The organism is Lacticaseibacillus suibinensis, assembly GCF_003946175.1.
Taxonomy (GTDB): domain Bacteria; phylum Bacillota; class Bacilli; order Lactobacillales; family Lactobacillaceae; genus Lacticaseibacillus; species Lacticaseibacillus suibinensis.
The window spans coordinates 1-47,133 of sequence record NZ_RHOK01000020.1; the positions used below are offsets into that span (position 1 = coordinate 1).

General features: G+C 54.1%; 47 protein-coding genes. 25 read left to right on the top strand and 22 right to left on the bottom strand.

Annotated features, from left to right (window positions below):
• Positions 1 to 144: 144 nt before the first annotated feature.
• The gene (locus EKM90_RS09940) at positions 145 to 615 is read right to left on the bottom strand and encodes a hypothetical protein (RefSeq protein WP_125582188.1); all 471 of its coding nucleotides are present in this window, start codon (positions 613 to 615) and stop codon (positions 145 to 147) included.
• Positions 612 to 1,775 (bottom strand): AI-2E family transporter, encoded by a 1,164-nt coding sequence (locus EKM90_RS09945; RefSeq protein WP_125582190.1) that lies wholly within the window; start codon positions 1,773 to 1,775, stop codon positions 612 to 614. Before EKM90_RS09945 ends, EKM90_RS09940 begins: the two co-directional genes overlap by 4 nt.
• Before the next feature lie 252 nt (positions 1,776 to 2,027).
• Here EKM90_RS09945 and EKM90_RS09950 point away from each other — a divergent pair, with 252 nt between their 5' ends.
• Both EKM90_RS09950 and lexA read left to right on the top strand, forming a co-directional pair.
• Positions 2,028 to 2,222: a hypothetical protein gene (locus EKM90_RS09950; RefSeq protein WP_125582192.1), complete on the top strand. Its 195-nt coding sequence runs from the start codon at positions 2,028 to 2,030 to the stop codon at positions 2,220 to 2,222.
• Between the two features lie 135 nt (positions 2,223 to 2,357).
• Complete coding sequence (gene lexA, locus EKM90_RS09955; protein ID WP_125582194.1) at positions 2,358 to 2,984, top strand: transcriptional repressor LexA; 627 nt, start codon at positions 2,358 to 2,360, stop codon at positions 2,982 to 2,984.
• A 42-nt stretch (positions 2,985 to 3,026) separates the two neighbouring features.
• On the opposite strand, the gene EKM90_RS09960 is transcribed toward lexA, so the two are convergent.
• The 6 genes from EKM90_RS09960 to EKM90_RS09985 all read right to left on the bottom strand — a co-directional run bounded on the left by EKM90_RS09960 (position 3,027) and on the right by EKM90_RS09985 (position 7,836).
• On the bottom strand, positions 3,027 to 3,971 hold the full coding sequence (locus EKM90_RS09960; RefSeq protein ID WP_125582196.1) for an AEC family transporter: 945 nt from the start codon (positions 3,969 to 3,971) through the stop codon (positions 3,027 to 3,029).
• Between the two features lie 51 nt (positions 3,972 to 4,022).
• Positions 4,023 to 4,565 (bottom strand): 5-formyltetrahydrofolate cyclo-ligase, encoded by a 543-nt coding sequence (locus EKM90_RS09965; protein ID WP_125582198.1) that lies wholly within the window; start codon positions 4,563 to 4,565, stop codon positions 4,023 to 4,025.
• On the bottom strand, positions 4,558 to 4,923 hold the full coding sequence (locus tag EKM90_RS09970; RefSeq protein ID WP_125582200.1) for a DUF488 domain-containing protein: 366 nt from the start codon (positions 4,921 to 4,923) through the stop codon (positions 4,558 to 4,560). The genes EKM90_RS09965 and EKM90_RS09970 overlap by 8 nt, the downstream gene beginning before the upstream one ends.
• A gap of 324 nt (positions 4,924 to 5,247) precedes the next feature.
• On the bottom strand, positions 5,248 to 5,508 hold the full coding sequence (locus EKM90_RS09975) for a helix-turn-helix domain-containing protein (RefSeq protein WP_125582202.1): 261 nt from the start codon (positions 5,506 to 5,508) through the stop codon (positions 5,248 to 5,250).
• A gap of 92 nt (positions 5,509 to 5,600) precedes the next feature.
• Positions 5,601 to 6,968: a class II fumarate hydratase gene (locus EKM90_RS09980; RefSeq protein WP_125582203.1), complete on the bottom strand. Its 1,368-nt coding sequence runs from the start codon at positions 6,966 to 6,968 to the stop codon at positions 5,601 to 5,603.
• Positions 6,952 to 7,836, bottom strand: coding sequence for a LysR family transcriptional regulator (locus EKM90_RS09985; RefSeq protein ID WP_225422823.1), 885 nt, complete (start codon positions 7,834 to 7,836; stop codon positions 6,952 to 6,954). The genes EKM90_RS09980 and EKM90_RS09985 overlap by 17 nt, the downstream gene beginning before the upstream one ends.
• Positions 7,837 to 7,949: 113 nt before the next feature.
• Between EKM90_RS09985 and EKM90_RS09990 the strand changes: the two genes are divergently transcribed.
• The 5 genes from EKM90_RS09990 to EKM90_RS10010 all read left to right on the top strand — a co-directional run bounded on the left by EKM90_RS09990 (position 7,950) and on the right by EKM90_RS10010 (position 15,127).
• On the top strand, positions 7,950 to 9,626 hold the full coding sequence (locus EKM90_RS09990; protein WP_263852873.1) for a malolactic enzyme: 1,677 nt from the start codon (positions 7,950 to 7,952) through the stop codon (positions 9,624 to 9,626).
• A gap of 3 nt (positions 9,627 to 9,629) precedes the next feature.
• Positions 9,630 to 10,607 carry an AEC family transporter gene (locus EKM90_RS09995; RefSeq protein ID WP_125582207.1) on the top strand — a complete coding sequence of 326 codons (978 nt, stop codon included), beginning with the start codon at positions 9,630 to 9,632 and terminating at the stop codon, positions 10,605 to 10,607.
• 265 nt (positions 10,608 to 10,872) lie between these two features.
• Entirely contained in the window at positions 10,873 to 11,469 is a 597-nt protein-coding gene (locus tag EKM90_RS10000; protein ID WP_125582209.1) for a YitT family protein, read from the top strand.
• Positions 11,469 to 12,971, top strand: a complete 1,503-nt coding sequence (locus tag EKM90_RS10005) for a metallophosphoesterase family protein (RefSeq protein WP_125582211.1) — start codon at positions 11,469 to 11,471, stop codon at positions 12,969 to 12,971. The genes EKM90_RS10000 and EKM90_RS10005 overlap by 1 nt, the downstream gene beginning before the upstream one ends.
• A gap of 629 nt (positions 12,972 to 13,600) precedes the next feature.
• Positions 13,601 to 15,127: a KxYKxGKxW signal peptide domain-containing protein gene (locus EKM90_RS10010; RefSeq protein ID WP_125582213.1), complete on the top strand. Its 1,527-nt coding sequence runs from the start codon at positions 13,601 to 13,603 to the stop codon at positions 15,125 to 15,127.
• A gap of 91 nt (positions 15,128 to 15,218) precedes the next feature.
• On the opposite strand, the gene tpx is transcribed toward EKM90_RS10010, so the two are convergent.
• Positions 15,219 to 15,716 (bottom strand): thiol peroxidase, encoded by a 498-nt coding sequence (gene tpx / locus EKM90_RS10015; protein WP_125582215.1) that lies wholly within the window; start codon positions 15,714 to 15,716, stop codon positions 15,219 to 15,221.
• A 145-nt stretch (positions 15,717 to 15,861) separates the two neighbouring features.
• Here tpx and EKM90_RS10020 point away from each other — a divergent pair, with 145 nt between their 5' ends.
• Positions 15,862 to 16,353: a flavodoxin domain-containing protein gene (locus EKM90_RS10020; protein WP_125582217.1), complete on the top strand. Its 492-nt coding sequence runs from the start codon at positions 15,862 to 15,864 to the stop codon at positions 16,351 to 16,353.
• Here the strand turns inward: EKM90_RS10020 and EKM90_RS10025 are convergent, their stop codons facing one another.
• Positions 16,354 to 18,162, bottom strand: a complete 1,809-nt coding sequence (locus EKM90_RS10025; RefSeq protein ID WP_125582219.1) for a M3 family oligoendopeptidase — start codon at positions 18,160 to 18,162, stop codon at positions 16,354 to 16,356.
• Positions 18,163 to 18,286: 124 nt separating this feature from the next.
• On the opposite strand from EKM90_RS10025, the gene EKM90_RS10030 reads away from it, so the two are divergent.
• On the top strand, positions 18,287 to 18,631 hold the full coding sequence (locus tag EKM90_RS10030) for a hypothetical protein (RefSeq protein ID WP_125582221.1): 345 nt from the start codon (positions 18,287 to 18,289) through the stop codon (positions 18,629 to 18,631).
• 406 nt (positions 18,632 to 19,037) lie between these two features.
• Here the strand turns inward: EKM90_RS10030 and EKM90_RS10035 are convergent, their stop codons facing one another.
• On the bottom strand, positions 19,038 to 19,934 hold the full coding sequence (locus tag EKM90_RS10035; RefSeq protein ID WP_125582223.1) for a proline iminopeptidase-family hydrolase: 897 nt from the start codon (positions 19,932 to 19,934) through the stop codon (positions 19,038 to 19,040).
• A 126-nt stretch (positions 19,935 to 20,060) separates the two neighbouring features.
• Here EKM90_RS10035 and EKM90_RS10040 point away from each other — a divergent pair, with 126 nt between their 5' ends.
• Positions 20,061 to 22,406, top strand: a complete 2,346-nt coding sequence (locus tag EKM90_RS10040) for a cation-translocating P-type ATPase (protein ID WP_125582225.1) — start codon at positions 20,061 to 20,063, stop codon at positions 22,404 to 22,406.
• Here the strand turns inward: EKM90_RS10040 and EKM90_RS10045 are convergent.
• Positions 22,380 to 22,841, bottom strand: coding sequence for a universal stress protein (locus EKM90_RS10045; protein WP_125582227.1), 462 nt, complete (start codon positions 22,839 to 22,841; stop codon positions 22,380 to 22,382). The genes EKM90_RS10040 and EKM90_RS10045 overlap by 27 nt on opposite strands.
• A 142-nt stretch (positions 22,842 to 22,983) precedes the next feature.
• On the opposite strand from EKM90_RS10045, the gene EKM90_RS10050 reads away from it, so the two are divergent.
• The 4 genes from EKM90_RS10050 to EKM90_RS10065 all read left to right on the top strand — a co-directional run bounded on the left by EKM90_RS10050 (position 22,984) and on the right by EKM90_RS10065 (position 26,242).
• On the top strand, positions 22,984 to 23,286 hold the full coding sequence (locus EKM90_RS10050) for a hypothetical protein (protein WP_125582229.1): 303 nt from the start codon (positions 22,984 to 22,986) through the stop codon (positions 23,284 to 23,286).
• Between the two features lie 599 nt (positions 23,287 to 23,885).
• Positions 23,886 to 24,404 carry a GNAT family N-acetyltransferase gene (locus EKM90_RS10055; protein WP_125582231.1) on the top strand — a complete coding sequence of 173 codons (519 nt, stop codon included), beginning with the start codon at positions 23,886 to 23,888 and terminating at the stop codon, positions 24,402 to 24,404.
• A gap of 24 nt (positions 24,405 to 24,428) precedes the next feature.
• Entirely contained in the window at positions 24,429 to 25,589 is a 1,161-nt protein-coding gene (locus EKM90_RS10060; protein ID WP_125582233.1) for a cation:proton antiporter, read from the top strand.
• Positions 25,586 to 26,242 (top strand): HAD hydrolase-like protein, encoded by a 657-nt coding sequence (locus EKM90_RS10065; protein ID WP_125582234.1) that lies wholly within the window; start codon positions 25,586 to 25,588, stop codon positions 26,240 to 26,242. Before EKM90_RS10060 ends, EKM90_RS10065 begins: the two co-directional genes overlap by 4 nt.
• A gap of 47 nt (positions 26,243 to 26,289) precedes the next feature.
• On the opposite strand, the gene EKM90_RS10070 is transcribed toward EKM90_RS10065, so the two are convergent.
• On the bottom strand, positions 26,290 to 26,742 hold the full coding sequence (locus tag EKM90_RS10070) for a MarR family winged helix-turn-helix transcriptional regulator (protein WP_164507944.1): 453 nt from the start codon (positions 26,740 to 26,742) through the stop codon (positions 26,290 to 26,292).
• 139 nt (positions 26,743 to 26,881) lie between these two features.
• Here EKM90_RS10070 and EKM90_RS10075 point away from each other — a divergent pair, with 139 nt between their 5' ends.
• Entirely contained in the window at positions 26,882 to 27,763 is an 882-nt protein-coding gene (locus EKM90_RS10075) for an alpha/beta hydrolase (protein ID WP_125582275.1), read from the top strand.
• Here the strand turns inward: EKM90_RS10075 and nrdI are convergent.
• Positions 27,751 to 28,215 carry a class Ib ribonucleoside-diphosphate reductase assembly flavoprotein NrdI gene (gene nrdI, locus EKM90_RS10080; protein WP_125582238.1) on the bottom strand — a complete coding sequence of 155 codons (465 nt, stop codon included), beginning with the start codon at positions 28,213 to 28,215 and terminating at the stop codon, positions 27,751 to 27,753. The two genes, EKM90_RS10075 and nrdI, sit on opposite strands and share 13 nt — an antisense overlap.
• Before the next feature lie 179 nt (positions 28,216 to 28,394).
• On the opposite strand from nrdI, the gene EKM90_RS10085 reads away from it, so the two are divergent.
• The 3 genes from EKM90_RS10085 (at position 28,395) to EKM90_RS10095 (ending at position 31,285) form a co-directional block, all read left to right on the top strand.
• Positions 28,395 to 29,303: a hypothetical protein gene (locus EKM90_RS10085; RefSeq protein ID WP_125582240.1), complete on the top strand. Its 909-nt coding sequence runs from the start codon at positions 28,395 to 28,397 to the stop codon at positions 29,301 to 29,303.
• A gap of 338 nt (positions 29,304 to 29,641) precedes the next feature.
• Positions 29,642 to 30,769, top strand: coding sequence for a vitamin B12 independent methionine synthase (locus EKM90_RS10090; protein ID WP_125582242.1), 1,128 nt, complete (start codon positions 29,642 to 29,644; stop codon positions 30,767 to 30,769).
• Positions 30,770 to 30,811: 42 nt separating this feature from the next.
• Positions 30,812 to 31,285, top strand: coding sequence for an S-ribosylhomocysteine lyase (locus EKM90_RS10095; RefSeq protein WP_125582244.1), 474 nt, complete (start codon positions 30,812 to 30,814; stop codon positions 31,283 to 31,285).
• 70 nt (positions 31,286 to 31,355) lie between these two features.
• On the opposite strand, the gene EKM90_RS10100 is transcribed toward EKM90_RS10095, so the two are convergent.
• Together EKM90_RS10100 and EKM90_RS10105 are read right to left on the bottom strand one after the other, a co-directional pair.
• Positions 31,356 to 32,171: an HAD family hydrolase gene (locus EKM90_RS10100; RefSeq protein WP_125582246.1), complete on the bottom strand. Its 816-nt coding sequence runs from the start codon at positions 32,169 to 32,171 to the stop codon at positions 31,356 to 31,358.
• Between the two features lie 105 nt (positions 32,172 to 32,276).
• Positions 32,277 to 33,698, bottom strand: a complete 1,422-nt coding sequence (locus EKM90_RS10105) for a DHA2 family efflux MFS transporter permease subunit (RefSeq protein WP_125582248.1) — start codon at positions 33,696 to 33,698, stop codon at positions 32,277 to 32,279.
• Positions 33,699 to 33,939: 241 nt separating this feature from the next.
• Here EKM90_RS10105 and EKM90_RS10110 point away from each other — a divergent pair, with 241 nt between their 5' ends.
• The 4 genes from EKM90_RS10110 to EKM90_RS10125 all read left to right on the top strand — a co-directional run bounded on the left by EKM90_RS10110 (position 33,940) and on the right by EKM90_RS10125 (position 37,977).
• Positions 33,940 to 34,356, top strand: coding sequence for a MarR family winged helix-turn-helix transcriptional regulator (locus tag EKM90_RS10110; protein ID WP_125582250.1), 417 nt, complete (start codon positions 33,940 to 33,942; stop codon positions 34,354 to 34,356).
• A 1-nt stretch (position 34,357) separates the two neighbouring features.
• On the top strand, positions 34,358 to 35,719 hold the full coding sequence (locus EKM90_RS10115) for a DHA2 family efflux MFS transporter permease subunit (RefSeq protein ID WP_125582252.1): 1,362 nt from the start codon (positions 34,358 to 34,360) through the stop codon (positions 35,717 to 35,719).
• Between the two features lie 112 nt (positions 35,720 to 35,831).
• Positions 35,832 to 37,271: an ABC transporter permease gene (locus EKM90_RS10120; protein WP_125582254.1), complete on the top strand. Its 1,440-nt coding sequence runs from the start codon at positions 35,832 to 35,834 to the stop codon at positions 37,269 to 37,271.
• A gap of 19 nt (positions 37,272 to 37,290) precedes the next feature.
• The gene (locus EKM90_RS10125) at positions 37,291 to 37,977 is read left to right on the top strand and encodes an ABC transporter ATP-binding protein (RefSeq protein WP_125582256.1); all 687 of its coding nucleotides are present in this window, start codon (positions 37,291 to 37,293) and stop codon (positions 37,975 to 37,977) included.
• Between the two features lie 49 nt (positions 37,978 to 38,026).
• On the opposite strand, the gene EKM90_RS10130 is transcribed toward EKM90_RS10125, so the two are convergent.
• The 3 genes from EKM90_RS10130 to EKM90_RS10140 all read right to left on the bottom strand — a co-directional run bounded on the left by EKM90_RS10130 (position 38,027) and on the right by EKM90_RS10140 (position 41,603).
• The gene (locus tag EKM90_RS10130; RefSeq protein ID WP_125582258.1) at positions 38,027 to 38,521 is read right to left on the bottom strand and encodes a DUF4811 domain-containing protein; all 495 of its coding nucleotides are present in this window, start codon (positions 38,519 to 38,521) and stop codon (positions 38,027 to 38,029) included.
• Positions 38,518 to 39,918: an MDR family MFS transporter gene (locus EKM90_RS10135; RefSeq protein ID WP_373301051.1), complete on the bottom strand. Its 1,401-nt coding sequence runs from the start codon at positions 39,916 to 39,918 to the stop codon at positions 38,518 to 38,520. The genes EKM90_RS10130 and EKM90_RS10135 overlap by 4 nt, the downstream gene beginning before the upstream one ends.
• Positions 39,919 to 40,214: 296 nt before the next feature.
• Entirely contained in the window at positions 40,215 to 41,603 is a 1,389-nt protein-coding gene (locus EKM90_RS10140) for a hemolysin family protein (RefSeq protein WP_125582262.1), read from the bottom strand.
• 119 nt (positions 41,604 to 41,722) lie between these two features.
• Between EKM90_RS10140 and EKM90_RS10145 the strand changes: the two genes are divergently transcribed.
• Positions 41,723 to 42,460, top strand: coding sequence for a TIGR02452 family protein (locus EKM90_RS10145; protein WP_125582264.1), 738 nt, complete (start codon positions 41,723 to 41,725; stop codon positions 42,458 to 42,460).
• 52 nt (positions 42,461 to 42,512) lie between these two features.
• Here EKM90_RS10145 and EKM90_RS10150 read toward each other — a convergent pair whose 3' ends face one another.
• Both EKM90_RS10150 and lysA read right to left on the bottom strand, forming a co-directional pair.
• On the bottom strand, positions 42,513 to 43,076 hold the full coding sequence (locus EKM90_RS10150) for a class I SAM-dependent methyltransferase (RefSeq protein ID WP_125582266.1): 564 nt from the start codon (positions 43,074 to 43,076) through the stop codon (positions 42,513 to 42,515).
• 65 nt (positions 43,077 to 43,141) lie between these two features.
• Positions 43,142 to 44,431 carry a diaminopimelate decarboxylase gene (lysA, locus tag EKM90_RS10155; protein ID WP_125582267.1) on the bottom strand — a complete coding sequence of 430 codons (1,290 nt, stop codon included), beginning with the start codon at positions 44,429 to 44,431 and terminating at the stop codon, positions 43,142 to 43,144.
• 145 nt (positions 44,432 to 44,576) lie between these two features.
• Here lysA and dapF point away from each other — a divergent pair, with 145 nt between their 5' ends.
• Both dapF and EKM90_RS10165 read left to right on the top strand, forming a co-directional pair.
• Positions 44,577 to 45,566, top strand: coding sequence for a diaminopimelate epimerase (dapF, locus tag EKM90_RS10160; protein WP_125582269.1), 990 nt, complete (start codon positions 44,577 to 44,579; stop codon positions 45,564 to 45,566).
• 218 nt (positions 45,567 to 45,784) lie between these two features.
• The gene (locus EKM90_RS10165; protein ID WP_125582271.1) at positions 45,785 to 46,444 is read left to right on the top strand and encodes a hypothetical protein; all 660 of its coding nucleotides are present in this window, start codon (positions 45,785 to 45,787) and stop codon (positions 46,442 to 46,444) included.
• A 153-nt stretch (positions 46,445 to 46,597) separates the two neighbouring features.
• Here EKM90_RS10165 and EKM90_RS10170 read toward each other — a convergent pair whose 3' ends face one another.
• Positions 46,598 to 46,963 carry a hypothetical protein gene (locus EKM90_RS10170; protein WP_125582273.1) on the bottom strand — a complete coding sequence of 122 codons (366 nt, stop codon included), beginning with the start codon at positions 46,961 to 46,963 and terminating at the stop codon, positions 46,598 to 46,600.
• Between the last annotated feature and the right edge of the window lie 170 nt (positions 46,964 to 47,133).

The following is a 47,133-nucleotide window of genomic DNA, read 5'->3' on the forward strand; positions in this document are numbered from 1 at the left end:
TTGGGACACGAGCCTCTTCCAGAGGCAGTTAAAGTGGCAATCGCAGTAGGCCTTGAACGCAGTGAATGAGGCCAGCGCCTTGAGACGCAGCCAGTAGCGGGGGCTTATAGCCCCAGTGAAAACCACCCGTTTTACGGGTGGTTTTTATTGGACTTGTTGAATTTTGATTTCGATGGCTTCAGGCACCCGTGGCCGCAGCACGTTGAACAAGGTCTGCAAGTCAGAGCGGAAGGTCAAGCGGATGTAGCGCCGTGGTGAGATACCGAAAACGCCGACCACCAGGCTTTGGCCATTGGGCAAGGTGAGGGGCGTCAAGGTGACGCCGACGAGCTTGGTGTAGGGCACGACGCGGGCAAAAATCCCGACATTAATCAGGCGGGTAGGCGTGAGGCCGGTACTGCCGGACATCACGGTGAGCGTGATGAACGCGGCGATGAAGACAATGTACCAGATATTCGCGATGCCAGTGGTTAAAAACCAAAAGCCCAGCACCACTGCCATGAACAGCTGAAAGGTGCTGTACGAAGCCCGAAAGTCGATGCGACTTTGCCAAAACAGATAGTAGCCGCTTAAGGCGAGCAGGGCGACGTCAAGTAAAATTAGGAATCCATTCATTTTTCAGGGCCAACTTTCTGTGTGATGGTTTGCGGTGACTCTTTCGGGTACAGGCCAGAGACTTGCTGATACCAGCGGAACAACCGGGTCACAATGATTTTAAGCACTGCAAAGCCGGGGATGCCGAGAATCACGCCGAGCAAACCGAACATGTTACCAGCAGTGAGCAGCACCACGACAATGGTAATCGGGTGCATCTCTAGTTTACTCCCCATGACAAATGGTGAGATTAATTGCGTTTCCAGTAGCCATTCGACGAAGAACACGATGATGACCGCGATGAACATCTTAGGGCCTTGAATGGCACCCATCACCAGCGCTGGGATCATCGCCACCGCTGAACCAAAGTACGGAATGAGATTGAGGGGGCCGGCCAGCAGTCCGAAAATCAACCCGTAGCGCAGCCCAATCACGGTGTAACCCAGCATGAAAATCATCGCGACGGCCATGGCGACCGTTAACTGACCCTGCACATAAGAGCCGACTTTGAGGTTCATTTCATGGAGCATATCGCCAATACCGCGGCGCTGGCGGGTCGGGACGAGCTGGAGAATCATCGGGGTAAACTTGTTGCCTTCTTTGAGCATGAAGAACAAGACGATTGGGGCCGTGGCAATGGTGACGACGACATTGCCCACCGCGCCGACAATGCTGCTCAATGAATTCAAGGTGCCAGACAGAATGGTCGAGCCGCGGTTGGACAGCCAAGTCTTGATTTCATTGGCGAATTCGTTGATGTCGGATTGCGAGAAGATGTTTTGCTTATCATTGAGATCGGTCAGCATCTTGAGCCCGCTTTCCCAATAACTCGGCCAGGCGGCCACGAAGCTACGCACCTGGGCCTCGATTGGCGGTACGACCCGCACAATGGCCAAGACAATCAGGCCAATCACCACGACGAAAACCAGCAGAATGGCGAGCAGCCGTTTTAGGCCGCGCTTTTCCAGCCAATTCACGACGGGATTGAGCATGTAGAACAAGATCCCAGCCAAAATGAACGGCGGCGCGATGATGCCAAGAAAGTTCACGGCTGGTTGCAGTAGCCAGGCGACTTTAGTGAAGATCCACACCGCTAGTAGCGTGAGCACCAAGTCGAAAATCACGACAGCGAATTTACTATCTAAGAACCGGTGATAGAACCAAGAATTTTTCTTTTCCATTCCGGCTTCCTCCCTCTTGCTTATCAGTTTTATCATACCTAAAAAGCGGCGTGAAAGCGAATAGGACGCGGGACCGATTTTACCCACAGTGACGCCCGACGAATCTTTACATTACTGCTGTTGTTTGTATCGAAAAAATGCTAAATCCCCGCTCGCCGGCTTTAAGTGTAAATTGTTAGATACAATAACTTTACAAAAGCCGGCGTTTCTGTATAATAAGGAGTATCAAATCTCGCGGGGGAGGGAAACACAATGTCACTGAAAATGTTGAAGTGGAGTTTACGGGCGCTGATCGTGCTGACCGTCATCTTGCTATTCACCAATGCTGCTGCCATCGGCATCGGGCTGATGGCAGTCGATATGATTGTCGGCGGTCTGTATCTCATGCATAAGTCGGCGTGCGACCGCCGCCAAATGCACCATTTAAGCTTAATGCACCGGCTGTAAAGGTCGGCAGTCGTTGCCAAAATTGGCAGCGGCTTTTTTGTTGCCAGAGAATGCCGATATGACGCGATTTTTCACTTGCAAACACGCGTTCGCACTGTTATGATGAAAGAAACTAATGAGCGGAGGCGGACGGCGATGCCATCCCAAGCAAGTCAGAAACGTTGGAAACAGATCCTGCAAACCATTTACGAATCAATCGATGGCCGCGGTTATCCGCCGACGGTGCGCGAAATTGGCAAGGCCGTGGGCTTGAGTTCGTCAAGCACCGTGGCGGCTTATTTGGAAAAGCTGCTAGCGGAAGGCTACATCGCAAAAGACCCGGCTAAGCCGCGGACCTTGGAAATCACCAAGGCTGGCCGAGAATACATTGGCGTGGGCGAAAGCGGCATCCCGATTGTCGGTACCGTCGCCGCTGGGGTGCCGATTACCGCGATTCAAAACGTGGATGACTATTTCCCGGTGCCGGATGACATCCCGTATCCCGCAGATGAACTCTTCATGTTGCGGGTGCAGGGGAATTCGATGATCAAGATTGGTATTTTGAATGGCGATCAGATCATCGTCAAAAAACAGGAAACCGCCGAAAATGGCCAAATCGTGGTGGCGATGACGGCGGAGGATGAAGCCACCGTTAAGCGGTTCTATAAGGAACCAGGCCGTGTGCGGCTGCATCCTGAAAACGACATGATGACAGACATGTTCTTCGATGATGTCACGATTTTAGGCGTGGTGGTCAGCTTGTACCGCCCGGCGCTCATTTAAAGTCAAATTAAAAAGGCCGCGTTTGCGGCCTTTTTGCGTGGACTAAAGGTGTTGGACCAGCGTCATCAGAATCGGAATCACCACAATCGCAAACAGTGTGGTGGCAGACACCGTGATGGCAGCAGTGCTACTGTCTGCGCCGTACAATTTGGCGACGACCGGGGCATTGGTCATGACCGGCATCGCGGATTGAAGAATGAAGACTTGCTTCATCAGCAGCGGCACCGGCGCAAACACCACTAACGCATACATAATCAGAGGCGCAAAGAGAAAACGGCCACTGAAGACGCCCAGCAATTCCTTGTTGATGCGAATGTTTTTGAGCCCCGCTTGGTGCATAGCAATACCGATGAAAAACATGGAGCCGGGAATCGTCAAGTCACCGACGTAAGTGAGGGTGGCGGTGAGAAAACTTGGCAGCTGCACGCCGAGCAGCACCAGCACCACCCCAACCATAAAGCCCAGCAGCGGCGGGGAGAAAACTTTGCCTAAGGTCTGGCGCCAATCGAAGTGGGCGGCTTGCTGGCCATCTTTTTGAATCAAGTACACGCCTATCGTCCAAAAAATGGTGGTGTTGGCCATATAGTAAACCAGCACATAAGGCAGGCTTTTCGGCCCGAACAAGGCCATGTTGACCGGCAAGCCGATGAACACTGTGTTGGAATTGAAAAACATCGACTTGAACAACCCACGGCGTGCGCGCGGCACGGCCAAGGCCTTAACCACGCCAAACGATAAGCCAAACAAAATGGCCATCGACAGCACCGGAAAGCGCAGATCAGGCAGCAGGCGGGCTAGTTCGTGCGCGGTGAAGCGACCACAAATGGTTTCGACCATATAAGCCGGCAGTGCCACTTGGGTCACGACTTTCGCAATGATGCGACTGGAGCGGTCATCGAACCAGCCGCGGGCCGTGAGCATGTAGCCGAGCGCCACCAGAATCAGAATTTCACTCACGCCACCTAAACTTGATAAAAATGCAGTCAACCAGAAGACTCCTTTTATGTAAAACCGGCCCTGTGGTAGCGGCCGGCGGGTTTAAAGCTGAATTAAGGTCTGAATCGGAATATCAAATGACTCGACCGGCCACTGCGGCGTTTCGAAGGCCATCACACTTGGCACTAAGGCAACGGTAGGGCCGGCGTACTGGGCCAAAAACCGATCGTAGTAGCCGCCGCCAAAGCCAATGCGGTAATGATCCTTCAGGCTAAACCCAATCCCGGGCACAATCATTAAGTCTGGGTTTTGATTGACTAAAGTCGCATCATAAGGCGGCTCCGCCAGCCCGAATTTACTCGTGATTCGGCCGGCCGGGCCAGGGTCCGGTAAAAAGGCCATTTGCCGTTTGGGCAGCACCCGCGCCAGCAGAATTTGCTTGCCGGCCTGTTGCGCGGCGGCCATCAGCGGTGCCGTGGCCACTTCCAGCGGGGAGCTGACGGTGGTGGCAATCGTCCGGGCTTGTTGCCACAGGGCGGTGGCCATGAGCTTGTTCAGCAAAGCCGCACTTTCGGCTTGCGTTTGCGCGGCGGCCGCTTTGAGCCGGGCGATTTGGCCAGGGCGGAAGTCATTTTTGTCAGGCATGGGCGAGCTTCTCCTTGAGGTAGGCGGTGAGCACCACCGCATTGTTGTGCGCTTCATCTTTCGCGCCGAACAGCAGGAGCACCGGCTGCTTGGCCGTCTGCGCCTTGACTAAATCTAGCAACGCCGGCGTATCAGGGTTGGCGTCGAGCTCAGCGGTGTAGCGTTGCTGGAATTCAGGAAACTTTTCGGGATCATGCCCAAACCATTTGCGTAATTCAGTGGAGGGGGCAATGGTCTTGGCCCAGTCATCGAGGCGGGCATTCACCTTGCTGATGCCACGGGGCCAGACCCGATCCACCAATAAGCGAAACCCTTCAGGCTGTTCGTGACTGTAAATCCGGACTGGAGTAAACGTCATGTTTTCCCTTCTTTCTGAAAATACCTTACCCCTTGATTAAAGGCGCTTCAGGCATGAACGTCAAGTCAGGGCGATGAAAATTGACATGCGGGGATGGTGCAATAATGGCTCGGCGTTCGCTTACAGTGTTTGCGATTGCCGATTTAGCTTGAGCAGCATCAGTAAAATATAGTTTCCAGTCCGCCTGCGCATTTTATGCTGGCGTCATGATTGACATAAAAATCCCATTTCTCCAGGGTACGGATACCCTGAACAAATGGGATTAAGTGTTGGCTGCTCTTACCGTTTTATTCCTGTCGACGATCTTGTAAATCTAATCTGTTTTTAGGCGGTGATTAACAGCTTTAATTTTAGGCCCAGGCCTGCTGCATAGCGATTAAGCGTGCTCAGAGAGGGAACAGAGTCTAACCGCTCAATTTTGGCCAGTTGCGGCTGCTTCATGCCTATCCGTTCCGCAAGATCATGCTGAGACAGGCCCTGACGAATTCGCTCTGCGTAGAGTGATGCCATTGCATCAACCACATCAAGCTCGGCCGCCGGTATGACTGCATCCATTTTCTTTTCAAAGTTCTTCCACGTTGCCATTCTTTTCCCCTTCTGTCATGTGAATAAAAGTTGTTCGGGTGTCTCAATAGGCTATTCGCATAGTGCAGAGATTATTTCCGATGATACCAGCATCACGTTTCCGGTTTCGCCATTTTCAGCGGATCTACCCACTGTTCATATTCTGCCGCTGTGACCTGACCAGAAGCCAGCGCTGCGGCTTTGAGGGTGGTGCCTTCTTTTTGAGCGGTTTTGGCAATTTTGGCGGCCGCCGCATAGCCGATGTGCGGCGACAATGCGGTGACCAGCATCAAGGAAGCATCTACCAGCTCTGTCATTCGCGTTGCGTTGACCGTTAAGCCTTGCAGCAGGTGGGTATCGAATTGGGTCATCCCACCAGCCAGCAAGGTGCAGCTTTCCAAAAAGCTACTAATGATGACGGGCTTATACACGTTCAACTCAAAATTGCCTTGACTGGCGGCGATGCTGATGGTGACATCATTGCCCATTACCCGGGTGGCCATCATGGTCAGCGCCTCGGCCTGAGTCGGATTGACTTTGCCTGGCATAATTGAGCTTCCTGGTTCGTTGGCTGGAATATGCAGCTCACCGTAACCGCCCCGGGGGCCGCTGGCGAGAAAGCGAATGTCATTGGCGATTTTCAGCAGATCAGCAGCCAAAGTCTTGAGCGCCCCATGCACCGCGGTGAGCTCGCTATGGGCACTCAGACCGTGAAACTTGTTGGCCATGCTGACAAAAGGCAAACCAGTCAGTTCAGCAATGGCCTTGATCATCGCCTGCGTCGCACTTGGCGTCGTATTCAGCCCGGTGCCGACTGCAGTGCCGCCGAGGGTGAGCGGCAGTAAGTGGGCTTGCGTGGTTTGGAGCAACACCACATCGGTTTCCAAAGTCGCGCGCCAGCCGCTGACTTCCTGGCCAAAGGTGAGCGGCGTGGCATCTTGGAGGTGCGTCCGCCCGAGTTTCACCACATTCACATAAGTGGCCTCGTGCTGGCGGCAGGTGGTCATCATTTGCTGCGCGGCGGTGATGACATGCTGCACCGCGGGATAGGCGGCCATGTGCATGGCCGTGGGGAAGGTGTCATTGGAGCTTTGGCCGCAGTTGACATGGTCGTTGGGCAGCACGGTTTCGCCGAGCTGCTGCGTGGCCAAATGGGCAATCACTTCATTAACGTTCATGTTGGTTTGAGTGCCGCTGCCGGTTTGATACACATGCAGGGGGAAATCAGCCATCAGCGCCTGGTCGTCCAGTGCGAGTAACTGCTGGCACACTTGAATAATGGCCGTTGCAATCGGCTGCGGCAAGGCGTGGCCACCGTTCACCTTGGCGGCGGCTTGCTTAATGGTAATCAGCGCCCGAATGACGGCGCTGGGCATCAGCGGTCCAGTGGCAAAGTTATGCCGGGAACGCTCGGTTTGCGGGCCCCAGGCTGCATGGTCAGGAATTTCAACCGGGCCAATCGAATCATTTTCTATGCGCATGGGTTTCTCCTTTCGCGGCTGCCAGCAGAATCTGCGTCAGCTGCGTTAATTCCGGCGTCGGGGCGGCGTTTTTGCCGGCGACCAGCGCGATATCAAAAGCGGGTTGATTGGCGGCGATGATGGGAATGGCCACCAGATTATCGCTGGGCAGCACTGCCATTTGGGCGAGCAGCGCAATGCCGACGTGGGTTTGAATCATCCGCTTGAGCAATGTGACATCAGCAGTGCGATAAACAATGCTCGGCTGCACGCCGCTGGCATGGGTGAACCAAGCGAAGGCCTTCGTGTGGACGAAACCTTCCGTCAACGTGACAAAGGGTTCATCGGCTACTTCCGCAAAGGTCACCGCCGCTTTGTGCGCCAGGGGATGGTCCGGGGGCACGACTATCGTGAAGGGACTGGCGGTGAGCGGCTGCACCTCAAGCGCCGGGGCATCCAGCGGACCGCTGGAGCCGAGTAGCCCTATATCCAGGCTGCCGGCGCGCAGGGCCTCGAGCAAGTTCGCCGAGCCTTTTTCCAGCGGCTGAATGTGCTGCATTAGGTCGGCGGCGACGAGCTGCGGCGCGAGCTTGGGAAAATAGAAGTTCCCAATGATTGGCGGCAGCCCCAAGCGGATTTTAGACGAGCGGGCCCGGGCCAACTCGGCTTCGGCTGCGGTCAGCTCGGCAATGATGACCTGCACATGCCCAGCCAGCTGCTCCCCAGCTGGGGTGATTTTGATCACACCATGGCTTTGGTCCCGGTCAATCAGTTGAATCCCGAAATGACTTTCCAGCCGCTTCACCGCCATGCTGATGGTGGCTGAGTGACGTGAAAATTCGCGGCTACTTGCGAAAAACTTTTTATTTTTGTCAGGGCCTGAAAATATTGCAAGTCTCTGGTGTTCATTAGCGCCCGTCCTTTCGTCTCATATCAATAAATTTTATCACAAACGGGCGGTTTGACTATATTTTTTTCCGCCGCGTATGCTAAGTCTTGTCAATGAGGAAAGGACCGATAAAAATGAAATACACACCACAACAATTGCTCCATGATCCATTTTTAAATAAAGGGACTGCGTTTAGCCAAGCTGAACGCGATCAATACGGGCTCAACGGCTTGCTGCCAAGCGCCATCCAAAGTCTGAGCCAGCAAGTGAAGCAGGCCTATGCCCAATACGAAACCAAGCCCACTGCGCTGCTCAAGCGGCAGTTTTTGATGCAGCTGTTCAACACCAACCACGTTTTGTTCTATCAACTGTTCTCAAAGCACATCGCTGAATTCATGCCGATCGTGTATGATCCAACGATTGCTGATACGATCGAAAATTACAGTGCGTTGTTCGTTGAACCGCAAAACGCGACTTATTTGAACATCAATGCTCAAGATCAGATCGAATCGGCCTTGAAGCACAGTGCCAATGGCCGCGATATTCGTTTGATTGTGGTCACCGATGCGGAAGGAATTTTAGGGATTGGCGACTGGGGCACCCAAGGCGTCGATATCGCCGTGGGTAAGCTGATGGTTTATACCGCCGCCGCCGGGATCGACCCGAGCCAAGTTTTGCCTGTCGTTTTGGATGCCGGCACCAACAACCAGGCGCTGCTCGATGACGACCTGTACCTGGGCCTGCGGCAAAAGCGCGTTTATGGTGAAGCCTACCATGCCTTCGTTGACCGCTTCGTGGCCGCGGCAGAAAGCATGTTCCCAAATCTGTACCTGCACTTTGAAGACTTCGGCCGCGCCAACGCTGCTGACATTTTGGATCAGTACCAGGATCAATACACTGTCTTCAATGATGATATTCAAGGCACTGGCATCATCGTGCTGGCTGGTTTGCTGGGCGCGATGAACATCTCCAAGCAAAAGCTGACCGATCAAGTTTACATGAGTTTTGGCGCTGGGACGGCCGGCGCCGGCATCGTGGCCCGCGTGTATGATGAATTCATCCAGCAAGGCCTCAGCGCAGACGAAGCCCGCAAGCATTTCTACTTGGTGGACAAGCAAGGCTTGCTCTTTGATGATGATCCAACGCTGACGCCGGCGCAGAAGCGCTTTGCCCGCAGTCGCAGTGAATTTGCTCATCCAGAGACGTTGACCAGTTTGGCCGCCGCAGTGGCTGCGGTGCACCCAACCGTGTTGGTCGGTACCTCGACCCAACCAGGCACTTTCACCCAAAGCATTGTGGAAGACATGGCGGCGCACACCGAACGCCCCATCATCTTCCCGCTGTCCAATCCAACCAAGCTGGCGGAAGCGACCGCTGAAGACTTGATTAAATGGACGGATGGCCGCGCTTTAGTGGCCACCGGGATTCCGGCCGCTGACGTGACCTATGATGGCGTGACCTACGCGATTGGCCAAGCCAACAACGCACTGGTTTATCCTGGCCTGGGCCTAGGCACGATTGCTGCCACCAGTAAGCGGCTAACCGATGGCATGATTTCGGCCGCTGCTCACAGCTTGGGCGGCTTGGTCGACGTTGACCAGCCTGGCGCTGCTGTACTGCCCCCAGTCACGAAGCTGGATCAGTTCAGTAAAACGGTGGCCAATGCCGTGGCTGCTCAGGCAGTGGCAGAAAAGCTGAATCAAAGCCCGATTGCGGATGTCAAAGCCGCTGTCGCAGCGATGCAGTGGCAGCCCGTCTATCACGACCTTGATATCGAACCGGAGGTGTAAACGGTGACCGCATTATATACTTCAATTGAAAGCATTTTGACCATTGTGCTGATGATTGCCCTTGGCTATCTCTTGCAGCACAACGGCTGGTTCGATGACAATTTCGGCGGCACCATTTCCAAACTGCTGATGAAAGTGGCCTTGCCAGCTTCCATCTTTATCTCGGTGCTGCAGCGCCTCACGCTGAAAAAGCTAGTGAGCTTAAGCTCTGGGCTAGTGTACGGTTTCGGTGCGGTCATTCTGGGCTACCTGATTGCCTTCTTGCTGGTTAAACTGCTGAAGGTCAAGCCCGGCCGGCGCGGGACGTTCATTAACATGTTCGTCAACGCCAACACGATTTTCATCGGCTTGCCGCTGAATTTGGCCTTGTTCGGCGACCAAGCCACGCCGTACTTCCTGATGTACTACGTGGTCAACACGGTTTCCACTTGGACGCTGGGCGCGTTCTTGATGAGCTGGGATGACCCGACCAAGGATGGCAGTACCAGTTCTTCCTTTAACTGGAAAAAGCTGTTGCCAGCCCCGCTCGTTGGCTTCCTAGTGGCCTTGGTGTTCTTGCTGCTGAATATTCCATTCGTGAATGTCGGCTGGTTAGGCTTTGCCGTCAACACCTTGACGTATGTGGGTAACTTGGTCACGCCACTATCCTTGATCTACATCGGGATCATTTTGGCCAAAGCGGGCTTCAGTACCATTTGCTTTGACCGTGACTCCGTGGTGGCCCTGCTTGGCCGCTTCGTGTTAGCGCCGGCTTTGATCTTCACCTTAATTATGCTGGGTGCGCATGCCGGCTTTGGCATGCCAAGTCTGGAAGCCAAGACTTTGATTATTCAAGCCTCGGCGCCTGGCCTAGCAGTACTGCCAATTCTGGCCACCGAAGGGCACGGGGATGTCGAATATGCGACGAACGTGGTCACCTTGTCGACTGTGTTGTTCGCGGTGGTAGTGCCGATCATCATGTTGCTGATTCAAGGCATCTAAAACTCAAGTTAAGTCGATCGCAGCTGCGGTCGGCTTTTTGCGTGCAGTGAAGTGTGCTGGCCTTCGCAGCCTAGTTGCGCTCAGGCCAGCAACGCCTGAGTGAATAGCTACGCCTCGGCCCTCGCCGCGGGCCGCAGCAATGACCAAGGCTAGGCTAATCATCAGGCTAAGTGCGCTGGCCTTCGCAGCCTAACCGTGAAAAGGCTTTATCTTGGTTCCCGCCTGGTGTAACCTGTATGCATTAAAGCAAAAAGGACGGTTTAAGATGAAGAGGCAACGCAACGCGCTTTTGCTGATCGTCGCCGGTGATGCGGTGATGGCCTTCGCGTATGCCAAATGGCTGGTTCCCAATCAAATTATTAATGGTGGGGTCACCAGTTTGGCCCAGATTATGCATCAGTTAGTGCCGGCCGTCAGTATTCCGGTGGCCAACAATCTGTGGCTGGCGGGTTTACTGATTTTGGCCCTGGCTTTCTTGGGCCGCGAGGTATTTTTGAAGTCGCTGTTTTCGAGCATCGTCTACTCACTGTGTTTCACACTGTTTTACGATTGGTCGGTGCAAGTCACGATTCAGCCGCTGGTTGATTTGCTGCTGGCGTCGGGGTTGATTGCCTTTGGCTATTTTGCCTGTTTGACAGCGAACGCTTCGACCGTGGGGGTGGATGTGTTGGCCCTGATCATGCAGCGCTTTCGGCCGCAGACCAATCTCAGTCATGCCATTAGGGGCTTCAACATTGTCGTGCTTGCCGCCGGGCTGCTGGTCTTTGGCTGGCAAGCGGTAGCCTTGGGCATTGTGTTTGCCGTGATCTATACCGCAGAATTGAATTGGATGTTGCAACATTGGGGAAAGGAGGCCGCGTGATGGCCTTGAAGCAGGGATTAAATCTGTTTTTACTGGCGGACTTGCACCTTGGCAGCGAGCGGCATACGACTGCCGCCTTCCACCATGCGCTGGTGAATATGCGGCATCTGGATCCCGAGGCTGCCGTGGTGATTGCCGGTGATATCACCGATACCGGCGAAAAAGATCAGTTTCAGGATTGCTGGAAGAGCCTTGACCGCGTGCCGGCGGAGCAACTGATTGTTGGGTTAGGCAACCACGATGTCCGCGGGCCTGACCCGCTGACTTGGAACAACGATCAAGCGGCCGATCCCGCGTATTTTCGCCAAAACGTGTTGCCTGAGTACAGTCGCCACTATTTACGGCGGCTCAAACCCGACCAACCCTGGCAACCTTATTTCAGCCAGCGGCTCGGGGACTACCAGTTTATCGTTTTAAACACGGAAAAAGGCTTGAAAGACTGCGCCTACCTTTCTGCCGCGCAGGTGCGGTGGCTAGATGCCCAGTTGCAGGCAGGGGAAAACAGCGGCTGCATTAACATTGTGCTGTCACACCAGCCGCTGCGCGACACGCATTGGCGGAGCAATTTTGGCGGGGGCTTTGGCCTTCAAGACGCGGTGGTGAAAGACGTGCTGCGGCGCCACCCCAATACCTTCATTGTCAGCGGCCACATTCACAACGGCTTTGGCGTGGCAGAGGTCATCCCGCGGTCATACGGCACCTGCATTGACCTGCCAGCCTTTGCCTTAAGTGAAAATGGCCGCACCGGATCGGGTCTGGGTTATTACTGCACCTGGACCCATGACGCCATGAAGTTTGAAGCCTGGGATTTTGCCATCAATCGGCCTTTGGCGGCTTACGACTTTACCCTGAAAACCACCACGCTGGCGGCGGCGATGCCAGATCTCAGCGTCTTACATCCGGAGTCCGCGCAGCATGCCTTGCAACTGCTGTACCGCAGCTATGATACCCGGTTGTTCGATGATCCGCGCACCGATCAACATACGGCGCCGCCGGTCCAACCTTTATTTGGCCCGGAAGTGCAGGCTCAGATTCAGGAGCTGTTGGCCAGTGCCTATCCGCGGCCGGCGCAACGGCCGCCGATTGACTTGCGCCCTTATCATGGCTATTTTGCCCAGCGCGATGAGTATGTGGCGGCCATTGAACGGTTCACGGAGAATCTCGCTGGCAATATGCGCAGTGGTCAGATTGAAGCGCAGTTAACGCGGCAATTCGTCGCCGCCCGGCTCAATGTGCTGCGGCCGCAACTGGCGCGCTTTGATGATGCGACGCTCAAAGCCGCCATGGAGGAAGCTCAGCATGTGCTGGTGGGGGTCTTTCCGCGCGTCGACTTTAGCCGGTTGCAAGCCTTGATCGATGAGCATGCGGCCGCGACCAGCGCCGAATTGCAGCTAGCTTTAAGCGCCGGTCGTTATTTAATTAAAGACCGCGCTGCGACTCAGCCAGCTATAGACGGCATGATTGCTGAAATAAAACGGTTATTGCAGGAAAAGACAAATTAATTTTCGTCCCAGGTTAGTTATTTCTAACCTGGGCTTTTTTTGTTTCCGAAAATGATAGTTACGACGTTCTAACTAGATAGTAATCAATCAAACATACAATATACTACCTGCGATAATGATAGGTTAAAATTCAGCCAAAACCAAAATAACGAACAAAAAATCGTCTTTTCACAGTGTCCTTACTGTCAAAAAATAACAATATTTTACCTGATGAGATTTAGGGTACCACTGGCGCCATATCGTGATATTTTGACTCGAATACTCGACTTATGGGTTCATTGTTACAACGATTCCAAACGCGGAATAGGCGGGATAAACATTGATTTAAGTGTATTTTGCGGGCTTTCGCTGGTTAAAATTTAATTTTTGAGAATTGAATTGAAAACCGGTCATTACAAACCGTACCACTGTGCGGTTTGTGACTGATTGACTCCAAATAATCGGGTGACAGTGAAACGGAGATTCCAAAAATACCAAAAATTTTACGTCTTTTCTGCGCGGGTTATCATAGACAATAATTTATATCGGTATTACAATTTAGGCGATATCCGTAGAGAAAAACTCATAATAAGCGATAAAGGGGAATTTGGCGGATATAAATTTGCATTATCCTATGGGAGGAATTTGATATGAAGAATCGTCAAGGGGCAAAGAAACTCTATAAGGCTCACAAGACCTGGATTGCAGCTGGTCTTGCGGCAGCAACGCTGTTCAGTGTTCAAGCCTTGGGTACGCAAACCGTAGCTGCTGATACTGATACTGCACCGATCACGGAAACGGATGCTAAAACCGAGTTGCTGAATGTTATCGCCAAAAATAAGACTGATTTGCAAAGCATTGGCAACGTACAGGATAAGGTTACCGGCAGATCTTTTTTTGGTGATCTTGATGCACTGAGCGCGGAGGTCCAAGCCGGCAAGTACACGACCAAAGAGCAGCTCTATGATGCCATGAAGCCGATGATGCAGGGTTATAAAGAATACCTCAAAGATTCTTTAAAGAGCAAAGTCGCTGCTGTTGGCAATGATACTTATGGCGAAACTGGCCGTACTTTCTATGGGGAAATTGATGCTCTGATCAATAGCTCCACTGTGTCCGCTGATGACACTGGTGTGAAAGCTGACGTTGATACTGATGCCTTACAAGCCGTGCTTGCTGCCGCTGAAGCTGCCAATACCAAGACCATCAACATTGACTTGGTCGATACAACCTCAAACGTTGTTGTTAAGCAATTAAGCTATGAGACCACTAAGAACGGCGGAATTGACCTGGCTCAGGTCGAAAATGATTTACCATCTGGCTATCGAATTGATAAAACCAAGGGCCACCAAGATCCAAAGACTGGTAAATATTATGTTGGTGTTTACAATGTTGCGGATGTAGAAGCTAAGGCTAAAGATGCCGCCAACCAGATTGCCGATGCCGCCAAGGCCGCTACAAAGACAATCAACGTTGATTTCATTGACACCACGAGTAACGAAGTCGTCCAGCAGTCCAGCTTTATTGTTGGTAAGAATTCTGGGGTTAGCCTAGAAAAGGCTGCCACTGCGCTTACTGATACGACTTATAAGATTGATGCCACTCAAGAGGGCCGAGACCCTAAGACTGGCAAGTATTACGTCGGAGTATACAATACCAAGGATCCTCAAGCTGTCGAAACAGCCGCCAAGAATGCCGTTGATGCAATTGCTCGGGGCATTAAAGATGCGACAAAGACAATCAAGATTGACTACATCGACATCAATACGAACGAGGTCGTAAAGCAGACTTCCTTTGTTGTGCCAAAGGGTGGTCATCTGAGTATCGAAGAAGGTACTTCCAAAGCACCTGAGGGCTATGTCATCGATTGGGCGCAGATACAATATCGTAAGGACACTGGTAAGTACTACATCGGCGTCTTCAAGCCGACAAGCATCGCTGATACGCCTAACATGTCTACCTTAGCTTCAGAAAAGGCTCGCCGGGATGCAGAAAGTCAGAAACCAACGCCTAAGCAGGTTTCAACTAAGGCTGCCGCTACGACGTCAGCTAAGAAAGCAACCAAGACCTTGCCTAAGACAGGCGACAGGACCAACACGGTTGCTTCCTCAATCGGGGTAGTTGCGGTGATTGGTGCCCTGTTTGGCCTGGCCGGCACCACCAAGAAGCGTGCCTAATTCAAGTTTCACTCGAAAGTCTCTCTGCGGAGAGGCTTTTTTGCGTGGAATCAAAGAGCCTGCCGCGAGGCGACAGGCTCAAAGGTGGGCGTTACTTGGCGTGAGTTTCGAGGTAGGCCAAGGCGCTATCATAATCTGGTTCTTCAGTTTGTTCTTCAATCAGTTCGCGGTAAACAATCTTGCCTTCAGGATTGGCAATCCAGACGCTGCGAGCATTGGTGTTGTTATCGGCAACATACAGGCCCATCGCTTGGCCAAAGCTGCCGGCTTCGTCAGAGAGCAGTTGCATCTGCTTCACGCCTTCCGCCGCACACCAGTTTTGCTGCTGAGCAATGGTGTTGGTGGAAATGGTGAAGAAGTTGATATCAGCAAAGCCATCGGCGGCTTGATTGAAGTTCTTGGTGGAGACGCTGCAAACGCGGGTATCGATATCTGGCACCACGCTGATCAGGCTGTAGTGGCCGGCCAGGTCGTGGTTAGAAACGGTGTGGCCATCGGCGGCTTTGACGGTAAAAGCCGGCAAGTCATGGCCAATCATTGGGGGTTCGCCGTTTGTTTGCTGCGGCGCACCATGACGGGTGATTTTCAAAACAATCCCTCCTATTGAACGAATCGGCAGTCCAACGACTGCGCTCATCTTCAGTTTAGCATAGAAAAGCCTGGGTGTGTTTCTTTGCGGCTAGCGCCTACGGGTTGCTACAATTGAAGTGAGCCTTTGCAAAGGAGGTGCAGCCATGGCTAAGGTGGTCGTTGTCTATTTATCGCAGTCGGGGTTTACTCAGAAATACGCGATGTGGATCGCGCGTGAGCTGCACTGCGAGGTGGTGGATAGTCAGTTCGTCACCACCCCAGATTTGGTGCAAGCGCGCCTGGTGGTGTACGGCGCGCATGCCAAAAATTCTGGTGTGATGGGTTTTCGCCAGTTCTATGCTCGGTTTCAGCTGGCGTTGCCGCAGCAACTGATTGTGTTTGGCACTGGGATTCAACCGGCGGCGCAACTGGATCTGCCAGGGATTCGGGCGAAAACTTTTCGCAAATGTACCCGCGAGCCGCAGCTGTTTTACTTCAATGGTCAGGTCGATGAATCGGCGCTGCCGCTGCGGTTGAAGCTGCCGTACCATTACCATCAGCGCAAGCTCACCGAAGCGCCGCAGCAATGTGGGGTGGGCACGATTTTGCCACTGCTGGAAGCGGTGGACCGGCTGGATGAAAAAGGGCTGCTGTAATCAGCCGTTGATTTGGGTGGTTAAAGCTTCGATTTGGCGTTCCGTGTCATCTAGGAAGTTGATCATTTGCTTCAGTGGCGCATCGGTACTGATGTCCACACCGGCGACTTGGGCGGCTTCAAGCGGGGCCTTGGTGTCACCAAGGGCTAAGAAGCGCTGCCAATCAGCAATCGCCGCGTCACCATCTTTGGCGAGCCGCAGGTACGCCGCAGTGGAGATGACCATTGAGGCCGAGTAGGTGTAGGAATACAAGCCCATATAATAATGACTCTGGCGCATCCACGTCAGTTCCGGCATGCCATCGTCCAAATCAACGGCATTGCCCCAGAACTGGTGCAGGACGCCTTTTTTAATCGCGTTCAACTTAGCAGCGTCGAAGGACTCGCCGGCATCGATCAAGGTGTACACTTCGCGCTGGAAGGCTGCTTCCAGCAAGTGGGTGACACAGTTGTGGAAGTAGGTATCAGAAAGCAGCCGGCTCAAGGCGTAGCGCTGCAGCCGCGGTTCCTGATGCTCACTGAGCAGACTGTGCGTCAGTAGCAGTTCGTGGAACGTGCTGGGGGCTTCACTGATGTAGGTCGATTGCCCACTGGCCAAAATGCTGTGCTGCTCGCCAGCCAAAGTCATTTGTCCCGTGTGGCCGAGTTCGTGCACCAAGGTGTATAGTGCCGGCAGCGTATCAGCCCAGCTCATTTCGACATACGGATGCACGCCGTAAACGCTGGCCGCAAACGCGCCGGATTCCTTACCCTGATTAGCCGCAAAATCGACCCAGCGCTCTGGGAAGGCTTGCATGATCCGGTCTTGGTAAGCCTGGCCCATGGGCGCAATGGCCTTGGCAATGGCGGCCGGCGCTTCCGCTAACGAGATGGTAGGCGTGTAGGTCGGATCCAAGTCGATTTGTAAATCGGTGTAGCCAATGTGATCGAGGCCCCAGAGCTGTTTGATGAGCGTGACATAGCGCCGCATGATTGGTGCCAGGCCGTTCATCAGGCCGTCGATTTGGCGATCGAACATTTCACGGGTGACTTCCTGAGGCGCTAGTAAGTAATCGAAAACGGAGTCAAACCCGCGCATGGTCGCCAGCGTCTTTTCCTTGGCCACTTGCGCATAGTAGCCAGCCGCCATTGTGTTTTGGTAGCGCGCAAGGGTGGCGCAGAACTGATGATACGCGGCGCGGCGCACTTTGGTGTTGGGATGTTTTTGGTATTCCTCTTCATATAGAACAAAGGAAAGGGGATACGTTTCGCCATCCACCTCGAAACTGCCAAAGTCCATGTCACCAAAAATGGCTTGGCTGCGCATGGCATCCGGGGCGTTCAAAGCAGGATCGAGTTCAGCCAGCACTTGTTCTGCGGCTAACGGCAAGGCGTGATGCTTTTCGAGCAAAATATGCCGGATGAAAGCGGCATGGTCTTCAGTGTCTGCCGCGGCTTTGAGCACTGTTTCCGGCTGGCCTTGCAGCTCGGTGGTGAAGAATTGCAGCTGGGCATCGTTTTGCGCCAGCAGGCTCTCCACGCGATGCAGGCGTGCATTGGCCTTGGGGTCGGTGGTGTCGGCAGATTGCGGCAGGAACGCGTAAGCGCTAATGTGATCGGCCAGCACTTGTAAGGTGGCGTAGTCGTCGAGCGCGTCGTCAATGACCGGCGCCTCGGTCAACCGACCCGAGTAGATGCGGATGAAGTCGGTGGTGAGGGCTTGCAGTTGCTTGATGGCACTTTCAAAGTCGGTTTCCGTGGCAAAAATGGCAGTGAGGTCCCAAGTTAGCGCGGGATCAACGGCGCTGCGCGGTGGTAAAGCGGTAGGCATACAATCACTCCTTCAATTCAAGTTTGCCTCAGTATAGCATGCAAGCTAATGGGATTATCAGCTGTGCGTTTTTTTCCGTGGTCATTTTTGGTAAACTAAATGAAAACAAATAAGGAGGCCGCGCATGATTAACAATAATCAACTGGTGACACGGTACTACAATCTCAAGGCCAAAAATAATGAGTTGTTCAAGGTCACAGAAGGTTATGTCGACGAACAGGTCAAGGCGTTGTACGAGGAGCTTGACCAACATTTTGTTGATCGGCTGGAAATCGATGTGCAGGTGGCCATGGACAAGGGCCAAAAAGCCGCGCCTGAGCTCGATCCGGCGGAATTAGAAGTGGCCGTGACCAACAACATCATGAAGCATCTCGATGATTTGGGGCTTTCGGTGTTGCCACCGCGCTTAAGCGAGCCGAACACCATCGTTGCCCATTTGAACTTCTTCAACCACAGTCGGTACTACTAAAAACATCCCACCTGACTTCACTCTTTAAAGTCAACGGTGGGATGTTTTTGCGCTGCCGCGGGTGAGGTCGTGGTGGCTCCGGGGCGCGGCGGTCTGGCTGCGGGGGACGGCTGGAGCCAAAAGGCGGTCTCCAGCCTCAACTGCGAGCCAGCATCGCGCATACGCGCTCAACGCTGTCTCGCAGTTGCCCCCAACCAGCACAGGAGCAGCCTGCAAAGTGCGCAGTCTACTCGTGTGCTGGTTGTTTCGCGGCTGGACCGCCACGCCCCTCCGCCACCCCGCCCGCACTCGCTGGATAACAGAAGATGATTCGCGACGTCTGTCGGTTATTAGAAAATGATGTTTGGCTGACCGGCGGCAAGTGGGCAGCGGAAAGTGACTGGCTGTTTTTCACCAACGACTCAAGTTACTGCTGGGTGCTCAGCCATTCACCCAGGTGCTTGAAGTAATCGTCGGGGTTATCGAGCATTTGGCCGTGGCCGGCGTCTGGGGTGATGTGCAAGGTGGCGTTGGGGATGGTGGCGGCCATTCGCCGCGCTGCGGTTAGCGGCATGGTTTCGTGGCCCCCAAAGGTCAGGTAGGTGGGCACGGTGATGTTGTGAATGTCGGCGCGCCGGTCCCAATCTTTCAAGGCGCCAACCATGACGAATTCGTTGTCGCCTTGGAAGTAGTTATAAACTGGCGTGCCCATGACCGAGATCAGGTGCCGCGGCTGGGGGTCGCTTTGGTGATGCAGGTAATGTTCGCCCAACTCAGCCACTAGGGCTTGATACTTGGCATCCGTGAAGGCGTGGTCGGCTTCGATTTGCTTCATGTACGCGACCTGATCGGGCGTGAACATGCTTTCACGAATCGCATTGATGTTGACGATGTATTCATCCAAATTGTCAATCATCGAGCTGAGAATCAGGCCTCTGAGGTGCTCACCGTAGCGCAAAGCGTACTCGATGGCGAGCACGCCGCCCCAGCTTTGGCCTAACAAGAAAAAGTGGTCGAGGCCGAGTTTTTGCCTTACTTCTTCGACTTCATTGACGTAGTAGTCAATAGTCAAAAATTGCTCGCGAATGGCGGGGTCGGTCCAGTCTGGTTGATCCGAGTACCAGGAGCCGAGTTGGTCATAGCGGGTGGCCGTGACGCCATAAGGGGCGAGGCGTTCACCGAAGTTTTCAAAAACCTCATTGGTGCCGCCAGGCCCGCCATGCAGCGTCATCAGCTGAATGGGGCCGTTGCCGCGAGTTTGCGTCCAAAGATGGTAGCCATTGGCCAAGGTGACAAAATGGGTACCGTTTTTTGCTGTTTTCATTGTCTCACCTCATTGTGGTATGCCTTATTCTACCGCGCAGGCACCTAAAAATCTCTTAATTCAAGGCGTTCGCCGGCATTTTCCCGCGGCTATCGGCTAGAATGAGAATAGAAGGAAGGTGGCCAGATGGCAGAGCAGTCCACAAATGCAAGTGGGTTAACCAATGAAGAAGTGGCAAAGCGCGAGCAGGCGGGCCAAGTCAACACCCAACCAGCAGCGCTGACGCCTTCAATCGGCCAGATTGTCAGCGGCAATACGTTCACTTTGTTCAATTTCGTGAACTTGGCTTTGGGTGTCCTGATTGCCACCACTGGTAGTTACAAAAATCTGCTGTTTTTGTTCGTGGCGATTATCAACACCGCGATTGGGACGTTCCAGGAAATTCGAGCCAAGATTCAAATCGACAAAATGCGAATTTTAGCCGAAACCCCAGCCCATGTCCGGCGAGGCGGCACGTTGCACACCATTGCGCAAACCGCTATTGTGTTGGGCGACCTGCTGGTGCTCAAACGCGGCGATCAAATTCCGGTCGACGGGGTGGTCCGCGAAACTAGCGGCGTGGAAGTGGATGAAAGTCCGCTGACTGGGGAAGCCAATCCCATCAGTAAACAGGTTGATGATCCGCTTTACTCCGGCAGCTTTCTGGTCGCGGGGCAAGTGGTGATGCAGGCCACGGCGGTGGGGGGAACCACTTTTGCCGCCAAGCTGGCCAATGAAGCCAAGGCGGGGCCGCAAACGCAAAGCCAGTTGCTGGCCACCATCAACCGCATTATTCAGGTGCTGACCTACGTGCTGATTCCGCTGGGGGCCGCGTTATTTATCGTGTCCATGGTGCGGCGTGGTAATTACAACCGGGCGATTTTGTCGACCAGTGCTGCCATGATTGGGATGATTCCCGAAGGCTTGGTGCTGTTGACCAACGTCGCGCTGGCGGTATCGTCGCGCAACTTGGCGAAGCGGCGCGTGCTGGTGCGAGCGCTGCCGGCGATTGAGGCCTTGGCGCGGGTTGATGTGATGTGTTTGGACAAAACCGGCACCATTACCTCCGGCAAACTGCGCATCAGCGGCGTGTATCCGGCGGCGACGAGCAGTGAAGACGCGGTAATCAAGGCGGCCACCGCGGTGGTGTACGCCTTAAATGATGATAACGAAACCGCACTGGCCATCAAACAGGCCTGGCCGCAGCAACCGAGCGTCACCGTGGTGAATACCGTGCCGTTTTCGTCGGCGCGAAAATGGTCTGGCGCCAGCTTCAGCGATGGTACCAGCGTTGTGATTGGGGCACCGGAGTTTGTCTTTCCTGCCGGCCTGCCGCAAACCGTTAGTCAAACCATTGCTAAGGCGACTCGCGCGGGGTACCGCGTGCTCGCCGTGGCTGAGACCCAGCAAGGCTTGGCGCTGCCACTGGCCGGTATGCAGCTGCTGGGCTATCTCACCATCAGCGATGAAGTCCGGCCTGCCGCCGCTGAAACGTTGGCCTTTTTCGAAACGCAGGATGTCACGCTGAAAATTATTTCCGGTGACAATCCGCTCACCGTGGCCAACGTGGCCCAGCAAGCTGGCCTGACTCACGCGGATCACTGGGTGGACATGCAAACTGTGCCGAACGAGGCGGATTTCAACCAGCTGGTGCAGGATTATACCGTGTTTGGCCGCGTGACGCCGACGCAAAAAAAGCACCTGATTCAGGCGCTTCAACAAAACGGTCATACCGTGGCGATGACGGGTGATGGGGTCAACGATGTGTTGGCGCTAAGACAGTCGGATTGTGCGATTGCCATGGCTTCTGGAGCAGAGGCGGCGAAGTCGATTGCCGACTTTACCTTGCTGGATTCCAACTTCGACGCGATGACCGGCGTCTTAAATGAAGGCCGCCGGGTCATCAACAACATTGAGCGGGTGGCGTCGATGTATCTGGTCAAAACTATTTTCTCAGTGATTTTAACCGCGATTTTTGTCTTTCTGCCACTGGATTATCCGATTACCCCGATTAACCTGACCCCGGTGTCTGCGATTGCCGTGGCCATTCCGTCGTTCTTCTTGACCCTGGAACCGAACTTCCAGCGCGTTACCGGCCAATTTTTCCAAAAAGTGATGACCATCGCCGCGCCGGCGGCCTTAGCCGTTGTCGGTTACACTTTGCTGCTGACGCGTTTTGAGTACCTGTGGCACTGGGACTTTGCGTTCACGTCGACGCTGGTGGTGTTCATGATTGGCGTCATCGAGCTGCATGTGGTGGGCCTAGTGTCACGGCCATTCAATCGGTTCAAAACGCTGATGCTGGCACTTTTGCTAGTGGCTTTTTTCGGCGTATTCTTTGTGGTGAATGGCGTGTTCTCACTGGCCAACTTATGGCGGTGGGATCGGGCGTTGGTTTATGTGCCGATGCTACTGTCCAGTCTGCCGGTGTACCTCCTGCTCCAAGAGGTGCTGGGCAAGCGGGTGTTATCCAGGATTAACTGGCGTTTCTGACGCGGTGACGATGAGCACGTCACAAGGCGCATTTTCCGTGACAAAACTGGCCACTGAGCCCATGAACATGCGGGCGGCGGCATGTTTGGTCGCCCGGCCCAGAATGATCAGGCTGGAATGGTATTCTTGCGGGAAGTCAAGCGCGATCACCGTCCGCGGATTACCGAACCGCAAATGATACGCCACAGTCAGACCTTGCGCCTGCAGCTTTTTGGCTTGCTCATCCAGCTCAAGCTCGGCGCGCGTTTCGGCGTTGTATAAAATCGTCCCATCGACGTCAGGTTGTTGATAAAGACCCACATGGTAAGAGCGGGTATCGATGACGTAGAGCAGATCGATCACCACATCTTCTCGCGTTGCGATGGCTTGCGCGGTCGCGACTGCTTGGCCTGCTGCTGGGGAGCCATCAAAGGCCACCAAAATGCGTTCTGTCATGTTCGCCACATCCTTTCTGTCTTTGTTGTACCATATCTGGCCTCACCAAGGGGATGAAAAGGCCTTGCTGCCTCGACAAAGATAGCGTTTTCCCTCGCAATTTGGTGGCGAATTGGTATGATAGAGACAGGAGGCGATGGCCATGTTCAAAGAAACCAAAGCAATTGCAAAGCAGTTCGTCGAAACGGCACAAGAGCCCATTCACACGTTTGATAATATGCTGAAGGATGACCCAGAACTCGTGATTCCCTTGGCCATTATTCACACCGTGCCAGTGGCGCTGATGATTATCGGCACCACCCAGATTATTATCGGACACCAAAAACTGCGGGCGGAAAAAGAACGCACCAAGCAAATCAGACTCAAGGCAATGCTGCACCACGGCTGCCGGCACCACCATGGCATCAAGCCGCACATGCACAAACTGGCCAAGCCTGAAGTTTAATGGCTATTTTGGCATCATGGACACCCCTAGGTAACTTGAATTCGAAGTTGCCTAGGGGTGTTTGCGCGTCTGATCGTCAGGCTGAAAGCGGCCTCACGCCACAGCCTTCATAGTTGCGCTACGGTTGGCAACGCTCGAGCAGCTAGCTACGGCAGAAGCCTCGAAGCCAGGAACCAGCTTCAATGCTTCTGCCTAGGCTAACTGTCGAGCTAAGCGCGCCAACCTTCGCAGCCTAGTTGCGTTACGTGAGGCCAACGCCAGAGTGAATAGCTACGCCAGCTGGCCCGCCACCCAAAAGCGGTGGCAAACCAGCTGGCTAGGCTATTCATCCGGCTAAGTGCGGCCTCACTCCACAGCCTTTTTTGTAGTATGTTGAGGGCAACCGGAGCGGGGAGGGGCTCAGTGGTGAAATTGTTCTTAGCCAGCGGTTTTGGCTGGCTTAGAACAAGCCGCGACTTTGAGACTCGCAAAGCGAGGCTCAAAGCGCTGGCCACCACGTTCCAGCCCCTCCCCGCGGAGGCTGCCCGGACTGGCCGGAGATTGCTAAATAACCGTTTTTGCGCGACAATAAGAGCACTATCTTTTAGTGGAGGCACAGCATGGCAACAATTTATATGCGGCAAGGCACACCGGCGGACATTCCGGCGATTATGGGCATCATTGATGACGCCCGCGCGTTTTTGCACGCCCAAGGCATCAACCAGTGGCAAGGCACCTATCCGGATCAGCCAGCAGTTGAGGCGGACTTGGCGAAAGGGACCAACCGCCTGCTGATTGTGGATGGCCAGGTGGCTGGTAACGCCAGTCTGCTGGAAGGACCCGATCCGTTCTACGGCACAATCGATGGGCCGGGTTGGGTTGGCGATGCGCCTTACATGATGATTCATCGCTTTGCCGTGTCAGCCAAAATTCGCGGCCAGCACCTCAGCAAGTTGTTCATGTCTAATCTCATCACCGAAGCCTATAAGAGCGGGTTTTACGACCTGCGCATCGACACGCATGCCCAAAATGAAATCATGCAGCATGTCATTTTAGGCAACGGCTTTGAGTATCGCGGCATTGTCTACCTGGATGAGCCTGTCCCAGAACGAAACGCGTATCAGTTGTTATTGAAGTAGGCGTCGACGCAGAAGGGAGCGGCGATGGGGTATTTAGGCGTGTTGGCGTTGATTTTGTTAGCAACGCTACTGCTCAGTCACTTTAGTTTGAAAATTGGCATTCCCGCAGTGATCGGCGAACTCGTGGCCGGGATTGTGTTTGGGCCAGCGCTACTGAATTGGATACAGCCGAGCCACATGATTAGCGAATTCAGCGAAATCGGCGTGATTGTCCTGATGTTCATCGCCGGGTTGGAAAGCGACCTGACGATGCTCAAGAAATATTTCCGTCCGGCAGTGCTCGTCGCTGTGATTGGGGTCATCGTGCCCACCGGCGTGATTTTCGCCTTTGCCTCGGCTTGGGGCTTTTCCTCTGTCGCGGCTGCTTTTCTTGGCATCACCTACGCGGCGACCTCGGTGTCAATTTCCGTTGAGGTGCTCAAAGAGCTCAATGCCCTCGACAGCAAAAGCGGTGCCACCATTTTAGGCGCGGCGGTGGTGGATGATATTTTGACGGTCATCATTTTAAGTGTGGCAGTCGGTGTCTTTGGTACCGGCGCCAAGGCCACGGTGCCGTTATGGTTGACGCTGATCGAGCAGGTGCTGTATTTTGGGTTGATTTATCTAGTGGTCAAATGGTTGGCCCCGCTGATCATGCACCTGGCCCAGCATCTGTTGCCGGTGGCTTCGGTGACGTTAGGGTCGCTGCTGCTTTGTCTAGGGATGGCGTACCTGGCAGATTTGCTGGGGCTGTCCGCAGTGATTGGCGCCTTTTTTGCCGGGGTCGCCGTGAGTGAAACCAAGTATCGAGCTGAAGTGGACCAAGCGCTGGAAGCGATTGGCTACGGCGTGTTCATTCCCGTGTTCTTCGTGTCGATTGGTCTGAATATGCGCTTTGATGGCGTGCTACACGATTTCTGGTTCATTGTGATTTTGACGGTGTTGGCTTTGCTCACCAAGTGGCTGGGTTGCGGCGCCGGCGCTAAGTTCGCGGGGATGGCTTGGTCAGATGCCAACATCATCGGCAGCGGCATGGTCAGTCGCGGCGAAATGGCACTGATTGTGGCCCAGATCGGCTTTGATGCCCACTTGCTCCATCGCGATTTTTATTCCAGCGTGATCATTGTGATTGTGCTGACGACGTTGATTGCCCCGTTCATGTTGAAAGCTGCGTTGAAGCGGCAAGCAAAGGAGATTGATGAATGAAGTCCCTGTTTTTTGATTTTGATGGTACGATTGCGAATTCCGAAAAAGGGATTATCGATAGCATTCACTACATGATCGATGCCATGCACTTGCCGCAACTCGATGATGCGACGTACCGCAACTTTATTGGCCCGTCACTGACTACCAGTATGAATAAATACTACCCGGCCTTGAGTGCCGCAGAAGTGACGCGCACGATTGGCTATTACCAGAAACACTATCAAGTTGAGGGGATCTTTGAGCTTAGCCTTTATCCTGGCGTGACTCAGGCGCTGGATCAATTGCGGCTGGCGGGCTATCAGCTGAATGTTGCTTCCGCCAAGCCAGAGCCCATGATCAAACGGATTGCCGAACACTTTGATTTGAATCAATATTTCTCTGGGTTATATGGCGCGACGCTGGATGAACGCATCCGGTCGTCGAAAACCGCGGTACTGGAATACGCCATTGCTTCTGCGAACGCCGACCCGGCCCATAGTGTGATGATTGGCGACCGCGATACCGATATGATTGGCGGCGAAAACAATCACGTCAAAACGCTAGGCGTCACTTATGGTTTCGGCGACGCGCAGGAGCTCAACGGCGCCCACGCCATGGCGCTGGTCGCCAGTCCGAGTGAATTACCGGCAGGAGTCGCCCAACTGCTAGCCTAGACCAAACGAAAGCCGCATCCTCACAAGCAGGATGCGGCTTTCATTGCTTATTTAGTGGTTGGCGCCGGCGTATCTAACAGTAATTCGCTGGCGGTTTGAAGCATCGTCAGCAGATCCAGTAGCTTGTCTTCGCCCATGATCGCCACCCAACGATCAAATTCGGCTTTGCTCAAGGCGCTGGCTTGTGCTTCGACCCGCTTGCCCAGTGGGGTCAGTTGGAGCAGCCGGCGGCGGTGATCGCCATTGTCAGAGGCCTGGGTCACATACCCTAAGTCGCGTAGCACCCGCAGCTGGCGGGCGATGGCGGGCTTGGTAACATGCCGCTTGGCCACAATATCAGTGAGCGTGGCCACCTCATGAGTCGCCAAATCGTTCAGAATCTGGTATTGTTCAAAAGATAACCGAAATTGGGTCAACGGTCTGGAAATTTCAGTTTCGATATGTTTGATCGTCGTGAAGTAAATATTAATGAATTCGCGGCGCAGTCTTTGTTCTTCCATACCCATGCTCCTTATTGTCTCGATACCGTTAGTCTATCTCAAATAACGATAGACGCCAAACCTTTCCCGTGCCAATATAGATAAAATAGGGGGCCGAAATTTGAAACGAAAATGGACAATCATCTTAACTACTTTAGGGATGGTCATTTGTGGCGGCTTGGCCGGCGCTTCGCTTTATTTTTACCAATTCGCCTTTGTGCCTAGTCGTAAGACCTTTTTGAGTCACACCACCAGTCCCGCGGTGGCCAAGGCGCAGCACTGGCTTGCCCAGACGACCAAAACCACCTGGCAGCAGACGACCCCGGACGGCTTAAAGTTAGTGGCGGATTACGTCCCCGCGGCCAAGCCGACGTTGAAAACAGTGGTGGTGGCGCATGGTTATATGAGTACCAAGGAAAAAATGGCCCGTCAAATCAAGCTCTTTCATGACGCCGGCTTTAATGTGCTGGCGCCAGATGATCGCGGCCACGGCCAATCGGCGGGCAACACCATCGGCTATGGCTACCAAGACCGGGGCGACTACCTGCGTTGGCTGAACCAAGTCATTAAGCGCGTGGGCAGTCGCAGCCAAATCGCCTTGTATGGCGAATCCATGGGCGGGGCCACGGTGATGTACCTCAGCGGCGAAAAGCTGCCCAGTCAGGTCAAAGTCATTGTTGAAGATTGCGGCTATACCAGCATCATGGATGAACTGGCCGCGCAAGCCAAAGAAATGTATCACCTGCCGCGCTACCCATTGGTGCCAACCGTCGCTTTGACGGCCAGCCTGAAAGCAAAATACAACGTTTTTCAGGCGTCAACGATTGCGGCCTTGCATCACAACACGCGGCCGATTTTCTTCATTCATGGCGGCAAAGACAACTTCGTGCCCACGGCGATGGTGCATCGCGAGTATGCCGCCACCAGTGCACCAAAAAAGCTCTGGGTGGTCCCGAAAGCCGGACATGCCCAGAGCTTGGCCAAAGCGCCAGCCGAGTACCGACAGCGCGTGATTGGCTGGATTGATCGTTATTTCGCCTGATTGGCCTCACTGGTTTGGACTAAGATGGCATAAATGCGCTGGGCATCCGGATCGTTGCCGCGCAGTTCATAGTCCGCTAAAAATGGGACGTCGAATTCACGGCAGTATTCTTTGGCGGTTAAGCAGTATTGTTCGTTGAAGTTGCGATTGCCTGAGCCGATGATTCCGCGACACCACGCGGCGTTGCCAGGCTCGCGCATGTAATCACCCATGGCTGTGGTCATGAGTTCATTGAAGCCATTATCGATGCCATTGCCGCCGTCCAGGTAGGTGGGAATCATCACAAAATAAGGTGCCGTTTCCCCTTCGGCCTGCGAGGCGTCAGAAATTTCTGTTAAGTGAATCAGTGGTTGCGTGGAATCAGCCTCATGCTGCGCCTCGGCGTAGCGCACCAGACGCTGGGCGAAGGCCCGGGTATTACCGGAAATTGAGATGTAGAGTAAATTAATCATGAAGGGACTCCTTTGCGGCGGCAGTCGGTGGCGACTGCCGCTTTTTGTTACGCTAACTTTACCACGAAAGCACCCACCACCGGTAGTGAAGATTTTGGCTTGCACTACCAGATACAGTGGCTCACGCGGTCGCAGAATCGCGGTGGTTCAGGTATAATGAGAGGAACGGAGGCACACACATGCGAGGAAAATACACGGGGGTCAGTCGCGGCTGGCTGGGGTTATTCAGTTTGATTTATACGGTGCTGCTCATCGTCTTTGGGGTGGGCCTCAGCTTTGCGTTGACTTTTGGCCGGGAAACGCAGATGCGGCGAGCGCTGACCAACTCGGCGAGTCTGACCAGTTTTCAGCAGACCATCACGGCTTCGGCGGTCAAAGTGGCCACCGGCGCAGATATACCGGTGGTTCCGCAAGGCAACCTCGTGACCAAGAAGATGCTGGCCCGCGGCCTGCGCACCGGGCTGGCGGTCAGTGCAAACTTTGGCCAAGTGCCCCAAAAGAGCAAAGCGATTGATTGGGCGTTTATCAGTACCAATCCGGATTCGGCCAGCAAACTGACCTTAGCCCCCATGCTAAAAGAAATCGATCAGCGGACCGCCGCCTCGCTGTCAAAGCAAGGACAGGCCTATCCTGCCGCGATTCGGACGCAGGTGAAGGCCGCAGTGCAGGAACATTTTAACCAGGTTATTTTGGATACTATGATGGCGCATGGGATTGGGTTAGCCTATCCGATGTTTGCGCTATTTACCCAAACCGCGGCGATTGTCGGTGGCATCCTAGCGGTGATCGTGCTGCTGGTCATGCGCGCCGTCAGTCACAGCTGGTCGCGGTGGCTACGCGTCAGCGGCCGGATTACTTACCTGATTGCCTTGCTGGCTGGGCTAGGGGCCTTGCTCGCAGCGGTTCCTGCGTTTGCGCCTTATATCAAGCTCAGCGGCGTTGGCACGCCGGTCATTCTTCAAATGCAGGCTCAGTTTGTGCCAGTGTGGCAGCATGTCGCCGGGATTGTCGCCATTGTGGGCCTCGTGATGGCCGGTTTGGGGCAGCTGCTGCGGCTGCGGGAGAAGCGCACGCCGGCTTCAAATTAAAAAAGAATGTTGACATTATGAGAATAAGGCCATAAGATGACCTTATTCATATCACGTGCTTTGCGGAGAAGAGAGCCAAGGCGCGACGGACAGAGAACCCGGTTGGTGAGAAAGGGGCCGTCGTTTATTGGTGAAAATGAGCTCCAAATAGCTGACCTTCAGTTCACGCTGTTGGTCCGATTGCGGTCGTTACCCCGCCGAGTATCAACAGGTACTTAAGCCGAGCTTGGCTCGGGAACAAGGGTGGCACCGCGAGTTTTCGCCCCTTGATTTGGCATTTTGCCGAATCAAGGGGCTTTTTTCATGCCAGCACGTGGCTCATCAAGGAGGAAATACTCATGACTGCACAAACAGATAGAATTCCATTCAGCGCTGATTTAGTTGGCTCACTACTGCGCCCGCAAACCCTCAAAGATGCCCAAGCCGCCTTGGCCGCCGGCGACATCACCGCCGCCGAGGCCCTGGCGGTGCAGCATCAGGAGATTAAACGCGTCGTTGACCAGCAGGTGGCGTTAGGCTTCAAAGCCGTCACCGATGGCGAATTTTCGCGCCAGTATTGGCACTTAGACTTCTTGTGGGGGCTTAATGGCATCGATGAGATTAAGCATGCCACGTATGAGCATAACTTCAAAGGTGATATCAACGCTGCGGCGAATGTCACGTTAACTGGCAAACTCAGCTACAACCCAGACCATCCGTTTTTCGCCGCCTTCAGCTACCTGCAATCAATTGTGCCGGCGGGCGTGCTGGCCAAGCAAACCATTCCCAGCCCGGCGCTGCTGTTCCGCGATCACCGCAGCGACAACTGGGCGAAGTATTATGCCACGTTTGCCGATTACGAAGCCGCGGTGGTGGCTGCGTATGTGGCGACCATTCAGCATTTTTATGACCTGGGCTGCCGCTACTTGCAAATTGATGACACGAACTGGGCGTTTCTGATTCAAAACCTGCGCGAAAATGAGCACGATGCAGCCGCCAAACAGCCTTATGTCGAACTGGCGGAGCGCGCGCATCGCGTGCTGGCGGCAATTTTGCCCCAGCTGCCAAAAGATTTGACCGTGACGTCGCATATTTGCCGCGGCAACTTCCAGTCAACTTACCTGTTTGCCGGTGGGTATCAGTACGTGGCGGATTACATCAAGGACTTGCCTTACGCCGGCCTGTTCCTGGAGTATGACAATGACCGCGCCGGAGACTTTACGCCGCTAGCCAAGCTGTGGAATCACGATGACCACAAGCGCATTGTGCTAGGGCTAGTCACCTCAAAGTTTGCTGAGTTGGAAGACCCGGCCGCGATTAAGGCGCGTATTCAGGCGGCAACGGCTTTTGTCCCGCTGGATCATCTCGCCTTATCCACCCAGTGCGGCTTTGCCTCAACGGCGGAAGGCAACAAGGTAACAGAAGCGCAGCAGTGGGCCAAGCTCAAATTAGTGCAAGAAATTGCCGCCGAGGTTTGGGCCAAGTAGCGTTACACTAGAAGTAGCAAGAGAATAAGGAGGAATTTTCACATGGCAAAAGTTGAAAGTTTTACGTTGGATCACACAAAAGTGAAGGCCCCTTATGTGCGGCTGATTACCGAGGAACACGGGCCCCAAGGCGATGTCATTTCCAATTATGACTTGCGGTTGGTGCAGCCCAACCAGGCCGCCATCGATACGGCTGGCTTGCACACCATCGAACACCTGCTGGCGAGCTTGTTGCGCGACCGGCTGGATGGCGTGATTGACTGTTCACCCTTTGGCTGCCGCACCGGCTTTCATTTGATTACCTGGGGCACCCACAGCACCACTGAGGTCGCTAAGGCTTTGAAGTCCAGTCTTGAAGCCATTGCCAATGAGATCACCTGGGCTGATGTGCCGGGCACGACCATCGAGTCCTGCGGGAACTACAAGGATCACAGCCTCTTTTCTGCTAAGGAATGGGCGAAGTTGATTCTGAGCCGGGGGATCTCCGACCAACCGTTTGAACGACACGAGGTTTAAGATAAGGTTACCCGAATCAAAACAGCGCTTCGCTCGTACCATGAGCGAAGCGCTGTTTGCGTTAGGCGGACTATGCTTTACCGCCGAAGAAGTCGTCAAGAAAAGCCGCCACGCCATCATGATCGATGTCGAGGGTATGAAACTTGGTCGCGGCTTTGACTTCGGCGTTGGCGTTGCCCATGGCGACACCGTAATGCACGGTGGTCAGCATTTCCAAATCATTGCTGCCGTCGCCAAAGGCCATTGTGCGCGCCATGGGCTGATTGAGCCGTTCGCAGACCCGCAAAATGGCGGTGGCTTTGTTGATGCCATGGCCGGTAATCTCAATGTTATCCGGCGAAGAACTGGAGGTATCGATATCTTGGACTTGCGCCATGGCAACGCGCGCCTTGGCCAAGTTGGCCGGGTCTTGATCGAAGGCAATCGCGTTGATAATACGGTCTGACCAGCGCTTGAGCTGCTCGACCGAGTCAATGGCGACGTAATGGTTCGGGTCTTCCCCCGCAATGCGCACCTGACTATCTTCAGAAATGCCTTTGGTCATCGGCCGCAGATACAGCACCTGAGATTGGGTGAAAAAGTACTGCGGCAGCTGATACTCATGCGCCACCCGGTAAATACCTTCCAGTGCCCGGGGGGTGAGATGCTGCACATCCAGCTTTTCATCCACGCGACTGATGGTGCCGTTGGAGCAAATAATGTCCAAATCCGGGCCGATGCGATCCGCCATTTCGGTGGCGGAAAACAGTGGCCGGCCGCTGGCGATGAAGAAGCGATGACCTTGCGCGCGGTACTTGGCAATGGTGTCTACCGTCCGTTTGGAGGGATACTGACTGGGCCCGACAATGGTGTTGTCGATGTCCATAAAAATGGCATAAGGCGACATAATGACCTTCCTTTATCCGTGATTAGCTTCAGTCTAAGCGTTTTCACAGGCAGGAACAAGGCCTTTTCGGCAATAAAAAAGCGGTGTTACCACCGCTTTTAAAGATTATTTAACCGGTACATCTTGGCTTTGAACTTTGCCCCGAATGCCAAAAGAAATGACGAACGCGACAGCGGCAATGATCAAAACGAAGATGAAGCCGTAGTGGGCGCCGATGGTCCAACCAGCCGCACCGGCGGCTTGCCGGCCGCCAACGGCCAACATGCTCGTTGCCACCGCAGTCGCGACGGCGCCGACGATTTGTTGCAGGGTGTTGAGCACCGCGCTACCGTCAGCACTTTCAGCGCCGTTCAAAGAGTTCAGGCCGTAAGTTTGGGCTGGGGACATGGCTAAAGGCGCCCCAATCATCAAGACAATATGACCAGCAATCACTTGCCCTAATGAGCTGTCGGCGTTGGTCATCAGCAAGATCAACACGCCTAGCATGGCGATGATGAAGCCGCCGCGGGTCAACCATTTGGCGCCGAAGCGGTCATACATGCGACCAGCCACCGCGGAGACCAAAGCGTTGACCACGCCCCCTGGCAGCATGGCAATCCCGACCATGGCGACTGGCAGGTTCATGACCCGTTGCAGGTATTGAGGTAGCAGGTACATGGAAGCCAAAATCACCCCGAAGTCGAGCATCACCAGCAAGGTACCGGTGGTAAAGGCGCGGTTTTGGAAAACGTGCAGGTTCAGCATCGGGGCCTGATCATGCAACTGGCGGGTAGCATAAGCCGCCAAAGCCGCAATGCCGACGACCAAGGCCAATAGCACGCGGGCGGACAACCAGCCTGCGTCGCTGGCCATGGAAGTGCCGACGACGATGCCGGCAAAGCCGATGGTTGACAGCAGAATTGACAGCCAGTCAACCGGGACCGCTTTTTGTTCAAAGGCGGTGTCCATCGCAATGGCGGCTAAGATGAAGGCGACCACCAAGAATGGGACGAACAACCAGAAAATCGCATGCCAAGAGGCGACGCCAAGCAAAATGCCGATGACGGTGGGACCAATGGCAGGGGCAAACATGATGACCAGTGCGGCGAGCCCCATGACAGTGCCAAGCCGTTGCGGCGGGAAGATTTGCATCGCGACTGAAAACATCAGTGGCAAAATCAACCCGGTGCCGATGCCCTGCATCATCCGGCCAATCAAGACGACTGGAAAGACGCTAGCGGTGGCGGAGATGATGGCACCCAAGGCGAAGGCCCCAAGCGCGAATAAGACGATTTTCTTGGTGGCAAAGCGCTTGGACAACAAGCTCGACAGCGGCATGCAGATGCCGATAACCAGCATGTAGCCGGTGACCAGCCATTGGATGGTGCCTTGCGACACATTCAAAGCCGCCATCAGGCTAGGCAGTGCGATGTTCAAGGCAGTTTCGGAAAACATGCCAACGAATGACCCGATCATGAGACCGAGCATGGCTAAAGCGGGATGGGCAATTTGCACCCGCGCTTTAGGTAATGATTGTGATAACTCCATGTGTAAAAACTCCTTACGTTTAATGATGACAGAACCGGCCATGCCGGGGCAAAAAAAGTCCCCATGGCTTGGCCATAGGGACTTGGCAGCGCCATAATAGGCGGAATGACGCTGCGATTTGTTCTGTTTAGGGCAGATGCCCAACGAGTGATTATCATACCGGTTTGGCGAAAGTTTTTCAACTATTTTCTGAAAATCGTGTTAAACTAAACGTTAGCGTGCTAACGAAAGAAGGATAAAGATGATAGAAAACTATGGCCGTTCGATCAAGCTGGCGGCTAATCATATGACCCAAAACATGGATGCTTATGCCCAGCAGTTTGACCTGACTGGCACGCAGATGTCGATTCTTGACTTTATTGTCCACGCGCCGGCTGTGTGCTTGCAGCGGGACATTGAAGCCGAATTTGCTATTCGGCGTTCGACTGCCACCGGGCTGCTCAAACGCATGGCGGCGCGCGGCTTGATTGTGGAACAGCGCTATGCAGGCGATACCCGGCAGAAGCAAGTGACGTTGACGGCGAAAGGCCAGGCGCTGCAGGAAGCCACGTCGGCCTATATTCAGCGCTCACAAGCGGCATTCGTCGCGGCATTTTCGCCAGCGGCGCGGGCGCAGTTCAGTGAGATGTTGGCTTATTGGCGAAAGGTGAGCGAATAAAGTGAGTAATGAACGTAAAGTCATGGGGGCGATTTTCGCCACCGGTTTGTTGTCTTTCAGCGGGGTGATTGTGGAAACCGCGATGAACATCACGTTTCCTACCGTGATGCGTGAATTTAATGTCGGGACAAGCACCGTGCAGTGGCTGACCACGCTGTATCTGTTGATTGTGGCCACTGTCATTCCCTTGTCGGCGTTTTTGAAGCGCCGCTTTAAAATGCGCCAGCTGTTCCTGGTGGCCAATTTGCTCTTTATGCTGGGCCTGATTTTGGATGCTACGGCGCCAGCGTTCTGGGTGTTACTCCTTGGGCGCGCCGTGCAAGGCCTCGGGACTGGGATTGCGCTACCCTTAATGTTCAACATTATTTTGGAACAAGTCGCTCCGGCTAAAATTGGCATGATGATGGGGGTTGGGACCTTGATCACCGGGATTGCGCCGGCGATTGGCCCCACGTTTGGCGGGTTGATCACCACCTATCTCAGCTGGCGGTATATTTTTGTCTTCCTGTTGCCGGTACTGCTGGTTTCCCTCGGCCTGGGTTGGACCTGCATTCTGCAGAAGAGCGCCTTGGCCCCGAGCCGTCTGGACAAACTCAGTGTGGGCTTGCTGGTGTTGGCCTTTGCCGGGTTGATCTATGGTGTCAGTACCATTAGCGGCGAAAACGTGCTGGTCAGCGTGCTGGCCATTGTGATTGGAGCGCTGGCGCTGAGTGCCTTTGCGCTGCGCTCAAGGCACCAGGACCAGCCGATTTTGGATCTGTCACCCTTCAAGCAAAAGAAATTCGCTCAATTTGCCATCGCCTTCGTTTGTTTTCAAATGATGGCTTTGGGGCTGTCATTTGTGCTCCCGAATTACCTGCAATTGGTTAACCAAGCCTCGGCCTTGGCTGCCGGGTTGACTGTGCTACCTGGGGCCGCGATCGGGGCGGTGCTCGCGCCGATCAGTGGGCGCCTGTATGATCATTTTGGTCCGAAGCGCCCGATTATCAGCGGCGTCACGGTGGTGCTCTTGGGGATGCTGGTGTTTGTCCTCAGTGGCATGCCGCTCAGCGATGCGCAGGTGCTCTGGTGCTATGTGCTGTTCATGTTTGGGGTCGGCTTAGCCTTTGGCAACATTTTGACCACGACCTTAGCCCAGCTGCCCAAGCAGCAACAAGCCGATGGCAATGCCATCATGAATACTCTGCAGCAGTTCACCGCGGCGCTGGGGACAGCCATTGCCTCAGCCATCGTGGCAGGCGGACAAGCGGGCCGCAGCCAAATTGGCGGCACGATGCTGGGCAGTCAGTGGGCGCTGTGGTTCCTGCTGGGCTTGGCCGTGGTGGCCTGGTTGCAGTTGACTTGGACCTTGCGCCGGCAATAAAGGTCTAGAATTACCCGTTTTTTCAACCTAATCACTTCATAACTTTCTCACATTTGCTCCGTACCCTGAACTTAGTCATTGTGACAAATAGTTCAGATGGGAGCGAAAAGCGATGAATTTTGTGAAACGTGCATGGTTGAACTTGATTGCCAAGAAAGGCCGCACGCTATTATTGGTCTTGGTGACGTCTGCCATTATGTTATTCGTCATGGCGGGGCTGCTGATTAAAGCCGCCGCCGATCAAGCTACGACCAATGCCAAAGCCAGCATCGGGGCGACCTTAACCCTGAGCGCCAACCGGGAGGCGGCGTTTAAGGCGATGCGCAGCAGTAGCGGCACCCCGCCCTCAGGGACGAGCGGGCAAAAGCCTTCCTTATCGATGAGCCCAGTCAAACTCAGCACCGCCAAGAAGATTGCGGCGCTGCAAGGCGTTGAAAGCTACACGGTGAGTGTTTCGACCTCGGTCAATGCCAAGAGCTTTGACGCGGTCAGCACCACCAGCTCCAGTCAGGGGCCAGGGGGCCAGGATAGCAGCCGCGGCGACATTACGGTGGCTGGGGTCTCCAGCACTGCCAGCAGCAGTGAATTTAGCCAAGGCAATTACACGATTACCAAAGGCCGCGGTTTAACCACCGCAGATGAAGGCACCCAAAATGTCGTCATCGAAAGTGAACTGGCCAAAGCCGATAGCCTGAGTGTTGGTGACACCATCACGGTCAAAAAGACCAGTGGTAGCGGCACCTACAAGCTGAAAATTGTCGGCATCTACAAAGCCAAGAGTAGCGCCACCGCTTCGATGGGGCCGATGGCCAGCGACCCAGCGAATACGATTTACACCAGCTACACTTTGGCCAATACCATTAAAGGCACCAAGTATGCCAACACGGCCGATTCGGTGGTCTTCACCGTCAGCACCCCAAGCAAGGTGGCCAGCGTGAAGAAGACAGCTTCCAAGCTGATTTCCAGTAAGTTCAGCCTGAGTGCCGATGATCAGAATTACCAAATGGTGAAAGCGTCGATGCAATCCGTCACCAGCTTTGCGGATAAAATCGTGTGGCTGGTCGCGATTGCCGGAACCATCATTTTAGCCTTGATTGTCATCTTGATGATCAGAGAACGCCGCTATGAAATTGGCATCCTGCTGTCCCTAGGGGAACGGCGGTTCAAAATCATTGCGCAGTTCTTCGTTGAATTGTTGGTGATCTTGCTGGTTGGTGTCGGCATTGCCAGCGCCGGCGGTAAATTCGTCGGCGACAAACTCGCGGCGCAAGTCATCAGCAGTCAAACGACCACAACCAGCACCCAAGGGATGCAAGGGCCAGGCGGACAACCTGGCGGCAGTGGCACAGGCACCAGCAAGAGCGGCACGCCAGGGCAGATGCCAGGGCGGACGCAAGCCGCTCAGCAGAAACAAACCCAGCTGGCCGTGAAAGTGACACCGCAAGCCATTCTCCTGTTGTTCGGCCTAGGGCTGGCGATTATCTTGATTGCGATTTTAATTGCCGCCGCCGGCATTTTGCGCCTGCAACCGAAGACCATTCTGATCCAATAAGCGGAGAAGGGAGCCAACAATGTTAACGACTGAAGATTTAAGTTACTGGTACACCGTTGAAGAAGACTACTTGTTCAAAGACGTGAACTTGCAATTCACCGCTGGGCACTCCTACGCCATCGTGGGTCAGTCGGGTTCCGGCAAAACGACCATGGTGTCGTTATTGGCCGGCCTAGATACGCCCAAAGCTGGCAAAATTTTGATTGAAGGCGTCGATATTCGCAAAATTGGCCTCACCCAGTACCGGCAAAGCAAGGTCAGCATTGTGTTCCAGGCGTACAACCTGTTCACGTATATGTCGGCGTTGGAGAACTTAATGACCGCCATGGCCATTACGAAAGCCGAACACCGCGGCGACCGCGAGTTTGCCAAAGGAATGCTGCGCAAACTGGGGTTGACCGACCAGCAAATGACCCAAAACGTCCAACGCCTGTCCGGGGGCCAGCAGCAGCGGGTCGCCATCGCGCGGACCATGGTGTGCGATGCCCCGCTGGTGGTCGCCGACGAACCTACCGGCAACTTGGATGAAGGCAACACCGATGAAGTGATTGCTTTGTTCAACCAGATTGCCCATGAACAGCAAAAATGTGTGATTATCGTCACCCATGAACCCACCGTGGCCGCCCAGTGCGACGGCGTGTTGCGCCTCGCTAAGCGAGAATTCACCTGGGAAAAACAGCCGGCGCTGGCAACGCAGCCCGCCTAAACTGTGAACAAAAAGCTCTCCTTGCCGCTTGGCAGGGAGAGCTTTTGCGTTACTTCTGCACGAGTTTCCAGCTGACTGGCACCGTGAACTGATAAGCACGATGCAGCGTCTGCTGGTTTTGCCCCGACCAGGCAAACAAAAAGGCGTAGAAGGTGTTTTGATAACGTAACTGTTTGGTTTTGATGGTCAACGTGGCCGTTTGACCGCGCTTGATTTGAACGGTTGTCGTGACGCCGGGTTTAGCGGTGACGGTTTTGTTACTCAGCGGGTTAGGCCGATACACCACGACCTGGTTTTTACCGTTCGTCCCAATCGGCTTCACTAACAGCGAGTTACCTTTGACGCCGGCAATGCGCTGAGTCGTCGTGGTCGTGACGGTTTTTAGTCCGAAATGGCTGAGGTCATTAGCGGCAATCGCGAGCACGCTGGCGATCAAGATGAGGGCCAAGGCGCCCATCCAGCCGCTGCGGGCGCGTCCGCGCGGGGCGAGCACGGCGACCAAGAAGAAACAGAAGGCGGCGAGCACTAGAATGGCAAGTATCACTGCGCATCACCTCCCTGATCGATGGGGTCTTTCTTTAGCATGAACGACAAGGCGAACCCTAGCGCGGCCAGGATCAGCGATACCACGAAGGCCGCGCGATAACCGGCCACGGTAGCATTGTTCATGGCCCGGGCAAAGGCGATTGGGTCAGTTTTGGCCAAGGCACTGGCCGGGGTTTGACCTTTGGTGACCGTGGACAACACGGAAACCAAAATCGCCGTCCCGATGGAAGCCGCAACCTGGCGAATCGTGTTGTTGACGGCGGTGCCATGGTTGATCAGGTTATTCGGCAGACTGTTCATGCCAGCCGTGGTGACCGGCATGGTGACCATGGTGATCCCGAACATCCGCACAGTGTACAGCACCGTGACGAACAAAATTGGGGTGTCAGCGGTTAACGTGATCAGCGGGAAGGTGCCCACCAGCAACAAGAACAAGCCGCAAGTGGCCAGACGTTTGGCGCCGATGCGGTCAAAAATGCGGCCGGTGACGGGGCTCATAATTCCCATCATGATGGCCCCAGGCAGCAAAATCAGCCCTGAGTGGAAGGCACTTTGACCGCGAATGGTTTGAATGTACATCGGCAGTACCATTTCGACGCCGACCATGGACATGAACGCCACCGCAGTCAAAATCACGGACAGGGTAAACGATTTGCTTTGGAACACCCGCAGCTCCAGGAGCGGTTTTTCGAGGTGCAACTGGCGCCGGACGAACAAACCAACGACAATGGCCCCGAAGAGCAAGGTGCCTAGCACTAGCGGCGACCCCCAGCCGGCATCACCGACACTTGAGAACCCGTACAGCAGCGAGCCAAAACCCAAGGTGGATTCGACGACCGATAAGAAGTCGATTTTGGGATTGGTGGTAGGCAGCACTTTGCGCATGCTATACGCAGACAGCAAGAGCACTAGCGCTGCAATCGGCAAAATCACTGAGAACAAGGAGCGCCAGCCGTGATTAAGGAGCACCCAGCCGGAAAGCGTTGGTCCCACCGCTGGGGCGAGGCCGATGACGATACCGGCAATCCCCATGGCCGAACCACGCTGGCTCGGCGGGAAAATGGAATACATTACGGTTTGGAAAGTCGGGGCCGACATGCCGACCCCCATGGCCTGAATGAGGCGCCCGGTCAAAAGCATCGGGAAGCTGGTCGCAAAGCGCGACAGCAAGGTCCCTAAGAAAAAGATCGTGATCGCTGTCATATAAAGATATTTGACATTGAATTTACTCAGCAACCACGCGGAAACAGGAATCATAATTCCCATCACCAGCATAAAGCCGGTGGTCAACCATTGGACTGCGCTGGCATTGATGTTAAAGTCACGCATCAAAGTGGGAAACGCAGTGGTCAGAATCGTTTGCGTCAGAAAAGTCGTAAACGTCCCAATCAGCATGGTGATCACCAACAAGTTGCGGTTATACGGTTTACCGTTAACATCTGTTGGCTGATTCACATTTTCAGTCCTTTCATTATGAAATTACAAAGAATTATTCTAGCACTTATTTTTAGTGAGGGCTAGTGGGCTACCAGCAGGCAAGCCCGATTTGACGGGCTCGTGCCTGGTTTTAAACAAGACTGGTTCAAGGCCAGCTCGCCAAAATGAAAACGGCCGGTAGTAAGCTTTCATTGCTATTTTCATCTTTATTTTCGCATACTAAAAGGACGCCTGTCAGCATCCTTGCTTGGTGCTTATTGTTGCGGCAAATCTTCTTCTTCACCGTCGCCATCCACATCCATGGTGCGCGGAATTTCAGGGCCCACCGTGACTTCAAACCAATTGGCAAAGCCGCGGCTGTAGTCGGTGACGGTTAAGTTGAAGCGGTCAATCACCACTGAATCGTTGCGGCGCAGATCTGGATGGTCCTCCATCAAAAAGCCGGCGATGGTGACAATATCCGATTCCTGGAACTGGCGCAGGTTCGTGTGGAAGAACCGTTCGAAATCATAAAGCGTGGTTTTACCGGAGATTTTGTAAACATTTGGCTGGTCGGTTTTGATGATGTATTCATCGGAGACGTCATCGATTTCATCTTTGACGGTCCCGAACAATTCTTCATAAATATCCTTGTCTGTCACAATCCCGGAAGTGCCGCCATACTCGTCGACGACGACCACAATCGGGGTCTGCTTTTTAATCATTTGTTGCAAAATATTGTGAATCGGCGTCGCTTCAGGCACCGTGATCATCGCTCGCAGCAGTTTGGACACGCGCACGGTGTCATCGACTTGCGCCTGCTTAACCAGATCGTAGATGTAGACGTAACCCAGCACCTTATCCTTATCGCCATCGGCCACGACGGGGAAGCGGCTGTAGCCTTCCTGCAGGTAGTCGCGGATGACCTCATGCACGGTGGCTTCGATGTTGATGACCACCAAGGACGTCCGATCAACCATGATGTCATGCGCGGTTTTGTCATTCAAATCAAAGGCGCGCTGCATGTAGGTGACATCGTTTTGGTCCATGTCGCCAGTGGTGACGGCGGCTTTGGATAAGTTCAGAATTTCGGCCTGCGAGAAGGCTTCGTTGCCTTCATCCGCTGGCTTCATGCCCATCAAGCGCACCAGACCATTGGCGGAGGTGTTCAGCAGCCAGACAAAAGGATAGAATGCAAGGTGGAAGTAGTGCAGCGGTGTGACAATCAGCATTAACACTTTGATGGGAATATCAATGGAGATGTTCTTCGGCACGATTTCGGTGATGACGACTTCTAAGTAGGTCAAAATCAACACGCCAATCACGGCGCCGGCGGCATGCAGCCCGCCTTGCGGTAGTTGCAGATGGGTGAGTTGCATCAAATCGATCAGCAAAAACTCAACGGTTTCTTCCCCAATCCAACCCAAAATGATGCCGCACACCGAAGTGCCAACTTGGGTGGTCGAGAGATATTCATTTAACCGGTGAACCATATTAAGCGCCCGTTTGAGCTTGGCGCGGTTGCCTTCGCCGTTATCAATCATTTCTTCTAGCGCACTCGGGCGGCTTTGCACCAACGCAAATTCCGCCGCCACGAAGAACGCAGCGAAGATAAAGGTAACGACCATGACCAGCAAATTAGAGGCGACTTGGCCACTTGCCATTTTTCTAATTCCCCATTTCAATCAATTCAGTATGGGTATATTGTAGCATCTTTCGTTTGGATATGAGCGACGGCGGTGAAAGCAGCAAAAAATCCGCCCAGCCGCCTCAGGAGGAACCCATGAATCAAGTACAGATGTTAAAAGCAGTCCTAGCCGCATACGCCACCGATTCTGACCGGCCGCATAGTCAACTGATTGCGGCCCGCATGCCGGCCACGCCGCCGCTTGGCGTTCAGCCGGTGCGCTGGCGGCTGGTGAATCAGGATGTGGTGCAAACGATGCGCGAAGCTACCGGCCACATTGGGGTGATGAACTTCGCCAGCCCCACCAATCCTGGCGGCGGGGTGGAATATGGCGCCAAGGCCCAGGAAGAAAGCATCGCCAAATGCACCTACCTGCTGCCGCAGCTGCGCCTGTTTGAAGCGACCTATTACGCGCCCAACCGAGCGGACGCCCATCACGGCCTGTTCAGCGCCAGTTTGATTTACTCCGCCCACGTGCGGCAAATGTTTGGCGAAAATGGGCAACGGTTAACCAATCATTTCGTGGATGTGGTGACGGTGGCGGCGCCTAATCGCAGCTCGTTTCGCCGCTTGACCGCGGAACAAACAGGGCCGGATTTGCAATTGAAAATCAGCCAAACTCTGCGCGCATTCAAGGCCAATGGTGCGCGGGTCATCATTTTAGGCGCCTTTGGGACTGGGGTGTTCGCTAATCCAGCCGCCCAAGTGGCCACGATTTTCCGGGAAGAATTGACGCGGCCTGAATTTGCCGGAGCGTTTGACGACGTGATTTTCTCGATTTACGACCAGGCTGGGCGGACCTTCGCGGCCTTTCAAGCCATCCTTGGTGAATAAAAATCGCGCCTTGGTCCCGCCAAGCTGGCGGCGCCAAGGCGCGTTTGATGACTTAATGTTGGCGGCGGGCCTTAGGGTTCCCGGCGGCTTTGGCGCGCTGGGCAATGATGATGAGGCTGCCAGCCAGTTCAGACTGTTTGGGCCGGAAGCATTCGGTGACCGTCAGCCAAGAAGATAGCTTACTGCGCACCTGACCGTCGCTTTGACCGCCGGACACGGCCAGCAGCATTTGCCCATTTGGCCGCAACAGTTTGGCGAGCAAATGGGAGCTGCGGCGCAGGTCATCCGTAGGTAAACTAAACGGTCCGACAATCAAATCGTAAGGCCCAGTGAGCAGATCATAGCGGCGATCAGGCATGATGCGAAACCGTAGCCGATCCGAACTGGCCAAATCACGCGCATGGCTAATGGCAGTGCCATCATGATCCACGCCTAAAACGGCAATGGCACCAGCGTTAATGGCCGCGCGGCAAAAGGCGCCATCATGACAATGCAGCGCTAGTACGCGGGCCCCAGCCAGCGGCGGTACTTTGGCCTGCAGCACCTGCCACAGCGGTTCGTGACTCGCTGTGGGCAGGGTGGCAGCCTCTGGTTTCATTTGCGGATAGGGTTCCATCTCAGCACGACCTTTCACATCTATTATAAGGGAATTGGCCCAGCCAGGAAAGCGCCGGCCAGGGCTTACAGATAAGACAGGTCGTTTTGCACCAAATCAGCATAGGTTTCGCGGCGCACCACCAGTTTCGCTTGGCCATTTTCGGCAAAAACCACGGCTGGCCGCGGGTTACGGTTGTAGTTGGACGCCATTGAGTAGCCGTAAGCACCAGTCGCCAACACGGCGATCACATCGCCAGGTTTGGTCGGCGGGAGCGGCGCTTCATCAATCAAAATATCGCCGGATTCGCAGTATTTGCCAACCAAGTGCACTGTTTCGATGGCTGGGGCGTGCGGCGAGGCGGCTTTGACTGCGGTGTAGTTAGCCTGGTAAAGAGCGGGCCGAATATTGTCGCCCATGCCGCCATCAACGGCCACATAGGGTCGCAACCCTGGCACGTCCTTGCGACTGCCGACCCGGTATAGCTGATAGCCCGCTGGTCCGACAATCGAGCGGCCGGGTTCAATCCAAATGGCCGGCTGCGCGAAAGGTAAAGGACTGGAATGCAGGGTAGCTAGAATCGCATCAACAAAGTCCGCGGCTGGCAAGGGGTCATCGCCATCGGTATAGCGAATGCCAAAGCCGCCGCCTAAATTCAGCACTTGCGGCGTGAAGTCGAAGTCCTGGTGCCAAGCCTTCAGCACCGACAGGAGTTTGGTGGCCGCGGCTTGAAAACCGGCCACCTCGAAAATCTGACTACCAATATGAGCGTGAACGCCCAATAAGTTGAGCTGCGGCGCGGCTAAAGCCAGCTTGGCGGCTTGCTTGGCTTGCCCGGATTCGAGGTCAAACCCGAACTTGCTGTCGGTTTGGCCAGTTTGATCATACGCGTGGGTGTGGGCCGAAATGCCTGGTGTTAAGCGTAGGAGGATATTTTGCTGTTTCGCCGGCGTGGCCTTGAGCAAGGTTTGCAGCAAGGCGAGCTCGTAGAAATTATCCACGATAATGGTGCCAACGCCAGCCGCCAGGGCCGCTTTGAGTTCCGCTTCACTTTTATTGTTACCATGAAACGAAATGTTGGCCGCTGGGAAGTTTGCCTTCAAAGCCGTGTAAAGCTCACCGCCGGAGACCACGTCGACATGGCAATGCTCTTGCGCTGCGACTTGATACATCGCGACTGTGGCAAAGGCTTTGCTGGCATAGCTGACTTCATAAGGCACCTGACGTTGTTCAAACACCGCGGCAAAGGCCCGAATTTGCTGACGAATCGCGGTGACGTCATAAATGTAAGCGGGGGTATCGAATTCCTTCGCCAAAGCTAAGGCGTCGCAGCCGCCAATGGTGAGATGACCGGCTGCGTTAGTGGTAATGTCCATGTGAGCTCCTCCTTGAGAACATGCGCGTTTGACTAGCAGTCTAGTCTAGTTGAAGGTTGAGGGTCAAGGCCATTATGGCAATTCCGTGCAGGTTGTGCTACAATTCGTTAAAAATTCACTTAGTATTTTCTCATGGAGGTCAATCATGGCAGAATTGCGCAAGGTCCACGGCTCGGAAAACAGTTTCTTTTTACTCGATCAAACCACGCTGGCCCAGCCGCTTCCTGCTGCAACGCTCAAAGCTTTCACCCAGCGCATCACCGACCACCAAACCGGGTTGTTAGGCGGCGCCGATGGGGTGCTGGTGGTGGATGATGCGCCTGGTGCGGCAGGCCGGATGACGGTGATCAACGCTGATGGGACCTACGCCAAAATGTGTGGGAATGGCCTGCGCACCGTGGCGCGTTACTTAGGCGAGAAAACCGGCCAGCCGCAGTTTACCGTTCAAACCGCGGAAGCCAAGCTAGCAGTGCACCGCGAGGCTGACCTTGCGCCGCAAGTACCGGCATACAGTGTGGAAATCTCGCCGGTCAGCTTCGAACCCTCAGCGCTGCCGTTTGCCGAACTGAACACAACGAAAATCATCGATCAAGTCTTGCCCGCTATCGACCCAGAGTTACACTTCACGGCAGTGGCAGTGCCCAATCCACACTTGATTGCCTTCGTGCCAGAAGCCGAGTTGAACGGGGATAAAATCGGCGCAATTGGCCAGCGGCTGAATGCCCCGAATCCGTATTTCCCTGAAGGCGTCAATGTCACCTTTGCCACGATTGAAGCCCCGCACACCTTGTTTGCTCGAACCTATGAGCGTGGCGTGGGCTTCACTAACGCTTGCGGGACGGGGATGGCCGCTACCAGCTTGGCCTTTGCCTTGACTTCAGACCAAACCGATTTCGATCAGCTGAACACGGTCTATAACCCCGGTGGCCTGGTGCAAACCGTGGTGCATGAGGCGAATGGGAGTTACTGGATTGAGCTGATCGGTAATGCTACGGTGACAGATTTGATCGACGTGCCGGATGCAGCGCTAGCAGCTGGCGAGTTCACCGGCGCGCAGGTGGCTTCAACCGGCGAGGAAGCGGCCTATCAAGCTTTCGTCAAGCAATTACCATACCGGCTGGTCGCTACGCGTTAACGTTGAAAAGGCGTTGATTGTCATTTACATGCTCAGTTAAACTGCCCGGCTAGCGTAAGCAATCTCGAAAGACCAGCCCTGAATGTGTGGGATAGATGAGCGCATAAGTGACTTCAGACGTTGAACTCCTCACGCACCAGAAACACTTTCCCCAACGTCATATGGTGTCGTGCTGATTTGTATAATGAAGGCATCAACCATTCTCTGGAGGGAAAGTCATGAAGAAGCGTTTAGTGTCGAAATTGGCTACGGCCGTCGCCATGGCCATCGTTGTGCTTGGCGTTGCAGCTTGCAGCAAAGCAAACGGTAAAAGCAGCGATAACAGTTCCAACTCCTCGTTGGCTAAGGCGGATAAGAAAGCCACCGCGAAGGCATCGAGCCGGAAAGCAGCGAAAGAGGCTGCTAAGCAAGAGAAGGCGAAAAAGGCAGCTTCGTCATCTTTAGCAGCCAAGGCATCCTCAGAGTCCGCTGCGGCCGCTTCATCTGCTGCCGCGGCCAGCTCGGAGAAAGTTGCCGCCGCGCAACAACAGGCCGCAGCCAACCTCGCAAAGGCGAAGCAATCGTTGATTGGCAAAACTTTTACCTGGAGCCCGGTTCTATTCAATGGTGGAGATATCCAAACGGCAATGGATTCTGGGGTGGCACCTCAGAATATTAACGCTGATGGCACCAAGACCATCAACTTTATCGGCCCATCGAGTGCCAAAGTTCACCAAATGGGTACGGACTTTAGTGTCTCGTATTCATTCTCTGACAGTAGTCTCATGATTGACGGCGTCACGATTCCGTTCACAGTAGACGCGAGTGGCTTCCATTGGAGGACAGTAGTCAAAAATGATTTTGGTGGCAACGTCACCTATGGCATGACCCAGCAATAAGCTGATGATTGGCAATGTTGATGGGCTCAATTAAACTAGTATTTCTATGACAAAAAATGGCCTGCCCCAGTTGAAAAACGGGAGCAGGCCATCGTTGATGAATTCAAAAAATGATCAAGGGTTCTATGTGTACTGCAGATAATAGAGCCTTTTTTAGTCGACGAAGACCAACTGGAATTCATTCGCTTTGGTGTCAATATTGACGGCAACGTGGCGGTTGAGATCGGCCACCAGGTTGCGAGTGAATTTCATTTTATCTTCGAAGTCGGTGTAATCCTTAGTTTCAGGGATGCTAGTGAAGTCAAAATTCTCGCCGATAAAGGCGGCATCGGTGACGTAGCGCAGGTTGTTTTCATCGTGGCGGCTACCAGGTTTAAGCACACTGTCGATGTAGTGGTAAAGCGTCGCTGGAGCGAAATTCAATGGCCGGTCCAATTCGGTTTTGATCGTGAAGTTCGGCACATCATCCGCCAGTGTATCGTTGACTTGAACCTGAGTTAACCCTTGATAAAGTTTCATTGTTTTCACTCCCTTTTTTCTACCTCAATTTTCAAGTCAAGTGCAACGATGATAACGAATTCTTGATAGTGGTCTAGTCTGTTACGCCATGCATCGGTAGTAATCGCATGGGCGAAGATAGTTCAGAATACGTCTGGGACGATGGTTCAGTGCGGATTGGACTGCTTGAA

Bases quoted from the DNA above. Each gene is read 5' to 3' on its own strand.
- EKM90_RS09940 (WP_125582188.1), bottom strand. From the start codon at position 615: ATGAATGGATTCCTAATTTTACTTGACGTCGCCCTGCTCGCCTTAAGC.
- EKM90_RS09945 (WP_125582190.1), bottom strand. From the start codon at position 1,775: ATGGAAAAGAAAAATTCTTGGTTCTATCACCGGTTCTTAGATAGTAAA.
- EKM90_RS09950 (WP_125582192.1), top strand. From the start codon at position 2,028: ATGTCACTGAAAATGTTGAAGTGGAGTTTACGGGCGCTGATCGTGCTG.
- lexA (WP_125582194.1), top strand. From the start codon at position 2,358: ATGCCATCCCAAGCAAGTCAGAAACGTTGGAAACAGATCCTGCAAACC.
- EKM90_RS09965 (WP_125582198.1), bottom strand. From the start codon at position 4,565: ATGCCTGACAAAAATGACTTCCGCCCTGGCCAAATCGCCCGGCTCAAA.
- EKM90_RS09970 (WP_125582200.1), bottom strand. From the start codon at position 4,923: ATGACGTTTACTCCAGTCCGGATTTACAGTCACGAACAGCCTGAAGGG.
- EKM90_RS09975 (WP_125582202.1), bottom strand. From the start codon at position 5,508: ATGGCAACGTGGAAGAACTTTGAAAAGAAAATGGATGCAGTCATACCG.
- EKM90_RS09980 (WP_125582203.1), bottom strand. From the start codon at position 6,968: ATGCGCATAGAAAATGATTCGATTGGCCCGGTTGAAATTCCTGACCAT.
- EKM90_RS09990 (WP_263852873.1), top strand. From the start codon at position 7,950: ATGAGGAAAGGACCGATAAAAATGAAATACACACCACAACAATTGCTC.
- EKM90_RS10000 (WP_125582209.1), top strand. From the start codon at position 10,873: ATGAAGAGGCAACGCAACGCGCTTTTGCTGATCGTCGCCGGTGATGCG.
- EKM90_RS10005 (WP_125582211.1), top strand. From the start codon at position 11,469: ATGGCCTTGAAGCAGGGATTAAATCTGTTTTTACTGGCGGACTTGCAC.
- EKM90_RS10010 (WP_125582213.1), top strand. From the start codon at position 13,601: ATGAAGAATCGTCAAGGGGCAAAGAAACTCTATAAGGCTCACAAGACC.
- EKM90_RS10020 (WP_125582217.1), top strand. From the start codon at position 15,862: ATGGCTAAGGTGGTCGTTGTCTATTTATCGCAGTCGGGGTTTACTCAG.
- EKM90_RS10025 (WP_125582219.1), bottom strand. From the start codon at position 18,162: ATGCCTACCGCTTTACCACCGCGCAGCGCCGTTGATCCCGCGCTAACT.
- EKM90_RS10030 (WP_125582221.1), top strand. From the start codon at position 18,287: ATGATTAACAATAATCAACTGGTGACACGGTACTACAATCTCAAGGCC.
- EKM90_RS10035 (WP_125582223.1), bottom strand. From the start codon at position 19,934: ATGAAAACAGCAAAAAACGGTACCCATTTTGTCACCTTGGCCAATGGC.
- EKM90_RS10040 (WP_125582225.1), top strand. From the start codon at position 20,061: ATGGCAGAGCAGTCCACAAATGCAAGTGGGTTAACCAATGAAGAAGTG.
- EKM90_RS10045 (WP_125582227.1), bottom strand. From the start codon at position 22,841: ATGACAGAACGCATTTTGGTGGCCTTTGATGGCTCCCCAGCAGCAGGC.
- EKM90_RS10050 (WP_125582229.1), top strand. From the start codon at position 22,984: ATGTTCAAAGAAACCAAAGCAATTGCAAAGCAGTTCGTCGAAACGGCA.
- EKM90_RS10055 (WP_125582231.1), top strand. From the start codon at position 23,886: ATGGCAACAATTTATATGCGGCAAGGCACACCGGCGGACATTCCGGCG.
- EKM90_RS10060 (WP_125582233.1), top strand. From the start codon at position 24,429: ATGGGGTATTTAGGCGTGTTGGCGTTGATTTTGTTAGCAACGCTACTG.
- EKM90_RS10065 (WP_125582234.1), top strand. From the start codon at position 25,586: ATGAAGTCCCTGTTTTTTGATTTTGATGGTACGATTGCGAATTCCGAA.
- EKM90_RS10070 (WP_164507944.1), bottom strand. From the start codon at position 26,742: ATGGAAGAACAAAGACTGCGCCGCGAATTCATTAATATTTACTTCACG.
- EKM90_RS10075 (WP_125582275.1), top strand. From the start codon at position 26,882: ATGGTCATTTGTGGCGGCTTGGCCGGCGCTTCGCTTTATTTTTACCAA.
- nrdI (WP_125582238.1), bottom strand. From the start codon at position 28,215: ATGATTAATTTACTCTACATCTCAATTTCCGGTAATACCCGGGCCTTC.
- EKM90_RS10085 (WP_125582240.1), top strand. From the start codon at position 28,395: ATGCGAGGAAAATACACGGGGGTCAGTCGCGGCTGGCTGGGGTTATTC.
- EKM90_RS10090 (WP_125582242.1), top strand. From the start codon at position 29,642: ATGACTGCACAAACAGATAGAATTCCATTCAGCGCTGATTTAGTTGGC.
- EKM90_RS10095 (WP_125582244.1), top strand. From the start codon at position 30,812: ATGGCAAAAGTTGAAAGTTTTACGTTGGATCACACAAAAGTGAAGGCC.
- EKM90_RS10100 (WP_125582246.1), bottom strand. From the start codon at position 32,171: ATGTCGCCTTATGCCATTTTTATGGACATCGACAACACCATTGTCGGG.
- EKM90_RS10105 (WP_125582248.1), bottom strand. From the start codon at position 33,698: ATGGAGTTATCACAATCATTACCTAAAGCGCGGGTGCAAATTGCCCAT.
- EKM90_RS10110 (WP_125582250.1), top strand. From the start codon at position 33,940: ATGATAGAAAACTATGGCCGTTCGATCAAGCTGGCGGCTAATCATATG.
- EKM90_RS10120 (WP_125582254.1), top strand. From the start codon at position 35,832: ATGAATTTTGTGAAACGTGCATGGTTGAACTTGATTGCCAAGAAAGGC.
- EKM90_RS10125 (WP_125582256.1), top strand. From the start codon at position 37,291: ATGTTAACGACTGAAGATTTAAGTTACTGGTACACCGTTGAAGAAGAC.
- EKM90_RS10135 (WP_373301051.1), bottom strand. From the start codon at position 39,918: ATGCTGATTGGGACGTTTACGACTTTTCTGACGCAAACGATTCTGACC.
- EKM90_RS10140 (WP_125582262.1), bottom strand. From the start codon at position 41,603: ATGGCAAGTGGCCAAGTCGCCTCTAATTTGCTGGTCATGGTCGTTACC.
- EKM90_RS10145 (WP_125582264.1), top strand. From the start codon at position 41,723: ATGAATCAAGTACAGATGTTAAAAGCAGTCCTAGCCGCATACGCCACC.
- EKM90_RS10150 (WP_125582266.1), bottom strand. From the start codon at position 43,076: ATGGAACCCTATCCGCAAATGAAACCAGAGGCTGCCACCCTGCCCACA.
- lysA (WP_125582267.1), bottom strand. From the start codon at position 44,431: ATGGACATTACCACTAACGCAGCCGGTCATCTCACCATTGGCGGCTGC.
- dapF (WP_125582269.1), top strand. From the start codon at position 44,577: ATGGCAGAATTGCGCAAGGTCCACGGCTCGGAAAACAGTTTCTTTTTA.
- EKM90_RS10165 (WP_125582271.1), top strand. From the start codon at position 45,785: ATGAAGAAGCGTTTAGTGTCGAAATTGGCTACGGCCGTCGCCATGGCC.
- EKM90_RS10170 (WP_125582273.1), bottom strand. From the start codon at position 46,963: ATGAAACTTTATCAAGGGTTAACTCAGGTTCAAGTCAACGATACACTG.